Annotated in this window: 49 protein-coding genes and 1 tRNA gene; 13 read left to right on the top strand and 37 right to left on the bottom strand. The window is 66.7% G+C overall.

Features of this window, described 5'->3' with window-relative positions:
* The 7 genes from CON77_RS08680 to CON77_RS08710 form a co-directional block, all read right to left on the bottom strand.
* On the bottom strand, nt 1-809 hold an 809-nt coding region (locus CON77_RS08680; RefSeq protein ID WP_157826889.1), incomplete at its 3' end, for a DUF1631 family protein.
* Between the two features lie 58 nt (nt 810-867).
* Entirely contained in the window at nt 868-1,821 is a 954-nt protein-coding gene (secF, locus tag CON77_RS08685) for a protein translocase subunit SecF (RefSeq protein ID WP_101048764.1), read from the bottom strand.
* Nucleotides 1,822-1,836: 15 nt separating this feature from the next.
* Complete coding sequence (secD, locus tag CON77_RS08690; protein ID WP_101048765.1) at nt 1,837-3,717, bottom strand: protein translocase subunit SecD; 1,881 nt, start codon at nt 3,715-3,717, stop codon at nt 1,837-1,839.
* Between the two features lie 94 nt (nt 3,718-3,811).
* The gene (gene yajC / locus CON77_RS08695; protein ID WP_101048766.1) at nt 3,812-4,132 is read right to left on the bottom strand and encodes a preprotein translocase subunit YajC; all 321 of its coding nucleotides are present in this window, start codon (nt 4,130-4,132) and stop codon (nt 3,812-3,814) included.
* Nucleotides 4,133-4,228: 96 nt separating this feature from the next.
* Nucleotides 4,229-5,212, bottom strand: coding sequence for a DMT family transporter (locus tag CON77_RS08700; protein ID WP_439650542.1), 984 nt, complete (start codon nt 5,210-5,212; stop codon nt 4,229-4,231).
* The gene (locus CON77_RS08705) at nt 5,212-5,607 is read right to left on the bottom strand and encodes a hypothetical protein (RefSeq protein ID WP_101048767.1); all 396 of its coding nucleotides are present in this window, start codon (nt 5,605-5,607) and stop codon (nt 5,212-5,214) included. The genes CON77_RS08700 and CON77_RS08705 overlap by 1 nt, the downstream gene beginning before the upstream one ends.
* 65 nt (nt 5,608-5,672) lie before the next feature.
* Nucleotides 5,673-9,311 (bottom strand): indolepyruvate ferredoxin oxidoreductase family protein, encoded by a 3,639-nt coding sequence (locus tag CON77_RS08710; RefSeq protein ID WP_101048768.1) that lies wholly within the window; start codon nt 9,309-9,311, stop codon nt 5,673-5,675.
* A 198-nt stretch (nt 9,312-9,509) separates the two neighbouring features.
* Here CON77_RS08710 and CON77_RS08715 point away from each other — a divergent pair, with 198 nt between their 5' ends.
* Together CON77_RS08715 and CON77_RS08720 are read left to right on the top strand one after the other, a co-directional pair.
* A complete protein-coding gene (locus CON77_RS08715; protein ID WP_101048769.1) occupies nt 9,510-9,986 on the top strand; it encodes an Lrp/AsnC family transcriptional regulator in 477 nt (158 codons plus the stop codon).
* 61 nt (nt 9,987-10,047) lie between these two features.
* Nucleotides 10,048-12,945, top strand: coding sequence for a bifunctional diguanylate cyclase/phosphodiesterase (locus CON77_RS08720; RefSeq protein WP_101048770.1), 2,898 nt, complete (start codon nt 10,048-10,050; stop codon nt 12,943-12,945).
* A gap of 30 nt (nt 12,946-12,975) precedes the next feature.
* Here the strand turns inward: CON77_RS08720 and CON77_RS08725 are convergent, their stop codons facing one another.
* On the bottom strand, nt 12,976-13,665 hold the full coding sequence (locus CON77_RS08725; RefSeq protein ID WP_101048771.1) for a dienelactone hydrolase family protein: 690 nt from the start codon (nt 13,663-13,665) through the stop codon (nt 12,976-12,978).
* Between the two features lie 117 nt (nt 13,666-13,782).
* Between CON77_RS08725 and CON77_RS08730 the strand changes: the two genes are divergently transcribed.
* Nucleotides 13,783-14,403 (top strand): MarC family protein, encoded by a 621-nt coding sequence (locus CON77_RS08730; protein WP_101048772.1) that lies wholly within the window; start codon nt 13,783-13,785, stop codon nt 14,401-14,403.
* A gap of 2 nt (nt 14,404-14,405) precedes the next feature.
* Here the strand turns inward: CON77_RS08730 and CON77_RS08735 are convergent, their stop codons facing one another.
* Nucleotides 14,406-14,849 (bottom strand): universal stress protein, encoded by a 444-nt coding sequence (locus CON77_RS08735; RefSeq protein ID WP_101048773.1) that lies wholly within the window; start codon nt 14,847-14,849, stop codon nt 14,406-14,408.
* Between the two features lie 198 nt (nt 14,850-15,047).
* Between CON77_RS08735 and CON77_RS08740 the strand changes: the two genes are divergently transcribed.
* Complete coding sequence (locus CON77_RS08740; RefSeq protein ID WP_101048774.1) at nt 15,048-16,439, top strand: SlyX family protein; 1,392 nt, start codon at nt 15,048-15,050, stop codon at nt 16,437-16,439.
* Between the two features lie 15 nt (nt 16,440-16,454).
* On the opposite strand, the gene CON77_RS08745 is transcribed toward CON77_RS08740, so the two are convergent.
* Nucleotides 16,455-16,862 (bottom strand): BLUF domain-containing protein, encoded by a 408-nt coding sequence (locus CON77_RS08745; protein WP_157826887.1) that lies wholly within the window; start codon nt 16,860-16,862, stop codon nt 16,455-16,457.
* A gap of 31 nt (nt 16,863-16,893) precedes the next feature.
* Nucleotides 16,894-17,709: an EAL domain-containing protein gene (locus tag CON77_RS08750; RefSeq protein WP_232788461.1), complete on the bottom strand. Its 816-nt coding sequence runs from the start codon at nt 17,707-17,709 to the stop codon at nt 16,894-16,896.
* A gap of 172 nt (nt 17,710-17,881) precedes the next feature.
* Here CON77_RS08750 and CON77_RS15745 point away from each other — a divergent pair, with 172 nt between their 5' ends.
* Both CON77_RS15745 and CON77_RS08760 read left to right on the top strand, forming a co-directional pair.
* Nucleotides 17,882-19,309, top strand: coding sequence for a methyl-accepting chemotaxis protein (locus CON77_RS15745; RefSeq protein ID WP_304442152.1), 1,428 nt, complete (start codon nt 17,882-17,884; stop codon nt 19,307-19,309).
* A gap of 13 nt (nt 19,310-19,322) precedes the next feature.
* Complete coding sequence (locus tag CON77_RS08760) at nt 19,323-19,778, top strand: DUF3429 domain-containing protein (RefSeq protein WP_101048776.1); 456 nt, start codon at nt 19,323-19,325, stop codon at nt 19,776-19,778.
* An 18-nt stretch (nt 19,779-19,796) separates the two neighbouring features.
* Here CON77_RS08760 and CON77_RS08765 read toward each other — a convergent pair whose 3' ends face one another.
* Both CON77_RS08765 and CON77_RS08770 read right to left on the bottom strand, forming a co-directional pair.
* The gene (locus CON77_RS08765) at nt 19,797-21,014 is read right to left on the bottom strand and encodes an ATP-binding protein (RefSeq protein ID WP_101048777.1); all 1,218 of its coding nucleotides are present in this window, start codon (nt 21,012-21,014) and stop codon (nt 19,797-19,799) included.
* Nucleotides 21,015-21,224: 210 nt separating this feature from the next.
* Nucleotides 21,225-21,300, bottom strand: a tRNA-Arg gene (locus CON77_RS08770).
* 152 nt (nt 21,301-21,452) lie between these two features.
* On the opposite strand from CON77_RS08770, the gene CON77_RS08775 reads away from it, so the two are divergent.
* Nucleotides 21,453-21,971: a c-type cytochrome gene (locus tag CON77_RS08775; RefSeq protein ID WP_101048778.1), complete on the top strand. Its 519-nt coding sequence runs from the start codon at nt 21,453-21,455 to the stop codon at nt 21,969-21,971.
* A 51-nt stretch (nt 21,972-22,022) separates the two neighbouring features.
* Here the strand turns inward: CON77_RS08775 and CON77_RS08780 are convergent, their stop codons facing one another.
* The 12 genes from CON77_RS08780 to CON77_RS08835 all read right to left on the bottom strand — a co-directional run bounded on the left by CON77_RS08780 (nt 22,023) and on the right by CON77_RS08835 (nt 31,406).
* A complete protein-coding gene (locus CON77_RS08780) occupies nt 22,023-22,574 on the bottom strand; it encodes a DUF2946 family protein (RefSeq protein WP_101048779.1) in 552 nt (183 codons plus the stop codon).
* A gap of 2 nt (nt 22,575-22,576) precedes the next feature.
* Nucleotides 22,577-23,590 (bottom strand): YheT family hydrolase, encoded by a 1,014-nt coding sequence (locus CON77_RS08785; RefSeq protein WP_101048780.1) that lies wholly within the window; start codon nt 23,588-23,590, stop codon nt 22,577-22,579.
* A complete protein-coding gene (locus tag CON77_RS08790) occupies nt 23,590-24,030 on the bottom strand; it encodes a YybH family protein (protein WP_101048781.1) in 441 nt (146 codons plus the stop codon). Before CON77_RS08790 ends, CON77_RS08785 begins: the two co-directional genes overlap by 1 nt.
* 73 nt (nt 24,031-24,103) lie before the next feature.
* Nucleotides 24,104-24,520, bottom strand: a complete 417-nt coding sequence (locus tag CON77_RS08795; RefSeq protein WP_101048809.1) for a F0F1 ATP synthase subunit epsilon — start codon at nt 24,518-24,520, stop codon at nt 24,104-24,106.
* 122 nt (nt 24,521-24,642) lie between these two features.
* Entirely contained in the window at nt 24,643-26,049 is a 1,407-nt protein-coding gene (atpD, locus tag CON77_RS08800; protein ID WP_101048782.1) for a F0F1 ATP synthase subunit beta, read from the bottom strand.
* Between the two features lie 43 nt (nt 26,050-26,092).
* Nucleotides 26,093-26,962 carry a F0F1 ATP synthase subunit gamma gene (gene atpG, locus CON77_RS08805; RefSeq protein ID WP_101048783.1) on the bottom strand — a complete coding sequence of 290 codons (870 nt, stop codon included), beginning with the start codon at nt 26,960-26,962 and terminating at the stop codon, nt 26,093-26,095.
* A gap of 32 nt (nt 26,963-26,994) precedes the next feature.
* Nucleotides 26,995-28,551, bottom strand: a complete 1,557-nt coding sequence (gene atpA / locus CON77_RS08810; protein WP_101048784.1) for a F0F1 ATP synthase subunit alpha — start codon at nt 28,549-28,551, stop codon at nt 26,995-26,997.
* 49 nt (nt 28,552-28,600) lie between these two features.
* Nucleotides 28,601-29,131, bottom strand: coding sequence for a F0F1 ATP synthase subunit delta (locus tag CON77_RS08815; protein WP_101048785.1), 531 nt, complete (start codon nt 29,129-29,131; stop codon nt 28,601-28,603).
* A gap of 23 nt (nt 29,132-29,154) precedes the next feature.
* Nucleotides 29,155-29,625: a F0F1 ATP synthase subunit B gene (locus CON77_RS08820; RefSeq protein ID WP_101048786.1), complete on the bottom strand. Its 471-nt coding sequence runs from the start codon at nt 29,623-29,625 to the stop codon at nt 29,155-29,157.
* Between the two features lie 97 nt (nt 29,626-29,722).
* Complete coding sequence (gene atpE / locus CON77_RS08825) at nt 29,723-29,968, bottom strand: F0F1 ATP synthase subunit C (protein ID WP_101048787.1); 246 nt, start codon at nt 29,966-29,968, stop codon at nt 29,723-29,725.
* A 73-nt stretch (nt 29,969-30,041) separates the two neighbouring features.
* On the bottom strand, nt 30,042-30,911 hold the full coding sequence (gene atpB / locus CON77_RS08830) for a F0F1 ATP synthase subunit A (protein WP_101048788.1): 870 nt from the start codon (nt 30,909-30,911) through the stop codon (nt 30,042-30,044).
* Nucleotides 30,912-30,947: 36 nt separating this feature from the next.
* Nucleotides 30,948-31,406, bottom strand: coding sequence for an ATP synthase subunit I (locus CON77_RS08835; RefSeq protein WP_232788463.1), 459 nt, complete (start codon nt 31,404-31,406; stop codon nt 30,948-30,950).
* A 239-nt stretch (nt 31,407-31,645) separates the two neighbouring features.
* On the opposite strand from CON77_RS08835, the gene CON77_RS08840 reads away from it, so the two are divergent.
* Genes CON77_RS08840 through lipA form a run of 3 tightly spaced genes read left to right on the top strand, consistent with a single transcriptional unit; the run spans nt 31,646 to nt 33,603 of the window.
* The gene (locus CON77_RS08840) at nt 31,646-31,921 is read left to right on the top strand and encodes an HP0495 family protein (protein WP_101048790.1); all 276 of its coding nucleotides are present in this window, start codon (nt 31,646-31,648) and stop codon (nt 31,919-31,921) included.
* Nucleotides 31,918-32,592, top strand: coding sequence for a lipoyl(octanoyl) transferase LipB (lipB, locus tag CON77_RS08845; RefSeq protein WP_439650545.1), 675 nt, complete (start codon nt 31,918-31,920; stop codon nt 32,590-32,592). Before CON77_RS08840 ends, lipB begins: the two co-directional genes overlap by 4 nt.
* 30 nt (nt 32,593-32,622) lie before the next feature.
* A complete protein-coding gene (gene lipA, locus CON77_RS08850; protein ID WP_101048791.1) occupies nt 32,623-33,603 on the top strand; it encodes a lipoyl synthase in 981 nt (326 codons plus the stop codon).
* A gap of 119 nt (nt 33,604-33,722) precedes the next feature.
* Here the strand turns inward: lipA and CON77_RS08855 are convergent, their stop codons facing one another.
* Nucleotides 33,723-35,570 (bottom strand): TolC family outer membrane protein, encoded by a 1,848-nt coding sequence (locus CON77_RS08855; protein WP_101048792.1) that lies wholly within the window; start codon nt 35,568-35,570, stop codon nt 33,723-33,725.
* A gap of 240 nt (nt 35,571-35,810) precedes the next feature.
* Between CON77_RS08855 and CON77_RS08860 the strand changes: the two genes are divergently transcribed.
* The 3 genes from CON77_RS08860 (at nt 35,811) to CON77_RS08870 (ending at nt 39,225) form a co-directional block, all read left to right on the top strand.
* On the top strand, nt 35,811-36,428 hold the full coding sequence (locus CON77_RS08860; RefSeq protein WP_232788464.1) for a transglutaminase-like cysteine peptidase: 618 nt from the start codon (nt 35,811-35,813) through the stop codon (nt 36,426-36,428).
* Between the two features lie 33 nt (nt 36,429-36,461).
* Nucleotides 36,462-38,375 carry a bifunctional diguanylate cyclase/phosphodiesterase gene (locus tag CON77_RS08865; protein ID WP_101048794.1) on the top strand — a complete coding sequence of 638 codons (1,914 nt, stop codon included), beginning with the start codon at nt 36,462-36,464 and terminating at the stop codon, nt 38,373-38,375.
* An 85-nt stretch (nt 38,376-38,460) separates the two neighbouring features.
* Nucleotides 38,461-39,225 (top strand): type IV pilin protein, encoded by a 765-nt coding sequence (locus CON77_RS08870; RefSeq protein WP_101048795.1) that lies wholly within the window; start codon nt 38,461-38,463, stop codon nt 39,223-39,225.
* 331 nt (nt 39,226-39,556) lie between these two features.
* On the opposite strand, the gene CON77_RS08875 is transcribed toward CON77_RS08870, so the two are convergent.
* From CON77_RS08875 to CON77_RS08925, 11 genes are all read right to left on the bottom strand, one after another.
* Nucleotides 39,557-44,737, bottom strand: a complete 5,181-nt coding sequence (locus CON77_RS08875; protein WP_101048796.1) for a retention module-containing protein — start codon at nt 44,735-44,737, stop codon at nt 39,557-39,559.
* A gap of 98 nt (nt 44,738-44,835) precedes the next feature.
* Nucleotides 44,836-46,542 (bottom strand): retention module-containing protein, encoded by a 1,707-nt coding sequence (locus tag CON77_RS08880; protein ID WP_101048797.1) that lies wholly within the window; start codon nt 46,540-46,542, stop codon nt 44,836-44,838.
* 73 nt (nt 46,543-46,615) lie between these two features.
* Entirely contained in the window at nt 46,616-46,861 is a 246-nt protein-coding gene (locus CON77_RS08885) for a hypothetical protein (RefSeq protein ID WP_232788465.1), read from the bottom strand.
* A 13-nt stretch (nt 46,862-46,874) separates the two neighbouring features.
* The gene (locus CON77_RS08890) at nt 46,875-47,522 is read right to left on the bottom strand and encodes a response regulator transcription factor (RefSeq protein WP_101048798.1); all 648 of its coding nucleotides are present in this window, start codon (nt 47,520-47,522) and stop codon (nt 46,875-46,877) included.
* A gap of 17 nt (nt 47,523-47,539) precedes the next feature.
* A complete protein-coding gene (locus tag CON77_RS08895; RefSeq protein ID WP_101048799.1) occupies nt 47,540-48,958 on the bottom strand; it encodes an HlyD family type I secretion periplasmic adaptor subunit in 1,419 nt (472 codons plus the stop codon).
* Nucleotides 48,958-51,123 carry a type I secretion system permease/ATPase gene (locus tag CON77_RS08900; RefSeq protein WP_101048800.1) on the bottom strand — a complete coding sequence of 722 codons (2,166 nt, stop codon included), beginning with the start codon at nt 51,121-51,123 and terminating at the stop codon, nt 48,958-48,960. The genes CON77_RS08895 and CON77_RS08900 overlap by 1 nt, the downstream gene beginning before the upstream one ends.
* Before the next feature lie 153 nt (nt 51,124-51,276).
* Nucleotides 51,277-53,025 carry a phosphoenolpyruvate--protein phosphotransferase gene (gene ptsP, locus CON77_RS08905; protein ID WP_101048801.1) on the bottom strand — a complete coding sequence of 583 codons (1,749 nt, stop codon included), beginning with the start codon at nt 53,023-53,025 and terminating at the stop codon, nt 51,277-51,279.
* On the bottom strand, nt 53,022-53,291 hold the full coding sequence (locus tag CON77_RS08910) for an HPr family phosphocarrier protein (RefSeq protein WP_101048802.1): 270 nt from the start codon (nt 53,289-53,291) through the stop codon (nt 53,022-53,024). Before CON77_RS08910 ends, ptsP begins: the two co-directional genes overlap by 4 nt.
* Nucleotides 53,260-53,706 carry a PTS sugar transporter subunit IIA gene (locus CON77_RS08915; protein ID WP_101048803.1) on the bottom strand — a complete coding sequence of 149 codons (447 nt, stop codon included), beginning with the start codon at nt 53,704-53,706 and terminating at the stop codon, nt 53,260-53,262. Before CON77_RS08915 ends, CON77_RS08910 begins: the two co-directional genes overlap by 32 nt.
* Entirely contained in the window at nt 53,703-54,959 is a 1,257-nt protein-coding gene (locus tag CON77_RS08920) for an MFS transporter (protein WP_101048804.1), read from the bottom strand. The genes CON77_RS08915 and CON77_RS08920 overlap by 4 nt, the downstream gene beginning before the upstream one ends.
* Nucleotides 54,956-55,164: hypothetical protein (locus CON77_RS08925; RefSeq protein ID WP_157826888.1), on the bottom strand; the 209-nt coding region annotated here is incomplete at its 5' end. The genes CON77_RS08925 and CON77_RS08920, both read right to left, overlap by 4 nt.

Here is a 55,164-nt window from a genome sequence, read left to right on the forward strand (position 1 = left end):
ATGAATTGCGACAGGCGCTGCGCCACCGCGGTGCGACCGTCCTGGGCCGCGAACGCCTCGCCGGCCAACACCCATCCGACCGCCACCGGCCCCGAAGCTTCCAGGGGAACGTTGCCCGAGGGCGTGCGCAAGGGCTGCACGTGGGTCAGCCCGCCCACAGCGGTGGGCACCACGGGCGCTGCACGGGTGTTCGAAAAGCCCGAGGCGCCGGCGGGCATCGGCGCCGCCCGCCCCCCGCGGCGCACCAGGTCGCGCAGGTCGATCTGGGGCAGCACGCCCCGCGCCAGCAGGAACTGGTTGGCCTCCTGGTAGCCGGCAGACACGGCCTTGGCCAGCAGGCTGTGCAGCAGGGCCTGGCACACCTGCCAGTCGCCCCGCGTCAAGGGCGTGTCCAGCCAGGCCCCCACCAGGTGCTGCATCACGTTCAAGGCCTGCACCGGGTCGCGCTTGTCCAGTTCGTCGGTCAGCTCCAGGTGCTGCAGGCGCAAGCGCAGTTCGTTCAACACCTCGCTGCATTTGTCCACCACCGCCAGCGCCGCCCGCGCCGCGAGGATCTGGTTTTCCACCGCCTCCTCGGCCACCAAGCTGAGCGGTCCCGCCGGGGGTTCCGCCGTGGCTCCGTCCGGGGTTTTGAGCGAGCGGCTGAGCCGTTCACGGCAAGCCGCCAGCCAGGCGGGGGCGTGCTGGGTCAGGCCGATGCGCAGGTCGTNNCTGCAGCAGGCGCTGCACCACCTGGGGCAAATCGTCGATGAGCCGGCGCACGAACACCTGGCGCGCCTGGGCCGCCAGGGCGGCGTTCGGGGCGGCAGGCGTGGTCATGACACCCAGTATGCCAGCGTCTAGACGTCCCAACGGGACCGATGGGGGTCAGACCGCCGCCCCGGCGTTCGGGTCGTCCGGGTCTTCGGCCTTTTTCGGTGTGGCCTTGACCAGGTCTTCGCGGCGGATGCCCAGCCACATGGCCATGCCGGTGGCCACGAACACCGAGGAATAGATGCCGAACAGGATGCCGATGGTCAGCGCCACCGCGAAGTGGTGCAGGGTCGGACCACCGAACAGCAGCATGGACAGCACCATCACCTCGGTCGAGCCGTGGGTGATGATGGTGCGGCTCATGGTGGAGGTGATGGCGCGGTCGATCACCTCGCGCGTGCCCAGCTTGCGCTGGCGCTTGAAGGTCTCGCGGATGCGGTCGAACACCACCACCGATTCGTTGACCGAGTAGCCCAGCACCGCCAGCACCGCGGCCAGCACCGCAAGCGAGAATTCCCACTGGAAAAACGCGAAGAAGCCCAGGATGATGACCACGTCGTGCAGGTTGGCGACGATGGCCGACACGGCGTACTTCCACTCGAAGCGGAACGCCAAGTACACCATGATGCCGCCGACCACCAGGGCCAGGGCCTTGAGGCCGTCAACCACCAGTTCCTGACCGACCTGGGGCCCGACGAACTCGGTGCGGCGCAGTTGCACCGCCGGGTTCTGCGCCTGCAGGGCGGCCATCATGGCTTCGCTTTGCTGGCCCGAGGTCTGGCCCTGAACCAGGGGCAGGCGCATCATCACGTCGCGCGAGGTGCCGAAGTTCTGCACCGGCACGTCGGCGTAGCCCAACTGGGCCACCACCTGGCGCACCGCAGCCAAGTCGGCCGGCTGTTCGTAGGCCACCTCCATGACCGTGCCGCCGGTGAATTCCACCGACAGGTTCAGCCCGCGGGTCACCAGGAAAAACACCGCCGCCAGGAAGGTGACGAAGGAAATGACGTTCAGCAGCAGCGCGTGCCGCATGAACGGGATGTCTTTTTTGATGCGGAAGAATTCCATGGTCGTGCGTCCCGTTCAGTCCTTGGCCAGGGTCTTGCTGCCCTCGGACCACACCGTGCCGATGGACACGGACTTGAGCTTCTTCTGGCGTCCGTACCACAGGTTGACCAGGCCGCGCGAGAAGAACACGGCCGAGAACATGCTGGTCAGGATGCCCAGGCAGTGCACCACCGCGAAGCCGCGCACCGGCCCGGAACCGAAGGCCAGCAAGGCCACGCCAGCCAGCAGCGAGGTGATGTTGGAGTCCAGGATGGTGCCCCAGGCGTGGTCGTAGCCGGCGTTGATGGCTGTCTGCGGCGCGGCGCCGTTGCGCAGCTCTTCGCGCACGCGCTCGTTGATGAGCACGTTGGCGTCGATGGCCATGCCCAGCGCCAGCGCCATCGCGGCCATGCCGGGCAGGGTCAGGGTGGCCTGCAGCATGGAGAGCACCGCCACCAGCAGCATCAGGTTGAAGCCCAGAGCCAGGCTGGAGAACACCCCGAACATCATGTAGTAGACGCACATGAAGGCGACCACCACGACGAAGCCCCAGGCCACGCTGTGGAAGCCTTTTTCGATGTTGTCGGCACCCAGGCTGGGGCCGATGGTGCGCTCTTCCACGATCTCCATCGGCGCGGCCAGGGACCCGGCGCGCAGCAGCAGCGCGGTGTCGTTGGCCTCCACCGTGCTCATGCGGCCCGAAATCTGCACCCGGCCACCGCCGATTTCGGTGCGGATGACCGGCGCCGTCACCACCTCGCCCTTGCCTTTTTCAAACAGCAGGATGGCCATGCGCTTGCCCACGTTCTCCCGCGTCACGTCGCGGAAGATGCGCGCGCCCTTGGCGTCCAGCGTCAGGTGCACGGCCGCCTCCTGGCTTTGGCTGTCGAAGCCGGCCTGGGCATCGGTCAGGTTTTCGCCGGTCAGCAGCACCTCGCGCTTGACGATGACGGCCTGGCCGTTGCGGTCCAGGTAGCGTTCGGCGCCGAAGGGCACTGGGGCGTTGCCGCGCTCGGCCGACTGGCCTTCGGGGCTCTCGTCCACCAGGCGCACCTCCAGCGTGGCGGTGCGGCCCAGGATGTCTTTGGCCTTGGCCGTGTCCTGCACGCCGGGCAGCTGCACCACGATGCGGTCCAGTCCCTGCTGCTGGATCACCGGCTCGGCCACGCCCAGCTCGTTGATGCGGTTGTTCAGCGTGGTGATGTTCTGCTTGAGCGCCTGTTCCTGGATGCGGCGGGCCGCTTCGGGCTTCAGCGTGGCGGTCAGCTTCAGCTCGGGCGCACCGGCCGGGGCCTCGGTCAGCAGCAGGTCGGGGAACTGCGCCTCGATCAGGTTGCGGGCGGCGGACTGGGTCTCGGCGTCACGGAAGCGCAGTTCGACCGCCCGCCCTTCGCGGCGGACGCCACCGTGGCGGATGTTCTTGTCGCGCAGGGCGCCGCGCAGGTCGCTGGCGATGACCTCGGCGCGCTTGTCCAGGGCGCCGGGCATGTCCACCTGCAGCAGGAAGTGCACGCCACCGCGCAGGTCCAGGCCCAGGTACATGGGCAGGGCGTGAATGGATTGCAGCCACAGCGGGGTGCGCGGCAGCAGGTTGAGCGCGACCACGTGGCTCGGGTCGGCCGGGTCGGGGTTGAAGGCGTGGTCGATCGCGTCGCGCGCCCGGATCTGGGTGTCGGTCGATTCGAACCGGGCCTTGACCGACTGGCCATCGAACTGGACCGCGGCCGGGACGATGTTCTGGGCGGCCAGCGCGGCCTCCACCCGGGTGACGGTGGCGGCATCGAGCTTGACCGTGGCCTTGCCCGAAGACACCTGCACCGCCGGCGCCTCGCCGAAGAAGTTGGGCAAGGTGTACAGCGTGGCGATGATCAGGGCGACCAGGATGGTCGCGTACTTCCACAAGGGATAACGGTTCATGCGCGAAAGGCTCCGGGAAAAGGCCAGCGGCTTGCAATGGTGTCCGAAGGGCTGGCCATGGGGCCGGCCCTTCGGGGGTGGGGCAGGCCCGGGATTACTTCAGGGTGCCCTTGGGCAGCACCTGGACCACGGCGGTGCGTTGCATCTGGACTTCCACGCCGTCGGCGAGTTCCACGCCGATGTAGGTGTCGCCGACCTTGGCCACCTTGCCCAGCAGACCGCCGGCGGTCACCACCTCGTCGCCCTTGCCCAGGGCCTCGATCATGGTCTTGTGCTCTTTCTGGCGCTTCATCTGCGGGCGGATCATGACGAAGTACAGCACCACGAACATCAGCACCAGCGGCAGCATGCTCATCAGGGTGGAGGTGGTGTCACCAGTGGCGGCGGCTTGGGCGTAAGCGTTGGAAATGAACACGTTGAGAATCCTGTGCAAAGAAAAAACAAGGCGCCCGCCTGGGTCGGGCGCCCGCAATCGGCCATTTTAATCGCCCATGCCGGGTGGGCGCCGGGCTCAGTTCGGGTGTCCTTCCACCACGACCTTCACCGGCCGGATGCGCACCGCCCACCACACCCCCGCCACCAGCAGTCCAACGCCCAACAGGGTCAGCGGGGCCGGCCACGTGCCCCGCCAGACAAAGGCATAGGCCAGCGCGGCCAGCGTCTCGAACACGATGAGCTGCCCGGCCAGGGCCGTGGGCAGGCGCTGGCTGGCCTCGTTCCAGCACAGGGTGCCGAGCCAGGAGGCGAGCAGACCGATCGCCGCCATCAGGGCGATGAAAAACCCGGCCCGCGGCCCGAAGGGCATGGGATAGGCTTCGCCCGCCGCCGCCATGCCGCCCCACAGCAAGGCGTAGCCCAGCAGCGCCAGCGGCAGGGTGGCCAGGCCCTGGGCCGTGGCCCAGGCGCGGGGGCTGCGGTCGGGGTGCGCGCGCAGCCAGTCGGCGTTGCGCAAGGGGTACCAGGTCCAGCAGGCCACGGCCCCCACGGCCAGCGCCGCCCCCCAGGCGTAGGCGGCCACGTCCGGGTGCTCCTGCCGCAGCAGCTCGGTCAGCTCCACCTGGTTGACCAGGGCGATGCCCAAGCCGATCAGGGCCAGGGTCGGCGCCAGCCGCCCCCAGGGCAGGTGGCCATCGCGGCGGGCGTTGCGCCGGTTGGCGACGACGGCAATGACCACCGGCAAAGTCCCGATGATGACCGTGGACAGCGGCCCGCCGGTGCGCTGGATGGAACTGGCCAAGAGCAGGTAATACATCAGGTTGCCCACGGCTGCGAGCTTGAGCGCCTCGACCCAGTCAACCCGGCTGAGCTGGCGCAGGCCCTGGCGGTCGAGCCAGCCCAGCGGCAGGCACAACAGGCCAAAGGCCAGGTAACGCGCCACCGACTGCAGCGTGGCCGGGTACTCGGGCAGCATGAGCGGCGAGACGAACACCAGCCCCCACATCAGCCCCGCGGCCAGGGCAAAGGCCACCCCGGACCAGATCGAGCGCGGACGCATCAACGCCGCCCCCGCCGCGGCAGCTCCGGTGCCCCGTCTTCGAGCACCCCCTCACGGAACGCCTCGACAAACGCCGGGGGGCCGCTCAGGGTCAGCGTCAAGGTGTGGCGGCACTGCGCCGGCCCCTGCGGCCGGACGCTCAGGCCGGTCCCGGCGCGCTCCAGCGCCAGCGCTTGCACGGTTTCCTCCTGGCCGTCCAGCTGGCAGTCCCAGTCGCCACCCTCGTCCAGCGGTGCCGGCCCGCCAGGGAACGCGCGCTGCGCCCAGTCCAGCACCTGGACCACCTCGGCCTGCAAGTCGGGCCAATGGGCCGGGCCGACCGTGGCCATGGCCTCGAAGGTGCCGTGGCCGTCGGTGTCTTCGCTGTGGTCGAAATCGAGGAATCGCAAACGCATGGGACTTCCAGCAACAAGGGCAAACCCGGGATTGTGGACGAGATCCACGCCCCCAGGCCGCGCACTCAGGCGCGCTGGCGCTGGGCCTGCCCTTGCGACGGAGCGCCCTCGGGCGCGGCGCGCCAGGCGGCCAGCAGACCGCCCCAGCGGGTTCGGGCCGCGGCGAGGTGACGCGCCTTCACATGGCCAAAGCCCTTGACCTGCTCCGGCCAGGCCGCGATCTGCAGGGCCAGGGCGTGCCGGTCCGGGCTCAGACCGGTCAGCACCTCTTCCAGGGTGTCCAGGTATTCGCCAATCAGGGCGCGTTCGCTGCGCCGCTCCTCGGTCCGGCCGAAAGGGTCGAAGGCGGTGCCGCGCAGGCCCTTGAGGCGCGCCAGCACCCCAAACGCCTTCAGCATCCACGGGCCATACGTCTGCTTGACCAGCTCCCCCCGGTCGTTGTGCCGGGCCAGCAGGGGTGGCGCCAGGTGGAAGCGCAGGGTCACGTCCCCCTCGAACTGCTCGGCCAGCCGCCTCGCGAAGCCGCCGTCGGTGTAGAGCCGGGCCACCTCATACTCGTCCTTGTAGGCCATGAGCTTGAACAGGTGGCGCGCCACGGCCTCGGCCAGGGCGGTCTTGCCCGCACCCAGGGCCGCGGCTTCGGCCTGCTGCACGCGGCGCACAAAGGCCTCGTAGCGCTGGGCATAGGCGGCGTTCTGGTAAGCGGTGAGGAATTCCACGCGGCGGCGCAGCAGGGTATCCAGCGTCTCGCGCGGCTTGAAGGCCACCACCTGTGCCGGCGACAGCAAGGCCCTGACCCGGCCCCAATCGTGCGCGGCCTGGCGCCCCCACTCGAAGGCGTTCTGGTTCTGCGCCACGGCCACCTCGTTCAGCTCCATGGCCCGCAGCAGCGATTCGCGACGCAGCGGAATCCAGCCCTTCTGCCACGCGTACCCCAGGATCACGGGGTTAACGAACAGGCTGTCGCCCAACAGCCGGGTGGCGACAGCGTCGGCGTCGAACACGCCCAGGGCCTCGGCCCCCACCGCCTGCGCCAGCGTGGCCAGACACTGCTCGGCCGGGTTCTGCCAGGCGCCGTTGGTCACGAACGCCGCCGTGGGCGCGGCGTGGCTGTTCAGGGCCACACGGCTGCGCCCGGGCTGCAGGCGCAGCACGGTTTCCTTGCCGGCGCTGACGATGGGGTCGCAGCCCAGCACCAAGTCGGCCCCTGCCATGCCGACGCGGGTGGTGCGGATGTCGTCCTGGCGTTCGGCGATGAGCACGTGGCTCCAGGTGGCGCCGCCTTTCTGCGCCAGACCGGCGGCGTCCTGGGTGACGATGCCCTTGCCCTCCAGGTGCGTGGCCACGCCCAGCAACTGCCCCACGGTGATGACGCCGGTCCCGCCCACGCCCGCCACCACGATGCCGTAGGGCGACGCGGCCGACGGCAGGCGCGGCTCGGGCAGATCGCCCAGCGAGCCCACCGGCGGCACCGCACGCCCGGCCGATTTTTTCAGCTTGCCGCCTTCCACGGTGACGAAGCTGGGGCAGAACCCTTTGGTGCAGGAAAAATCCTTGTTGCAGCTGCTCTGGTTGATGGTGCGCTTGCGGCCGAATTCGGTCTCCAGCGGCTCCACGCTCAGGCAGTTGCTCTGCACGCCGCAGTCGCCGCAGCCCTCGCACACCGCCTCGTTGATGACGACGCGCCGGGCCGGGTCCACCAGGGTGCCGCGCTTGCGGCGGCGGCGCTTTTCGGTGGCGCAGGTCTGGTCGTAGATGATGACGGTGGTGCCGGAGATCTCGCGGAACTCGCGCTGCACGCGGTCCAACGCGTCGCGGTGCTCCACCGCGATGCCGTCGGGCAACTGGAGCATGACCCCGCCCACGGTGGTGTGGTGGGCGCCCCGGTACTTCTCGGGCTCGTCGGTGACGACGGTGATGCGCCCCACCCCCTCGGCGCGCAGGCTGTGCGCGATCTGCAGCACGCTGTGGCCCTCGGGCCGCTCGCCCACGGGCTGGCCGCCGGTCATGGCCACCGCGTCGTTGTACAGCAGTTTGTAGGTGATGTTGACGCCCGCGGCGATGCTCTGGCGGATGGCCAGCAGCCCGCTGTGGAAGTAGGTGCCGTCGCCCAGGTTGGCGAAGATGTGCCGCTCGTGGCTGAAGGGCTGCTGGCCGACCCAGGGCACGCCCTCGCCACCCATCTGGGTGAAACCTTCGGTGGCGCGGTCCATCCAGATCGTCATGAAATGGCAGCCGATACCGGCCATGGCGCGCGAGCCCTCGGGCACCCGGGTGCTGGTGTTGTGCGGGCAGCCCGAGCAGAACCAGGGCTGGCGCTCGCCCACCGGGGTGTGCGCCTGCAGCACCTGCATCGAACGCTCCTTGGCGTCCAGGATGGCCAGTTGCGCCGCGACGCGCGCGGCGATGTCGCTGCCCTCGGGCAGCAGGCCTCGTTTGGCCAGTCGCCGCGCCAGCGCCCGCGCGATGATCGCCGGCGACAGATCGGCGTTGGCGCGCAGCAGCGTGTGGGCGCTGGGGTTGGGCATGGACCACTCGCCGCCGCTGTGGTCGCCGCCCACCTCGTCGAACTTGCCCAGCACGTCGGGGCGCACGTCTGAACGCCAGTTGTACAACTCCTCCTTGAGCTGGTATTCGATGACCTGGCGCTTTTCCTCCACCACCAAAATTTCGCGCAGCCCGGTGGCGAACTCGCGCGTGGTCTGCGCCTCCAGCGGCCACACCACCGCCACCTTGTGCAGGCGGATGCCGAGCTGGCGGCAGGTGGCGTCGTCCAGCCCCAGGTCGGCCAGGGCCTGGCGCGTGTCGTTGTAGGCCTTGCCGCTGGCGATGATGCCGTAGCGGTCGTTTGGCCCCTCGATCACGTTGTGGTTCAGCCGGTTGGCGCGCACGTAGGCCAGGGCGGCGTACCACTTGTGGTCCATCAGCCGCGCCTCCTGCTCCAGCGCGGTGTCGGGCCAGCGGATGTGCAGTCCCCCTGGCGGCATGTCGAATTCGGGGAGCACGATCTGCACGCGCCCGGGGTCGATCTCGGCGGTGGCGCTGGACTCGACGATCTCCTGGATGGTCTTCATGCCGGCCCAGACGCCGGCAAAGCGGCTCATGGCCCAGGCGTGCAGACCGAGGTCGAGGATCTCCTGCACGCTGGCCGGGAAAAACACCGGCAAGCCACAGGCCTTGAAGATGTGGTCGCTCTGGTGCGCGGCGGTGGAGCTTTTGGCCACGTGGTCATCGCCCGCCACGGCGATCACCCCGCCCCAGGGCGTGGTGCCGGCCATGTTGGCGTGCTTGAACACATCGGAACAGCGGTCCACGCCCGGACCCTTGCCGTACCAGAGGCCGAACACCCCGTCGAATTTCTGGGAGCCGGCCGGGGCAAAGCCCAGCTGCTGCGTGCCCCACAGGGCGGTGGCGGCCAGCTCCTCGTTCACGCCGGGCTGGAACACGATGTGCTGTGCCTGCAGGTGCGCCCGCGCCTTCCACAGCGCCTGGTCGTAGCCGCCCAGCGGCGAACCGCGGTAGCCGCTGATGAAGCCCGCCGTGTTCTTGCCCACCTGGGCGTCGCGCTGGCGCTGCAGCATGGGCAACTTCACCAAGGCCTGCACGCCGCTCATGAAGGCGCGGCCGTGGTCCAGGGTGTATTTGTCGTCGAGCGTGACGGTCTCGAGCGCGCGGCGCACGTGCTCGGGCAGGGGGGCGTTCATGTCTGTCTCCTGTGGTTGTGACCGGCCGGGTGGGCCGGGAGGTGGGGTCCTGGCCGCGGGCCAGCCCCGGTCCGGCGGCGGGATCGCCAACGCCGGACGCGTGTCGGCACAGTGTAGACCCAGGAGCCGGGAATGTCTTTGCTTTTGCTGCCGCTTAAAACCACAAAAAAGAAAGATCCTTTCTTAAAATTGCCCAACATGGAAACATTGGACAAATTCGACCTCGCCATCCTGCAACACCTGCAGGCCGACGGGCGCCTGACCAACACCGAACTGGCGCAACGCGTCGGCCTGTCGGCGGCGCCCTGCTGGCGCCGGGTGCGCGCGCTGGAAGAGGCCGGCTACATCACCGGCTACCGCGCCGTGCTCGACCGGCGCAAGATCGGCCTGGGCGTGCTCGCCTTCGTGCGGCTGGACGCCGAACGCAACACCGGCGACGCCACCCGCGCGCTGGAAGATGCCATCCGCCAGCTGCCGGAGGTGATCTCCTGCCACTACATCAGCGGGGCCGGCACGTTCGAGATCCAGGTCGTAGCCGCCGACCTGGACAGCTTCTCCCGCTTCGCCCTGCAGCGCCTGATCAACCTGCCGAACGTGAAGGACCTGCACACCAGTTTTTCGCTGGGCGAGGTCCAGACCGCCGGCACCCTGCCGCTGACACATCTGGTCACGTAAGGGCGCCCGGGCGCGGGGTCGGCCGCTGGTACAGTACGGCCACCACTCGCCTGCCACCGCTTTGTCGATTCGCCTCCTGTTGCTCAACCTGGTCACCGCGCTCGTTTACGGCGGCAGCGGCTGGGCTTCTTTGCAGGTGTCGATCCCGCCGGACTACATCTCCATCATCTTCATCGCGGCGGGCATGTCCCTGGGCGCCGTCCTGGTGGGCGGCCCCCGGTTGCTGCCAGGGGTGGTCGCAGGGGGCTTGCTGGTGCAGTGGCTGGCGCACGCGCAATCGGGCTTGCCGGACTGGACCTGGGCCCTGCTCGTCACTCCCCTGGGGGCCGCGCTGATGGCCTGGACCACCGCCTGGGCGGTGCGGCGCTGGGTGGGCTACCCGTCGGCGCTCGACCAGCCCCGACAAGCGGTGCTGATGTTCTTCCTCGTCATCCCGCTGTGCACGGTGATCAACGCCAGCCTCTCGGTGCCGGTGCTGGTGCTTGAAGGCGTGGTGCCCCACAACGAAGCCTGGTTCAGCTGGTGGACCTGGTGGCTGGCCGACACCCTGGGCACGGTGCTTTTCACCCCGCTGGTGCTGGTGCTCTTCGGCGCCCCCGCCGATGCCTGGCGGCCGCGCCTGCGCACGGTGGCCCTGCCCATGGCGGTGGCCCTGGTGCTGGTCGCCGGCATGCTGCAACTGCTCAACGCCAACCAGCAGCGCCACCTGGACGACCAGTTCACCGAAGCCGGCCAGGACCTGGCGCTGCGCCTGCAACGCCGCTTCGACGCACAGATCGACAGCGTCGAGGCCATCGCCAAACTGATGGAGATGGCCCCGCACATGGACCAGCAGGCCTTCGAATCGGCCACGCGCCTGTGGCTCAACCGCTACCCCGGCACCCAGAATTACGGCTGGAGCCCGTACGTTCCTGCCGCCCAGCGCTGGCATTACGAGGAAGTCTCGCCTGGCCTCAACATCCTGGGCCGCAACCCGGCCGGACACACCTCGCCCGCACCCCAGGCCGACAGCCACCTGCCCATCACCTGGGTGGTGCCATTGAACAGCAACCTCTCGGTGCTGGGGCTGGACGTGGGCATGCTCCCCGTCACCGCGGCCACGGTCCAGGCCACCCTGGCCAGCGGCCGCCCCGAAGTCACCGAAGGTTTCCGGCTGGTGCAGGAATCGGGAGAACAGCGGGCGGTGGTGGTCTACCAGGCGGTGCGCGCCAACGGCGGTGGCCCGCACCCCCTGGGAGTGGTGTCGGCCGTGTTCCGCATGGACGACGTGCTGGCCGCCGTGCTCGGCTCCTTCCAGCACGGCCCCCTGACGCTGTGCCTGGTCGACCAGCGGGCCGCCCCGGCCAACCGCCGCCTGTCGGGTGCCGTCGGCTGCGACACCCACGCCGCCACCCAGTCCGACCGCGACCGCTGGCAAGACGGCTGGCCGCTGCGCTTTGCCGACCGCGACTGGACCCTCCATGTCCGGGCCGACAGCCAGTTCTGGGCCGGCAGCGCCCTTGAAAGCGGCTGGGTTTCCACGGCCGCGGGCCTGGTGGCGGTGTCCATGCTGGGCACCTTCCTGATCGTCATGACCGGGCAAGGCCGGCGCACCGCCCAGCTGGTCGACGAACGCACCCACGAGCTGGCCCGCAGCAACGCCACCCTGATGCAGCTGGCGCATTTCGACGCCCTCACCGGCCTGGCCAACCGCGCCTTCTGGACCGAACAGGCCGAAGCCACCCTGGAAGCCGCCCGGCACAACGGCAAGCACGTGGCTGTGCTGTTCCTCGATCTGGACCGCTTCAAACACGTCAACGACAGCCTGGGCCACACCCAGGGCGATCAGTTGCTGGTGACCGTCAGCGCCCGTATCCAGGCCTGCCTGCGCACCCGCGACGTGCTGGCCCGCCTGGGTGGCGACGAGTTCGTCGCCCTGCTGCCCTGGGTGCGCGGCCGCGACGGTGCCGCCACCGTCGCGCGCAAGGTCGCCCAGGCGCTGTCGGAACCGATCGTGCTGGACCGCATGCAGGTCACCGTCACCGCCAGCGTCGGGGTGGCGCTTTACCCGGACCACGGCGAGGCGGTCGACGCCCTGCTGCGCCACGCCGACACCGCCATGTACGCGGCCAAGGCCGCCGGCCGCAACCAGTGGCGCTTTTTCGAACCGGAAATGCACGAACACGTCTCGCGGCGCCTGGCGATCGAATCCGGCCTGCGCATGGCGCTGGACACCGGCGCCCCCGAACTCTACGTGGCCTACCAGCCCCAGGTGGAGGCCTCCAGCGGGCAGGTGGTCGGCCTGGAGGCCCTGCTGCGCTGGCAGCACCCCGAACTGGGGACCATCTCCCCGCAGGAATTCATCCCCGTGGCCGAAGAATCGGGCGTGATCGAGCGCCTCGGGCTGTGGCTGCTGACCCGTGTGTGCCAGCAGATCCAGGCCTGGGCCGAGGGCCCCGACGCGGCGCGGATGGCCGCCCTGACCGTGGCGGTCAACGTCTCGGCCATGGAGTTCAACCGCCCGCACTTCATGGACCACGTGCACCGGGCACTGGCCCAGATGCAGCAACCGGCCAGCCGGCTGGAGCTGGAAATCACCGAAAGCCTGCTGGTCCACGCCAACACCGAACTCAACGACCGCATGCACCAGCTCACCGCCCTCGGCATGGGCCTGAGCCTGGACGACTTCGGCACCGGCTACTCCAGCCTGGGTTACCTCAAACGCCTGCCCCTGAGCAAGCTCAAGATCGACCGTTCCTTCGTGTGCGGCATCCCCGGCGACCCGGAAGACGAGGCCATCATCCGCGCCACCCTGTCGATGGCGCACGACCTGGGCCTGGTGGTGGTGGCCGAAGGGGTGGAAACCGCCACGCAGCGCGACTTTTTGCTGCGCCACGGCTGCGAGATGCTGCAGGGCTGGCTCTACGCCAAGGCCCTGCCGCCGGACGAACTGGTGGCCTGGCTGCGCCAACGGCCCTGAACCGGCCGCGGCCACGCCGCCTCTGGTGGTTCAGCCCAGGTGCCGGCCCAAGAAAGCCAGGGTGCGTTCTCGCGCCAGTTGCGCCGACGGGGCGTGGAAAGACCCACGCTGGTCGCAGTTGAAACCGTGGTGTGCCGGGTAGGTGTGCACCTCGACCGCCGGGTGGCGGGCGGCGAAGGCCGCCACCGTGTCCATCGGGATCCACTGGTCCTGCTCGGCAAAATGGGCCAGCACCGGACACGCCGGCGTGCGTGCGGCTTCCTCGGGCGTGGTCATGCCGCCACCGTAGTAGGGCACCGCCGCGGCCAGCCCTTGCAACAGACAAGCGCTGCGCCAGGTCAGCAGCCCGCCCCAGCAATAGCCCACCACCGCCACCTTGCCGCCGCTCAATTGCGCGGCGTGGTCCACCGCGGCCTGGATGTCGGGCATCACTCCCGGAGCCGGCAAGGCCTCCACCGCGGTCTTGTGGCCGAAACCGGTCGCCATGTCGGCGTCGGTGTAGCCCAGCTCCACCCCGGGCCGCACCCGGTGGAAGGTGGACGGTGCCACCGCCACGTAACCGGCGGCCGCATAGCCATCGGCCACGGCGCGGATGTGGCTGTTGACACCAAAAATCTCCTGCAACACCACCACCGCACCGCGCGGCGCGCCGGAGGGTTGGGCCACATAGGCCGGCACACGCACGCCGTCGGCGGCGGTCAGATCGACAAAAACACCCATGGATTCGCACTCCTCTGCCCGGTCGGGGCCAAAAACCAGCACACAGCGTAGCGCAAATGCGGGTCCGGCACGGTGCCGCGGTTGGCAAGCCCCCTGGGTGGCCCGACAATGCCGGGCATGGACCTCAAACCCCTCGTCACCCTGCTGGCCATCGTCAACCCGCTGGCCATCGTCCCCTTTTTCATCCACTACACCATGGGATTTTCCGACGAGCAGCGGCGGCGCACGGTGCTGATCTCGTCGTTCAGTGCCTTTGCCGTGATCGCCGCGTCGGCGCTGCTGGGCCTGCAGATCCTGGACTTCTTCAGCATCTCGCTGGCCAGCTTCCAGGTCGGCGGTGGCATGCTGCTGCTGACCTCGGCGCTGGCCATGCTCAACGCCCAGCCGGCCGAGGCCAAAACCAACCAGGCCGAAGTGGACGACGCGTCCTCGCGCGCCTCCATCGCCGTCGTGCCACTGACCATCCCGCTGCTGACCGGCCCGGCCACCATGTCCACCGTGGTGATTTACGCCGACCAGGCCAAGACCCTGCTGCAGCACGTGGCGCTGGCCGGTTACGGCATCGTGGTGGCGCTGGCCACGGCGGTGTGCTTCACCCTGGCCGAGCCGATCGCCCGGGTGCTGGGCAAGACCGGCATCAACGTCATGACCCGGCTGATGGGCCTGATCCTGGCGGCCTTGGCGGTGGAAGTGATGGCCACCGGCCTGACCAAGCTGTTCCCGGCCCTGGCCGGCTGAGGCTAGTCGGCGTCGGTATCGACCGGCTTGACGAAGGTGATCGGCACCGGAGACCGCTCCAGCATCGCCTGCGACACCGAGCCCAGCCAGGCGCTGCGCACCCGGCCCTTGCCGTGGCTGCCCATGACGATGGCCTGACAGCCCTGAGCCTCCTGCACCTCCAGCAGGGTGGTGACCACATCACCGGTGGCCAGCACGTCCACGTGCGGCACCCCGGCGCCCTGGGCCATGGCGATGGCCGGTGCCAGCATGTCGCGGCCGGCCGCTTCGGCCACCTGGGCCAGGGCTTCGGTGTCGTGCAGGGTGACCAGTTCGTACACCGAGGCCGGCTCCTGCACGTTGACCAACACCAGCTCGGTGCGCAAACCGGCCACCGCCAGCTGGATGGCGTGGCTCACGGCGCGCATCGACAGGCTCGACCCATCCACGGGAATCAAGAGCTTCATGGTTCCTCTCCTCGTTGGTACCGGCACCGCCGGTGGTCGGCCCACCCACGCGGTGCACGACAGCCCCATCATAGACCGCCCCGCCCGACCCGCACAGGGGGCCGGCATTGCCGCGACAATTCCCCCCATGCACACGCACGCCCACCTTCGCTGCCCCGGCCCCCGCCCCCGTCTGCTGAACGCCCTGGAGGCCCGCACATGACCACCCCCCTGCCCCTGCAAGGTGTCAAGGTGCTGGAGTTGGGCCAGCTCATCGCCGGGCCCTTCGCCGCCAAGACCCTGGGCGACTTCGGCGCCGATGTGATCAAGGTCGAGCCCCCCGGCGGCGGCGACCCGCTGCGCCAGTGGCGGCTGCTGCGCAACGGCACCTCGGTCTGGTGGGAGGTGCAGTCGCGCAACAAGCGCTCGGTCTGCCTGGACCTGCGCACGCCCGAGGGCCAGGCCGCGGTGCGCCAGTTGGCGACCGAGGCCGACGTGCTGATCGAGAACTTCAAGCCCGGCACCCTGGAACAGTGGGGCCTGGGCTGGGACGCGCTGCACGCCCTCAACCCGAAGCTGGTGATGCTGCGCCTGTCCGGCTACGGCCAGACCGGCCCCTACGCGCACAAACCCGGCTTCGGCATTCTGGGCGAGGCCATGGGCGGCCTGCGCCACCTCACCGGCGAACCCGGCCGCGTGCCGGTGCGCACCGGCGTGTCCATCGGCGACTCGATCGCGGCGCTCCACGGCGTCATCGGCGTGCTCATGGCCCTCTACCACCGCACCGCCCACGGCGGCCAGGGCCAGGTGGTGGACGTGGCCCTGTACGAAAGCGTGTTCAACCTGATGGAAAGCCTGCTGCCCGAGTACGACGCCTTCGGCACCGTGCGCGAGCGCGCCGGCAGCGCCCTGCCCGGCATCGCCCCGTCCAACGCCTACCGCTGCGCCGACGGCGGCTACGTGCTCATCGGCGGCAATGGCGACAGCATCTTCAAACGGCTGATGCACGCCATTGGGCGCGCCGATTTGGCCGACGACCCCGACCTGGCCCGCAACGACGGCCGCGCGCGCCGCGCCAGCGAACTGGACCAGGCCATCGAAGCCTGGACCCTGCAACACACGGTGGACGACACGGTGCGCCACCTCGATGCCGCCAGTGTGCCGGCCGGACGCATCTATACCGCCGCCGACATCGCCCACGACCCGCAGTACTTGGCACGCGAGATGGTGCTACAGACCACCGCCCGCGACGGCCAGCCCCTCAAGGTGCCCGGCATCGTCCCCAAGCTCGGTGCCACGCCCGGCCGCTTGCAGCACCCCGCCCCCCAGCTGGGTGAACACACCCAGGACGTGCTGCAGGCCCAGGCCTGGCCCGCACGCGCCCCCGAGACCCCACCCATGACCGACACCGCCACCGAAGACCGCCTGGTCAACCTCGAAATCAAAACCGGCCTGAGCGACGACTGGCTGGAACGCCTGAACGAGCAGGTCTACCGCCAGCAACTGCAGATCGAACGGCTGCAACAGGAAGTGGCCCGCCTGACCCACCGGCTGGAAGACCAGCCCGGCACCTTCCACAGCCTGCGCGACGAGTTGCCGCCGCATTACTGAACGGCAGCACCCGACTCAAATGGGCGGTTTGAACAGGCCCAGCAAGGCCAGGCAACCGTCGGGGTCGTGCTGGAAAGCCGTGGGCCAGGACGGGGTGTTCATCAGGTGCGAAAACCCGGGCGTGGCCAGCACCGCCGGGTCGGACAGGTTGCGGAACCCCATCGACCACTCGGGGAACAAGCGCTGCTCGGCCTCGCCTTCCAGCAACACCAGGGTGCGGGTGTGGCGCGGGTCGCGCTCGATGGTGGCGAACAGGGCTCGCACCGCCTCGCGTTCGCCCTCCAGCAGTTGGATGAAGTCGCCGTCCCGGTACAGCAGCAGGCCGGAAATGCCCAGCCGCTGGTTCTTTTCACGGGCCCGGGTCAGCAGCGCCAGCAGCGCGTCCGCGTCCATGGGCGCGGTGGCGGCGCTGACGTAAACCATGCGGTAAACCATCCTCTCGGGTTCCCTTCACTCAGGCGTAACGCAGGTCGGGCTCGGGCAGCGACTCCAGGCCCGGGCGCGCCAGCAAGTAGCCCTGGAACAGGGTCACGCCCATCTGGCGCAGGGTGTCCAGTTCTTCGGGGCGCTCCACCCCTTCGGCCACGATCTTGCAGCCCAGCGCCTGGCAGGTGCCGACCACCCCGCTGACGATGGCGCGCCGCACCGCGTCGCGGTCGATGTCGCGCGTCAGGGCCATGTCGAGCTTGACCAGGTGCGGCTGGAATTCGGCCAGCAGGTTCAGGCCCGAATAGCCGGCCCCGAAATCGTCGATGGCGGTCAGGAAACCGCGCTGCTGGTAGTCCTTGATGATGCGCAGGGCGTGCGCCGGGTTCTGGATTTTTTCCGACTCGGTCAGCTCGAAAATCAGGCGTTCCGGCGGAAAGCCCACCTTGTGGGCGGCGGCCAGCGTCAGGCGGATGCAGGTGGCCGGTTCGTACACCGCGTTGGGCAGGAAATTGATGGACAGGTGCGCGTCCATGCCCAGGCGCTGCGCGGTTTCAATGGCCAGCACCCGGCAGGTCTGGTCGAAGGCGTACAGATCTTCGGGCTTGACCGCGCCCAGCACCTCGGCCGCCGAAGCGCCGTTGGCCCCGCGGACCAGGGCCTCGTAAGCGAACACGGTGCGGGCGTCCAGGTCCACGATGGGCTGAAATGCCATCTTCAGGGGGATGGCAAAAGGCCGGGTGTCGCGACAGCGGATGCAGCCCTTCACGTCCTGGTCGGCATCGGCAAAAAAACGGGACAAATACATCTCACCACCCCCGGCCGTGGGGTACAGCACGGCCATGCAACCAATCCAACGGCACCAGCGGCACCCACAATGGGCAGACATGTCAGTTATGCAGGCTGATCCACGTCTGTAACCGAGTCAGGATACACGACAACGGGGTGTTTTGTCTGGGCAGGCACCACCCGAGGGCGGGCAGCTCCATAATGGGGCCACACTTTGAGGGGCTCCCTTGCACGCATCCATCGACACCCATGGCCTGGCCGAACAACACCGGCGCGGCGACCGGCTGATGCTGCTGGCCCTGCTGTTGTACGGCCTGACGGCGCTGGGCATTCTGGTGGGGTTCGAGCGCCCCGGTCTGAGCCTGACCCAGGGCGTGCTGTGGACCCTCGGCCTGGCCTTGCCGGGCCTGCTGGGCGCGGTGCTGGCCCAGGGCAGCCTGGCCTCGCGGCTGGCGATGGCGTTTTCGCTGACCGCCCTGGTGGCACTCCAGATCCAGGCGAGCGCCGGCCTGCGCGAAGCCCACTTCGGCGTGTTCATCACCCTTGCGCTGCTGCTGGTGTACCTGGACTGGCGCCCCATCGTCTGGTCGGCGGCGCTGTTTGCGCTGCACCACCTGGGCTTTGACCGGCTGCAGGCCGCCGGCTGGGACCTGTACTGCCTGAACGAACCCAACCTGGGCCTGATCGTGGCGCACGCGGGTTACGTGGTCGCCCAGACAGCGTTCGAGGTGTACTTCGTCACCGGCCTGGCGCGCAGTGTGCGCAACAACGCCGAGGTGGCCCAGCTGGCCCAGCGCATGCAGGACCCGACCCACATCGTGCTGCGCGTCAGCGACCTGGCCGTGCGGGCACCGCTGGCCCAGGAACTCAAGGCGGTGCTGGCCCGCACCGCCGCTGCGGTGCAAACGGTGCGCGCCGCCGCCCAGGACATTCAGACCGCCAGCGGCGAAATCGCCAACGGCAACCAGGACCTGAGCAACCGCACCGAACAGACCGCCAGCCACCTGCAACAGGCCGCCAGCAGCATGGAAGCCCTGACCCGCGCGGTGCGACAGAGCACCGAAGCGGCGCGCCAGGCCGACGGCATGGCCCGCAGCGCCGCCGAGGTCGCGGTGCGCGGGGGTGGCGTGGTCAACCAGGTGGTCAGCACCATGGACGTGATCTCCGACAGCAGCCGCCAGATCGCCGACATCATCGGGGTGATCGACGGCATCGCCTTCCAGACCAACATCCTGGCCCTGAACGCGGCGGTGGAGGCCGCGCGCGCCGGCGAACAGGGGCGCGGCTTTGCGGTGGTGGCCGGCGAGGTGCGCAACCTGGCCCAGCGCAGCGCCCAGGCGGCCAAAGAGATCAAGGACCTGATCAACGCCAGCGTGGCCAACGTGGAGGGCGGCAGCGCCCTGGTGCAGCAGGCCGGCAGCACGATGCAAGAGGTGGTCCGGAGCGTGCAGCAGGTCAGCGCCATCATCGCCGACATCAGCCACGGCTCGGTCGACCAGAGCGAGGGCCTGGCCCAGATCAGCGAAGCGGTGAACCGCCTGGACCAGATGACCCAGCAGAACGCCGCGCTGGTCGAAGAAAGCGCCGCGGCCGCCGCCAGCCTGCACGCCCAAGCCGAGCGGATGGCGCAGGCGGTCGAGGTTTTCCGGCTTTAAATCTGCTCCCACCATGTCTGTCACCACCCCCCTCCCGCGCAGCGTGGCCTGGCTGGGCCACGGCGGCCTGCTGCCCTTCCTCGCCCTGGCGGGCCTGGTCGCCCTGGACCCGTCCCGGCAGTCGTTGTGGACCCTGGCCCTGGTGGCCTACGGCGCCGTCATTCTGAGTTTTGTGGGGGCGCTGCATTGGGCGTTTGCCATGCTGCTGCCCGACCTGCCGGCAGACACCCGCGGCCGGATGTACGCGTGGAGCACCCTGCCGGCTTTGATGGGGTGGGTCGCCGTCTGGCTCGGCTGGCCGCTGGCGGTGGCCTGTTTGGTGCCCGGCCTGGTGCTGCACTACCTGCAGGATCGCCGCCTGGTCGCGCGTACCGCGCTGCCCACTTGGTACCTGCCCCTGCGCGGTCGCCTGACCGCCGTGGCCTGCATCGCCCTGACACTGGCCTGGCTGGCGAGCACACTGGGCTGACTGGCGACGAGCGCCGGCTCAGGCGCCGGCGGGGTCCGGCCGCCGGGTCATGTGCTCGGCAAAGTTCAGCAGCAGCCGCAAACCGGGTTGCTGGGCGCCGTCGGCACCCCAGCGCGCGGCCAGGGCCTGGCGCAGCCCCTCCAACCTGTCGCCCTGCATCCCGGAAATATCGGCCAGGCCCATGTCCCAGTCGTCAAAATAACGCCGGTCGGTCTCGCCCTGCACGTGCACGTACAGGTGGCGGTGCAGACTGGAGCGGCGCACCCGTTCCATCACGCGCTCCAGCCCTTGCGCCGGCCCTTCGAGGTACTGGAAAAAATTGCCGTCGTGGTAGAGCAAGAGCCCGGTCACGCCGACCTCGCGGTTGAAGGCCTTGGCACGGGCCACCAGCGCCGCCAGTTCGTCCGCGGTCAGGGGCTGTACCGCGTGGCTGTCGTAGGTCAAGGCCATCAGCCGCGCGGGATCGGGCGCCACCACCGGCCCCGGCGCGGCGGGCGCGGCGGCCTGCTCGGGCAAGGTGGCGCGGGGCAGCTCCACCCAGAACTCCGACCCCACGCCCTCGGTGCTGCGCAAACCCATGTCGCCGGCCATCTGACGGGCGATGCGGCGCGCCAGCGTCAGGCCGATGCCGGTGCCCCCGACTTCGCCCCCCTCGGCCGCCCCACGCTGGAAAGGCTCGAACACCGCGGCCTGGTGCTGTGGCGGGATGCCCTGCCCGGTGTCCTGCACCGACAAGCGGACCCGCCCGCCCGGCCACTCGGCGGCACACAGGACAACGTGACCACCCGGGCGGTTGTATTTGATGGCGTTGGACAGGAGGTTCTGCAGCACCTGGTGCAGGCGCTGCGGGTCGGCCAGCACCCCCAGGCGAGGCACCTGGGACCGCATCGCCACCCGGCGCGCGTCGGCCAGGGGCGCCAACTGCCGCAGGCAGGCGTCGACGGCGGCCTGCAGGTCCACCGGCGCGATCTGCAGGACCGCATGCCCGGACTCCAGCTTGTTCAGGTCCAGCAGTTCGTTGATCAGCGACAGCAACTGCTGACCGGCTTTTTCAATTTCCCCCACGCTGTCGGCCTGCGAAGGGCTCAGAGGCTCCAGCCGCAGCAACTGGGTGAAGCCCAGAATGGCGCTCATCGGAGTCCGCAACTCGTGGGACACCGAGGCCAGAAACTCACGGCTCACCGCCCCAGGGACCTGGGTCGGGTCAAGATCAGAACGTCCGGAGGGAGAAAGCATGCCGTGACCTTTCTGCCCGCCATGGACGGGCCCACACAGCGGTTGACGAGCCTGTCACGGCGACACACGCATGGGCTTGGTGCAGACCCCGCCACGCGACGACAAATGAGATATTCCGAACATTGAAATTCGCCCCGGACTGCTGTCGTGCACCCCACTGAAGCGAGCCAGACCCGCCTGCAGAGCGAATTCGTCTTTAAATCAACGGTTTGGCGCGGCTGGCGGGGATCGAACCCACGACCCTCGGCTTCGGAGGCCGATACTCTATCCACTGAGCTACAGCCGCACACAGAACAACTTACAGACATTCTAGCAGCCCACGCCCTGCTGCCCCGGGTTTGCCGCCCCCGGGAGTGGGGACGGCTATAATCCACGATTGCCCGGCGCCTTAGCGCCCGCAGGCGCACCTTCTCAGCACCCGTCCCTACCGAGGAAACCATGAGCGACAACGCGCACGACTCCCACACCGGTCCGATCAAGACGCCCAAGCAACTGCTTTGGACTTCTTTCTTCTCTTTCGTGCTGCCCGTGTTTCTCATCATCGGCCTGGTGTTTTACGTCACCCGGGCCGACAAGCCCGCGGCAGGCGCGGTGAACACCGAATTGGCCACGGCCCAGCGCATCCAGCGCGTGGGTGCGGTGGAACTGCGCGACGCCAACCGCCCGCTGCAGGCCGGCGCCGACGTGTACAAAGCCCAATGCGCAGCCTGCCACGATGCCGGCATGGTCGGCGCCCCCAAGTTCGGCTCCGCCGGTGAATGGGCCCCGCGCATTCGGACCGGCTTTGACAGCCTGGTCCAGTCGGCCCTCAAAGGCAAGGGCGCCATGGGCGCACAAGGTGGCGGCGCCTTCGAAGACCTGGAAATCGCCCGGGCCGTGGCCCACATGGCGAACGCAGGTGGCGCTTCCTTCCCCGAGCCGGCGGCCCCCGCTCAGGCCGAAAAGCCGGCCCAGTGACCCCCTGACGCCTCCCGTCCAAAAGCCCAGCAGACGCTGGGCTTTTTTGCGTCAGCAGACGCTGCCGCGCTCACCGCTTGGGCTCAGCACGCAAGTGCCCAGTTCGGGCAATGACGCGAACGGGCATTCCTGCGGCGTCCACCGGCCGGACTCCACCGCTTCGGCCGCCCAGTGCATGTCCAGCGTGTGCACCACGCCCAGGCCCAGGTCCGTGACGAGGTACAGGTGGCCCTGCTCGTCCAGCCAGCTGGACCGGTACACGGCCGGCTGGCCCGTGTGGCTGCTGACGCCCCCCTCCGGTGACAGGCGCCACACCCAGGGCGCCCGCTCCAGCTCCACATACACCCGCTGCGGCCCGTTCTGGAAAAACCAGCGCCCGCGCTCGTCGCAGCCGTAATTGCGCTCGATGAACTCGATCAGCTTGCGGTGCCTCAGCTCGCTGCCCCGGCTCTGCGGCGTGGCCCCCGGCCCCGCAAACGGTCCGGCCGCCTGCGCGGCGTCGTCGCGCATCCACCAGCGCCCACGGGCATCCAGGCCCAGCCAGCCATAACAATCGGGCACGTTCGGCCACTTGGCCATCGCGGCCTTGACGATGTCGTCCATGTTCACACTCCTGCGGCGTCGCGCAACCAGTCGCACACCCGCCCCGGCATGCCCAACACATGGCCCGGCCAACCCGGGCTTCCGCGGCTTTCACAAAATCCCACGTGCCCACCGTGCACCGGCTGCCACAGGGTCACCCAGGGCCCCACCGCGTCGGGCCGAGGCAGGCTCGACACCGGCACGAACGGATCGTTGCGCGCGTTCAGCACCAGGGCCGGCAGGCGCACCTCGGCCAACCGCGGTTTCGCCGCGGCCCGCCGCCAGTAGTCCTCGGTGCCCGCAAAGCCGTGCAAGGGGCCGGTGAAGGCGTCGTCAAAGGCGTACAGCGTGCGGGCCCGGCGCACGGTCTCCAGGTCAAACAGACCCGGGTACTGCCGCCACTTGGCCTCGGCTTTCTGCAACATGGTGCGCAAGAACATGCGCGCATACACCCAGCGGTTGAAGCCGCGGTCGATGGCCGCACCCGCAGCGCCCAGGTCCAAAGGCGCCGACACCGCGGCCAGCGCCCGCACCCGGTGCGCAGCCTGCTGCCCTGCCTCTTGGGCCCAGCGCATCAAGGCGTTGCCGCCCAGCGACACCCCCACTGCGAGCAAGGGGCGCCCCGGGAATCGCTCGCGGAACTGGCCCAGCATCCAGTCGATTTCCGCGTGATCGCCCGAGTGGTAGGCCCGTGGCGCCAGGTTGATTTCGCCCGAACAGCCGCGAAAATGCGGCACCGCCATGTCCCAGTCGCGGGCCTGCGCCTGCACCGCGAAGGCCTGGGCGTAGTGGCTGGCCGAGGAGCCCTCTAACCCGTGGAACACCACCAGCACAGGCCGTGCCGGGGCCGGCTCCGGGGTCGAGGCCCTGATCACCTGGTCCACATCGATGAAATCGCCATCCGGCGTGTACCAACGCTGCCGCACCCAGCGCGGTGCCACACCGCCGTGTGGCTGCGCCCACAAGGCCGACCAGATGGTCTGCGCGTTCCCGCCAGGCAACCACCACGGGTGCGGCCACGGCCCCGCCTCGTCCATCAGTGCAAGGTGCCGTTGGACAGCGGCATGTGCGCCTCGGGTATCGGCGTGGCCGCCGGGCTGGCGTGGTGCACCACCAGGCGCCATCCTTTGGCCGTACGGGCGTACACATGGGTCGCATTCACCACCGCCTGCGACAAGCCGTCGTCGGTCGGCACATCGACCCGCTCCACCACGCTGTGGACCGCCAGATGGCCTACCGCGGCGCGGTGCACCACCTCGGCCCGCACCGCGATCGGTCCGCGCTCGAACATGCGGGCAAACGCCTCCCGGATGGCCGCCAAACCGACCAGGCGCGGCCCCGCCGGGTGCACGCACACCGGCTCCTCGTCGTCGATCCAACAGGCCATCAGGGCCTCCACATCGCCCAGGTGCAGGGCTTCGTAAAAAGCGTGCTCGACATCGTCCACGCTGGTGTCGGGGGGCAAGGGGCGTCGCATACCCCTTATTGTGCACGGACGAAAAAAAACCGCCTCCAAAGAGGCGGTTTCTGCGAAGCGCAGCCCGGGGGCGTCACTTCTTCTGGCGGTACTTGCGCAGGGCGGCAATCTGCGCCGCCATGACCGCGAGTTCCGACGTGGCCTTGGCCAGATCGACGTCGCTCTTGGCGTTTTTCAGCGCTTCCTCGGCAGCCTTGCGGGCTTCGGTGGCCTTGGCTTCGTCCAGGTCCTTGCCGCGGATGGCGGTGTCGCTCAACACGGTCACCACCTTGGGCTGCACCTCGAGGATGCCACCGGCCACGAACACGAACTCCTCGCCGCCGTCGGCTTTCTCGATCCGCACCGCGCCCGGCCGGATGCGGGTGATCAGCGGGATGTGGCCGGGCAGAATGCCCAGCTCGCCCGACTCACCCGGCAACGCCACAAACTTGGCAGGCCCGCTGAAGATCGACTCTTCGGCACTCACCACCTCGACTTGTATCGTGCTCATCATTACTCCTAGTTGAATCTGAGTGAAAGCGAGTAGTCGGGTGCCTGGCTAGGCGCCGCGCACAGCCGTACAAGGGGGTACGGCGAGCACGGCAACGACGCCAGGCGCCCGAATACGAAGCTTTACGCCAGCTTCTTGGCCTTTTCGAAGGCTTCGTCGATGGTCCCGACCATGTAGAAGGCCTGCTCGGGCAGGTGGTCGCACTCGCCGGCGGTGATCATCTTGAAACCACGGATGGTTTCGGACAGCGGCACGTACTTGCCAGGCGCGCCGGTGAACACTTCGGCGACGTGGAAGGGCTGCGACAGGAAGCGCTGGATCTTGCGGGCGCGGGCCACGGCCAGCTTGTCTTCCGGCGCCAGTTCGTCCATGCCCAGAATGGCGATGATGTCGCGCAGTTCCTTGTAGCGCTGCAGCGTGCCCTGCACGGCGCGGGCGGTTTCGTAGTGGTCCTGGCCCACGACCAGCGGGTCCAGCTGGCGGCTGGTGGAGTCCAGCGGATCCACGGCGGGGTAAATACCCAGCGCAGCGATGTCACGGGACAGCACCACGGTGGAGTCCAGGTGGGCGAAGGTGGTGGCGGGCGACGGGTCGGTCAAGTCGTCGGCCGGCACGTACACGGCCTGGATCGAGGTGATCGAGCCCACTTTGGTGGAGGTGATGCGCTCTTGCAGGCGGCCCATTTCCTCGGCCAGCGTCGGCTGGTAACCCACGGCGGACGGCATGCGGCCCAGCAGCGCGGACACTTCGGTACCGGCCAGGGTGTAACGGTAGATGTTGTCCACGAAGAACAGCACGTCACGGCCTTCGTCACGGAAGGACTCGGCGATGGTCAGACCGGTCAGGGCCACGCGCAGACGGTTGCCCGGGGGCTCGTTCATCTGGCCGTACACCATGGCCACTTTGGATTCGGCCAGGTTGTCCAACTTCACCACACCGGAATCGGCCATTTCGTGGTAGAAGTCGTTGCCTTCACGGGTGCGCTCACCCACGCCAGCGAACACGGACAGACCGCTGTGCGCCTTGGCAATGTTGTTGATGAGCTCCATCATGTTCACGGTCTTGCCCACACCGGCGCCACCGAACAGACCCACTTTACCGCCCTTGGCGAACGGACACACCAGGTCGATCACCTTGATGCCGGTTTCCAGCAGCTCTTGCGACGGGCTCAGCTCGTCGTAGGCCGGGGCCTTGCGGTGGATGGAGGCGGTCAGCTCTTGCGACACTTCACCGCGCTCGTCGATCGGGTTGCCCAGCACGTCCATGATGCGGCCCAGCGTGGCCTTGCCCACGGGCACGGTGATGGGCGCGTTGGTGTTGGACACCACCATGCCGCGACGCAGACCGTCGGAAGAACCCAGCGCAATGGTGCGGACCACGCCGTCACCCAACTGCTGCTGCACTTCCAGGGTCAGCGTGGAACCATCCATCTTCAGCGCGTCGTACACGCGGGGCATCTGGTCGCGCGGGAACTCGACGTCCACCACGGCACCGATACACTGAACAATCTTGCCTTGGGCTTGAGCCATGATTGATACCTTTTGATTTCTCTAAATTCTTGAGTCCCCGGCCTCAGACGGCCGCGGCGCCTGCCACGATTTCCGACAACTCTTTGGTGATGCCGGCCTGACGGGTCTTGTTGTAGACCAGCTTCAGTTCGTTGATCACGTTGCCGGCGTTGTCGGTCGCGGCCTTCATGGCCACCATGCGCGCCGACTGCTCGGACGCCATGTTCTCGGCCACAGCCTGGTACACCTGGGCTTCCACGTAGCGGATCAGCAACTCGTCGATCACGGTCTGCTGGTCCGGCTCGTAGATGTAGTCCCAATCGTGGCCGGCTTCACCGGTTTCCAGGTCCTGGGTGCTCAAGGGCAGCAGCTGTTGCACCACCGCCTCTTGCTTCATCGTGTTGATGAACTTGGTGTAGCACAGGTACACCGCGCTGATGCGACCTTCGGTGTAAGCATCGAGCAGCACCTTGACCGGACCGATCAGCTTGTCGAGGTGCGGCGTGTCGCCCAGACCGGTGACCTGCGACACCACCTTTGCGCCGATGCGGTTCAAAAAGCCCAGGCCCTTGTTGCCGATGGCCACCGCTTCCGCGGTGTGGCCCTTGGCCTGCAGGTCCTTGAGCTGGTTCGTCACCTGGCGCAGCACGTTGGTGTTCATGCCGCCACACAGGCCCTTGTCGGTGGTCACCACGATCATGCCCGCCGTGGTGGCGTCGTCGTGGCTCACCATGAAGGGGTGCGTGTAGTCCGGGTTGGCACGGCTCAGGTTGGCAGCGATCTGGCGCACCTTCTCGCTGAACGGCCGGGCCATGCGCATGCGGTCCTGCGCCTTGCGCATTTTGGAGGCGGCCACCATTTCCATGGCTTTGGTGATCTTCTTGGTGTTTTCCACCGATTTGATCTTGCCGCGTATTTCCTTGCCTGCTGCCATTGATGCTCCTTAATCGGTCGCTCGCGCGCCGCTTAGTAGGTGCCGCTCTTCTTGAACTCGGCGATGGCCGCGTTCAATTCGGCTTCGGCGTCCTTGTCCATGGCCTTGGCGCTTTCCAGCTTGGCCAGCAACGCAGCGTGCTTGTGCTTCAGGTGGCCGTGCATGCCAGCTTCGAAAGCCAGGATCTTCTTGACGTCCACGTCGTCCATGAAGCCCTTGTTCACGGCGTACAGGGTCGCACCCATCAGGCTGATGGACTGCGGGCTGTACTGGGCCTGCTTGAGCAGTTCGGTCACGCGGGCACCGCGGTCCAGCTGCTTGCGGGTGGCTTCGTCCAGATCGGAAGCAAACTGCGCAAACGCAGCCAGTTCGCGGTACTGCGCCAGGTCGGTACGGATACCGCCGGACAGGCCCTTGACCAGCTTGGTCTGGGCGGCACCACCCACGCGGGACACCGAGATACCGGCGTTGATGGCGGGGCGGATACCGGCGTTGAACAGGCTGGTTTCCAGGAAGATCTGACCGTCGGTGATGGAAATCACGTTGGTCGGCACGAAGGCGGACACGTCACCGGCTTGGGTTTCGATGATCGGCAGCGCGGTCAGTGAGCCGGTCTTGCCCTTGACTTCACCTTTGGTGAAGGCCTCGACGTAGTCGGCGTTCACGCGGGCGGCGCGTTCCAGCAGGCGGCTGTGCAGGTAGAACACGTCGCCGGGGTAGGCTTCGCGGCCCGGCGGGCGGCGCAGCAGCAGCGACACTTGGCGGTAGGCCACGGCCTGCTTGGACAGGTCGTCGTACACGATCAGGGCGTCTTGGCCGCGGTCGCGGAAGTACTCGCCCATGGTGCAGCCGGAGTAAGCCGACAGGTACTGCATGGCAGCGGATTCGGAGGCGGAAGCGGCCACCACGATGGTGTAGTCCATCGCACCGGCTTGCTCCAGGGCGCGCACCACGTTCTTGATCGACGACGCCTTCTGGCCGATGGCGACGTAGATACAGGTCATGTTCTGACCCTTCTGGTTGATGATCGCGTCGATCGCCACGGCGGTCTTGCCGGTCTGGCGGTCACCGATGATCAACTCGCGCTGGCCACGGCCGACGGGCACCATCGAGTCGATGGACTTCAGGCCGGTCTGCATCGGCTGGTCCACGGACTGACGGGCGATCACGCCCGGCGCCACTTTTTCGATCACGTCGGTCATCTTGGCGTTGATCGGACCTTTGCCGTCGATCGGAGCGCCCAGGGCGTTGACCACGCGGCCCACCAGCTCGGGGCCCACCGGCACTTCCAGGATGCGGCCGGTGCACTTGACCGTGTCGCCTTCGGAAATGTGCTCGTATTCGCCCAGGATCACGGCGCCCACGGAGTCACGCTCCAGGTTCAGCGCCAGACCGAAAGTGGCCTGACCGTCCTTGTTGGCGGGGAATTCCAGCATCTCGCCCTGCATCACGTCGCTCAGGCCGTGGATGCGGACGATACCGTCGGTCACGGACACCACGGTACCCTGGTTGCGCACATCGGCAGAGGGGGCCAAGCCTTCGATGCGGGACTTGATCAGTTCAGAAATTTCTGCGGGATTGAGTTGCATGACTCTTTCCTTCTTTCGTAAATTGTGACGCTTCGGGACACACCGCGGCTCACGCCGTCAGGGCCACTCTCATTTGTTCCAGACGGGCTTTGACGGAGGTGTCCAGCACCTCGTCACCCACCACCACGCGCACGCCGCCGATCAGTTCGGGTTGCAGCTGGATCTGCAGATTCAGCTGGCGTCCGAAACGCTTTTCAAGAACGCCGGCCAGGTCGGCCAGTGCGGCACCTTCGATGGGGTAGGCGCTGTACACCACCGCATCGGAGCTGCCTTGCTGGGCGTTCATCAGAGCGCGGAACTGCTGGGCCATTTCCGGCAACACCGAGACGCGGGCGTTCTCGATGACGGTGCGCAGGAAGTTCTGGCCCTGCTCGGGCAGCGCCGGCTTGACCAGCCCGGCGATCACGTCGAACACCTGTTCGTTCGTGACTTTCGGGTTGTCGGCCAACTGCAGCAATTGCTCATCGCCTGCGATGGCGGCCAATTGCTCCAGCCACTCGTTCGTGGCGGCCGCATTGGCCTGGGCGGCCTTGAACAGTGCTTCGGCGTAGGGTCGTGCTAGGGTGGCGAGTTCGGCCATGGGTCAACCTTTGTGCGCGGGGATCAGAGTTCGGTCTTCAGGCGGGTCAGCAGCTCGGCGTGGACGCCGGCGTTGATCTCGCGCTGGAGGATTTGCTCGGCGCCCTTGACAGCCAGACCGGCCACTTGCTCGCGCAGGGCTTCACGGGCCTTGTAGATGGCCTGTTCGGCTTCGGCCTGGGCAGCGGCGGTGATCTTCGCGGCCTCGTCGGTGGCGCGGGCCTTGGCCTCTTCGATGATCTGCTGTGCACGGCGCTCGGCGTCGGCCAGGCGACCGGCGGATTCGTTGCGCGACTTGCTCAACTCTTCCTCGACACGCTTGTTGGCCACGGCCAACTCGGTCTTCGCTGTCTCGGAGGCAGCCAGACCTTCGGAAATCTTTTGCGCGCGCTCATCCAGCGCCTTGGCGATCGGGGGCCACACGAACTTCATCGTGAACCACACCAGGACCGCGAAGACGATCGCTTGCGCAAAGAGGGTTGCATTGATATTCATCGCAACGCCTTTCTGTGTGTTATCGAAAGTTGAAACGCTGATGCTGTGGCGCATACCCCGGCGCACGCACCGGGGTACCCTTCCTCACAGCAAACTATCAGATGACGAAGGGGTTCGCGAAAGCGAACAGCAGGGCAACGGCCACACCGATCAGGAACGCAGCGTCGATCAGACCCGCCAGAATGAACATCTTGGTCTGCAGGTCGTTCATCAGCTCGGGCTGACGAGCGGAGGACTCGAGGAACTTGCCACCCATGATTGCGATACCGATAGAGGCGCCGACGGCACCCAGAGCGACGATCAGACCGCAAGCCAGTGCGACGAGACCCAGAACGTTTTCCATGATGACTCCTTTGAGAGATGAGAGGAAGGTTAAGTTGAGAGAACGAGAAACACAGTGCGCGGGTTACGCGAACTCAGTGCGCATCATGCGCTTGACCCAGATAAATCAGAGTCAGCATCATGAAGATGAACGCCTGCAAGGTGATGACCAGGATGTGGAACAGGGTCCACACCGTGCCGGCGACCAAGTGCCCGACGAATAACAGGCCACCCGTGAGCGAGAGAGTGGCGTAACCACCCAGCAGCGCGATCAGCATGAAGACCAGTTCACCCGCGAACATGTTGCCAAACAACCGCATGCCGTGCGAAACGGTTTTCGCCACGAATTCGATCATTTGCATGAGGAAGTTCACCAGACCCAAGGGGATGGCAAACAAAGGATTCTTGCTGGTGCCGAACGGCGCACTGATCAACTCGTGCGACCAGCCACCCAGGCCCTTGATTTTGATGTTGTAGAACACGCACATGATCAGCACGGATACCGACAGACCCAGGGTGGTCGACAGGTCGGCGGTCGGCACGACACGCAGGTGGTCGGAATAACCCATGGCCGGCCCGGCCACGTGCCAGATGGCGGGCAGGGCGTCCACCGGCAGCATGTCCATGAAGTTCATCATGAAGATCCAGCAGAACACGGTCAGCGCCATCGGGCTCACCAATTTGCGGCTCTGGGCATTGTGGATCAGGCCCTTGGCCTGGTTGTCCACCAGCTCGACCAACATTTCCACCGCAGCCTGGAAGCGACCCGGCACGCCGGCCGTGGCCTTGCGCGCGGCCAGCCACAGCACGAAGCAGACGAGCAGACCCAGCACCGAGCTGAACACCACCGAATCGATGTTGATCACCGAGAAATCGACGATGCCGGTTTGCTTCTTGTTCGCCAGGTGGGCCAGGTGGTGGCCGATGTATTCACCCGGGGTGGGTCCTGCGCCTTCAGTTGCCATGGTTGAATCTGCCCATCAAAAGTCAAAAATCACACATCAAAGCGAGCGAGTGCGGTTCAGCCAGAAGCCCAGCCAATACGCCTTCAGCACCACCACCAGCCCGGCCACCAGGCCCAGCCAGCTCAGGTCCGGCACCCAGCGCGGGGCCGACCACATCATGGCCAGCGCCAACAGCACCTTGATGCCTTCCCAAAAAAACACCCCTGCCAACGACAGACGCGCCGCCCCCGGGAACAGGCGCACCACCATCCGCGACAGCGGACTGGACGACACCCCGTAGGCCATCAGCGCCGAAGGCAGCGCGATGCACAGCCCCCCGTAGAACACCGACCAGCCGACCGCGGCACGCTGGGTCAGCAACCCGGCCACCAGCGGCGCGACACACAACAGCACGAACTGCCACCGCACCACACGCCAGGGCGACATCTGCGGCTGGCGCGCCCGCCACTGCTGCGCTTCTTCGCGCGTCAGGGGCTTGAATTCTTCGATTTGCACCTCATCTGTCCAAGCATCGGGCGCTGGTGGCGCCGTGTGGACTTGAGGAGACGATGGCTGGTGAGTCATTGTCCGATCCTCAAATTACATGCAGGTTACAAGCCGCGCCGACCGAGGACAGCCAGCAAAGCCCCGCATTATACGTAGAAACCCCAGGCGACCGTCAAGCTTTTTGACGGCGCTTGTTTGCTCGCGCCTTGGGGATAATGGACCGACCCACCCCTCCACGACCACACAGCATGAAGCACATCCCACCCGAGCAGTCGCTCATCGAATACCCCTGCGACTTCCCGATCAAGGTCATGGGCGTGCACGTCGAGGGGTTTGCCGCCGCCATCGCCCACGTGGCCACGCAGTTCGACCCGGCCTTCGATGCCGGCACCATCGAACACCGCCCCAGCAAAAGCGGCAACTACCTGGGCCTGACCGTCACCGTGCGCGTGACCAGCCGCGAGCAACTCGACGAGCTTTACCGCACCCTGACCACCCACCCCATGGTCAAGGTCGTGCTGTGAACCTGCGGGTGCGCGAACTTGGGCGGGTCGATTACCTGCCCACCTACGAAGCCATGCAGCGCTTCACCGCCGAGCGCAGCGCCGACACCGCCGACGAACTCTGGCTGTGCGAGCACCCGCCGGTGTTCACCCAGGGCCTGGCCGGCAAGGCCGACCACGTGCTGCTGCCCGGCGACATCCCGGTGGTGGCCACCAACCGCGGCGGCCAGGTCACCTACCACGGCCCCGGCCAAGTCGTGGCCTACCCCCTGATCGACCTGCAGCGCGCCGGCTACTTCGTCAAGGAATACGTCTACCGGCTGGAAGAAGCGGTGATCCGCACCCTGCGCCACTGGCACGTGACCGGGCACCGCGTGGCCAGCGCGCCCGGCATTTACGTCCGGCTGGCCAACCCCTTCGACCACAGCGCCCTGACCGGCCCGCGCCCCGGCGGCGACCCTTTCGCCGGCCTGGGCAAGATCAGCGCCCTGGGCATCAAGGTGCAGCGCCACAGCACCTACCACGGCCTGGCCTTGAACGTGGCCATGGACCTGGAACCCTACCGCCGCATCAACCCCTGCGGCTACGCCGGCCTGCAAACCGTGGACCTTTCTACAATCGGGGTACAGGCATCGCCCGCCGAGGTGGCCGCAGTGTTGAGCCAACAGCTCGGCGCCCTGCTGGCCCCTTGAGCCCCCGACACCCCACACGGAACCCGCACCATGAGCACCCCTCCCGTCGTTCGCGACGCGGCCCCGGCCGACCAGTACGACCCCACCGCCAAGCAGAAAAGCCAGGCCAAGACGGCCCGCATCCCGATCAAGGTGGTGCCGGCCGAGGTGCTGAAAAAACCCGATTGGATCCGCGTCAAGGCCGGCTCGCCCAGCACCCGCTTCTACGAGATCAAGGACATCCTGCGCCAGAACAAGCTGGTGACGGTGTGCGAGGAAGCGTCCTGCCCCAACATCGGCGAATGCTTCGGCAAGGGCACGGCCACCTTCATGATCATGGGCGACAAGTGCACCCGCCGCTGCCCCTTCTGCGACGTGGGCCACGGCCGCCCGGACCCGCTCGACGTGAACGAGCCCGAGAACCTGGCCAAGACCATCGCGGCGCTGAAGCTGAAGTACGTGGTGATCACCAGCGTGGACCGCGACGACCTGCGCGACGGCGGCGCCGGGCACTTTGTGGCCTGCATCCAGAAAACCCGCGAGCTGTCACCGCTGACGCAGATCGAGGTGCTGGTGCCCGACTTTCGCGGCCGGGACGACCGCGCGCTGGAGATCCTGAAGGCCGCGCCGCCCGACGTGATGAACCACAACCTGGAAACCGTGCCGCGCCTGTACAAGGAAGCGCGCCCGGGTTCCGACTACGCCTTCAGCCTGAACCTGCTGAAAAAGTTCAAGGCCCTGCACCCCGACGTGCCCACCAAGAGCGGACTGATGGTGGGCCTGGGCGAAACCGACGAGGAAATCCTGGACGTGATGCGCGACATGCGCGCCCACGACATCGACATGCTGACCATTGGCCAATACCTGGCGCCCAGCGGCCACCACCTGCCGGTGCGCCGCTACGTGCACCCGGACACCTTCAAGATGTTCGAGGCCCAGGCCTACGAGATGGGTTTTTCCCACGCCGCCGTGGGGGCCATGGTGCGCAGCAGCTACCACGCCGACCAGCAGGCGCACGCGGCCGGGGTCTGACCCCCGGGCAACACCGCCCAACGCAAGGCCCCAGCCCACGCGAACAAAAAAGGCCACTCCTCAGGAGTGGCCTTTTGCTTGGCTGGCGCGGGTGAAAATCCCGCGCTGCTACCGCAAACTCACTTGGCCTTGGCGGTCTCCACCACCGTCACTTCCACGCGGCGGTTCTTGGCGCGGCCTTCGCGGGTGTCGTTGCTGGCCACGGGCTCGCTTTCGCCCTTGCCTTCGGCGCGCACCTTGTCGGCCGGCAGGCCCTGGCTCACCAGGTAGTCCTTCACGGCGTTGGCACGGCGCTCCGACAGGGCCTGGTTGTAGGCATCGGACCCCATGCCGTCGGTGTGGCCCACGGCGATCGCCACATCCAGGCTCATGCCCTTGATTTTGGTGACCAGCTCGTCCAAGCCCTTCTTGCCTTCGGGCTTGAGTTCGGCCTTGTCGAAGTCGAAGAGCGCATCGGACTTGAAGGTGACTTTGGTGGGCGCAGGTGCAGCGGCCGCCGGGGCGGGTGCAGCGGGACGGGCACGCACCGGGGCGTCGGCCACGGCCTTGGCCTTGTCCACGGCCAGCAGGGCAGGCGTTTCAAACGGACACAGCTCTTCCGGCGGCAACAGGCCGCGGTCTTGGCCCACGTCTTCCAGGGTGGGCTGGTTGGCGCGGGTCACGCCCAGGGCCGACACCAGACGGCCCATGCTGGACAGGGTGCGGGCCTGGGCCACGAACTCGTTGTACTGGGCGTTCAGGTAGGCCCGGCTGGCTTCGAAGTATTCGTTCTGGGTGTCGAGCACGTCGAGCAGGGTGCGCTGGCCGATGTCGAACTGCTGGCGGTAGGCCTCGCGCGCCACTTCGGTGGACAGGCGGTGCTGGTTCAGGTAACCGAGTTGTTCGTTCAAGCGGACCACGTCGTTGTAGGCGATGGCCAGGGTCTGGCGCACGTCACGGCAAGCCTTCTCCTGCAGATCGCGGGCCTGTTTGTTGAACTCCACCGCCTGCGATTCGCGGGCCTTGTCGGCACCGCCGCGGTACAGGTTGTAGTTCAGCAGCACCTCGGCCACGGTGTCGCGGCTGTTGCCCTGGACGTTGTCGATGTTGTGGCCCCAGGTCTGGCGGATGCGGAAGTCCACCCGCGGCCAGTAGCCGGCCTTGCGCGATTCGATCTGCGAACGCGTGGAGCGCACGTTCTCGTAGGCGGCGTTGATGGTGGGGCTGTTGGGCAGGCCCTCGGTCATGGCCTGGGTCATGCTGCCGGGCAGGCCCTGGAGCTTGAGGCCCCCGGCCATGGGCGGCAGCGTGGCCGGCGGTACCACGCCCATGATGCGCTGGTAACGCGCGCTCACGTCGTGCAGGTTGGACACCTCGGTCAGCAGGTTGGACTCGGCCAGGGCCAGACGGCCGGTGGCCTGGTCGGTGTCCACACGGCGGCTGACACCTGCGCTGGAGCGTTCTTCGATCTGGTTGGCGGTGACCTTGTGCTCCACGAAGTTCTGCTTGGCCTCTTCCACCAGGGCGGAATAGCGGGCCACGTCGGCGTAGGCGCGGGCGGCTTCCAGGGCCACGGTTTCGGCGGCCTCCAGCAACTCGTAGTAGCGGGTGAGCTTGGCGTAGCTCAGGCGCTGCACCTCGTTCTTGGTGTAGAAGCCGTCGAACAGGGTTTGCGTCAGGGTCAGGGCACCGCCGTTGCGGCTGTAGGTGCCGGAGTCGCCGCTGGGCAGCACGCCAGGGCCCTTGTTGCGCTCTACACCGAAACCGTGGGTCAGGTCCACCTGGGGCCGCCAGCCGGCCTTGGCGACGTCCTTTTCGGCGTCGGCGGCGGTGAAGTTGTGCCAGCGGGCCTGGACTTCGGGGTTGTTGGCAACGGCCTGGCGGATGGCCGCGACCATGGGCTCGGGCAGGGCCTGGGCCAAGGCGGCCTGGGCACTGAACACCACCACGGCCATGGCGACCGCGGTCAAAGCGGTTTGGGCTTTCATTTGGATTTCCCCTTGGGTTGCGCGTCCCCGGCTTCCGGAAACGCAAGACTTACTTCAGACAACCGACTATCATTCGAATCAAATCGGACGATCATTGTCTTGCGGTATCCTAATCAACGTCAAGGTCTTTTGTGTGGGGGGCTTGCGTTTTTTTCTACCAAGCTTTATGAACCGCAACACGTGAGGCATTTTTTCAGTATCGTCCGGGTTTCTGGGTCGCTGTGGTGGGCGGGCCTGGGCTTGCTCGCGTCGCTGTGGGGCCTGACCCTGGCCGCCCCCAACCTGGACCGCATGCAGACGCTGGCCCAGGAACGCTACGGCGCCCAGGCCACCCAGACGGTGGCCGCCTGGCGGCGCATGATGGAAGACAACCGCAGCCAACCGGTGGAACAGAAACTGGCCGCGGTCAACACCTTCTTCAACCGGCGCATCTTTTACGAATTGGACCCGGTGGTGTGGCAGCAGAACGACTACTGGGCCACGCCGCTGGAATTCATGGGCCGCGCCACCGGCGACTGCGAGGACTTCGCCATCGCCAAGTACATGACGCTGTTGCTGCTGGACGTGCCCAACGACAAGCTGCGCATGATCTACGTGCGCGCCCGCACCGCCGGCGCCAAGACCGAAGCGCACATGGTGCTGGGCTATTTCGAAGACCCGACCGGCGAGCCGGTGATCCTGGACAACCTCATCAGCAGCGTGCGGCCGGCCGCACAGCGCACCGACCTGTCACCCGTGTTCAGCTTCAATCAGCAAGGCCTGTGGGTGGCCGGACAATCCGCCTCGGCGGCCGACCCCACCGCCCGCCTGTCCAAATGGCGCGAGGTGCTGGAACGGATGAAACAGGAGGGTTTGTGAAGCACATACCCGCCATACCCAAGGGGCTCTAGCATGTCACTCATCAAACAACTCTGGACCGCGATCGCGCTGGTCATGACCCTGGCCTTCGGCGGCAGCCTGGTGGTCAGCGTGCTGTCGGCGCGGCATTACCTGGAGCAACAGCTGCAGGTGAAGAACATCGACAACGCGACCTCGCTGGCGCTGTCGCTGACGCAGCTCGACAAAGACCCGGTGACGGTGGAGCTGCAGGTGTCGGCGCAGTTCGACGCGGGGCACTACCGCTTCATCCGCGTCACCGCCCCCACGGGCGAGGTGATTGTGGAGAAACAGTACGAAGGCCAGCTCGAAGGGGCGCCGCAGTGGTTCGCCGACCTGATCCCGATCGACGTGCAACCGGGTCAGGCGCTGATCCAAGACGGCTGGAAACAGTTCGGCACCATCAGCCTGGCCAGCCACGAACAGTACGCCTACAAGAGCCTGTGGGAAGGCACGCTGGAGCTGCTGCTGTGGTTCGTGGCGGGCAGCCTGTTCACCGGCGTGGCCGGCACGTTTGCCATCCGCGTCATCACCCGGCCACTGGGCGAGGTGGTGGGCCAGGCGCACGCGATCGCGGAGCGGCGCTTCCTGACCGTGGGCGAACCGCGCACGCCCGAGCTGCGCGCGGTGACGCGTGCCATGAACGACATGGTGGGGCGGCTCAAGGCCATGTTCGCCGAAGAATCGGCCCGGCTGGAGGCGCTGCGCAAGAAGGTCAACAGCGACCCGGTGACCGGCCTGGCCAACCGGGAATATTTCCTGTCGCACCTGCGCGAGATCCTGACGGGCGAGCAGTTCGGCTCCAACGGCAGCCTGGTGGTGGTGCGCCTGGCCTACCTGAACGAATTGAACGCCAAGCTGGGCCACCAGCGCGCCGACCAGTTGCTGAAGGAGCTGGGCCAGGTGCTGTACGACAGCGGCAACGACCACCCCGGCCAGCGGGCCGGTCGGGTCAAGGGCGGCGAATTCGCGGTGGTGTGCCCCACCATCGCCTCGCCCACGGCCGCGGCACAAGACATCCACGAACGCCTGTGCCGCGACTGGCTGCCGCACTGGGAAGGCGGCTTCCCCGACCTGTTCAGCCTGGCCGCGGTGGGTTATGTGCGCAACCAGGGCGTGGGCGACCTGTTGAGCCGGGTGGACCAGGCCCTGGCCCAGGCCCAGGCCAAAGGCCCCAACAGCTGGCACGCGGTGGAAGAAGGCACCCACCAACCCAGCCTGCCGGCCGAACGCTGGCGCACCCTGCTGACCGAGGCGGTCAACGGCGGGCAACTGAGCCTGGCCTTTTTCCCGGTGGTGCGTGGCGACGCCAGCCGCCCGCTGCACCAGGAGGGCGTGATCCGCCTGCAAATGGACGGCATGGGCCAGCGCCTGTCGGCCGGGGACTTCATGCCCATGGCCGCCAACCTGAACCTGACCGCGCCCATCGACCTGGGCGTGGTGAAGCTGGCCATCGAACACCTGCGGCAGGTGGCGGGGGACGTGGCGGTGAACCTGTCGGCCGAGACGATCGCGGACTTCGGCTTCCGCCAGCGGCTGGTGCAGCTGCTGCAGAACTACCCGGACCTGTGCCCGCGCCTGCTGTTCGAGGTGCCGGAGTACGGCGTGTTCAAGCAGTTCGAGGCCTTTCGCGACCTGGCGCGCAGCCTCAAGGCGCTGGGCTGCCGGGTGGGCATCGAATACTTCGGCCAGCGTTTTGCCGAAACCGACAAGCTGGCCAGCCTGGGGCTGGACTACATCAAGGTGCACCCGAGTTATGTGCGCGGCATCAGCACCAACGTGGGCAACCAGGAATTCCTGAAAGGCCTGTGCGCCATGGCACATGCACTGGGCATCACCGTGATTGCCCTGGGCGTGGAAAGCCGGGACGACCTGCCTCTGCTGGCACAGCTGGGGTTTGATGGGGCAACGGGGCCGGGGGTGCGATGAGAGCGCTCAAACCACTTAAAAAAAGAAAATTGAAATTTATTTTGATATTTTTTATACTCAAAAAATACTTTTACAGGGATAGCGCATGCAACAGCAGGGATACACACTCGTCGAAATCATGGTGGTCACCGCCGTCATCGGCATACTGGCCATGATTGCTGTGCCCAGCTACCGGGCTTTTGTGGAGAGGGCCGAAACCACCTCTGACACGGTCGAAGGGATGGGCGAGCGCATTGCGCTGGCGGTGGAAGCCCTGGAAGGCCCTATACCCAGCGCTGGGGCTGCCACGCCCCCTGCAGCCACGGCTCCTGCCAACCCACCCCAGACCAGCGACACGGCTTCGCCAGCGTCCCCCGCCAACGCCACCAACCCGCCCGAGGCCACACAGCCCCCTTCCGCGTCGGGGTCAACGCCAACAGACGGCACGACGGGAAACGCGGCAAGCCCCAGCGCGGAAACCACCGCACCCGCAGCAGAGCCCACCCCAGAACCGCCTAGCACTGCTGCGTCAGGCAGCAACAAGGGGGGCGCCACTGGCGGCGACAACGCCCAAGCTGCTTTGCAGGTGTCGGACCAGTACAAGGACTGCACGAGCGAGGGTAAAACGTGCCGGGTCAAAGCCGGAGACGACTTTGAGGTGTCGTTCAGCGTGCAAGGCTTGGGCAAGATTTCCGAAAAAGACATCAAACTGGTCACCACGGGTGGGGCAAAGGTGGACGACTTTTCCTACAACAGCAAAAAAGGGACGCTGGAAATCGACATGGAAGCGCCCGACAAAAAAGACAAAACCTTTTCGCTGACGGTGAATGCCGGCAAGGAAAAGAGCACGATTTATTTCAAAACCAGTTAAAGCCATCGCGCTTTTTGGGCTGCACCAGAGAACCCTCACGTCGGATTCGAAGCTGAGGTGAAGCCACCTCGAACTCCTGAGCCATTCAGAAGTAGAGGTTGGGAAATTTTTTACACAGTTCTCGACCGGGGAGAGGGCACGTATGCGCTTCACTGAATCTGAATTTCTTCATTAGAGACTCAGTTGAATGGACTTCCTACTCCCCACTGGTTCAGGTTTTCAAGGGGATTTCAGCAGCACTGAAGCTTTTTAAAAAGAAAACCCCGCTCTTTTGAAGCGAGGTTTTGTCTGGCCCCATGCCTGCCGAGCAAGGCCCAGGGCGTCATCGAAATCAGAGATCGGTCTTCAAATGGCCATCGGCCAGCATCTTGGAAATCAAGTCTGCACTCGATACCCCGGTTCCAGCCAATCCCATGCTGTTTGCGAAAGTATCAATCGCGCCCTGCAAGTTGCCGCCGCTCACATCCACATTGTCGAACACGATGGTCTGTTTGATGGTACCCAAACCAGCACCGTCGACATCCACCACCAAGGCCAGCTTGTTGTCGACATTCGCAAAGCTGAGGTAAGGGGCCAACGACGTTGCGTTTTCCTCGACATTGATCAGGTCACGGATGTCAAGAACGTCTCCAGTGCCCCCAGCGTTCGCGTTGGTGCTGACGTCGAAATCTTTGATGACATCTTTGGCACCCGCAGACCCAGCATCCCCCAAGTTCCAGACGAAAGCGTCTTGGCCCGCATCGCCGATCAGGATGTCGTTGCCCACACCTCCGATGAGGGTGTCGTTGCCTGCACCGCCACTCAACATGTCGGAACCACCGCTCGTCTCGACAGACCCGAGACTGGCCGCGCCGTTCTCTCCGTACGTGCCGCTCAAGGTCACACCATCGCTGAAAGTCACGGTGAAGGGCACCGCCTCGTCACCAAAATCTCCACCTTCATCGATATTAGAACCGTCGGTATCGATACCGAAGCGAAGGGTTTCCCCCGCCACAAATGCGCCAGGCTGGAAAGTGATCACCAGTTTGGTGACATCCCCAGAGCTCATCGTAGCGATGTCAGCGGCCAGCACACCAGACTCGCTGCCAACGACAAACGCCTTGGAATTGCTTTCGGCCTGATCGAAAGTGCCCAAGCCTGTGATATCAATTGTGATCTGCGTGACGGACAGACCAATACCGCTGGCAAAGACAAATCCAAATTGGTTGTTGCTGGCTCCGCCGGTGGCGCCGGTGTCGCCGGAGCGGACATCGGCCACGACCCGACGCCCAACAGGATCGCCAATCAAAGTGTCGTTGCCGGAGCCGCCACTGAGGGTGTCGTTGCCCAGGCCTCCACGCAGGATGTCGTCGCCTTCGCCACCCACCAGCACATCATGGCCGGCTTTGCCGTCCAGGGTGTCGTTGCCGGCATAGCCAAAGATCACATCGGACAAAACGCCGGTCGAATCGCCATTGATGACGTTGTCCGAACCACTGCCTTCCGTGACCAAGGAGAACGGGTACAAGGTGGCCGCGATGCTGCTGGTGACTGAGTCGCCATCGCCGTCCAAGCCCACGATGCCGTAGGACAAGTCCAGGGGGCTGGACGTGCCCGGGGTTTCGTAAGAAAACACCCCCAGCTTGAAGTCGTCTCCTTCGTACTTCACGTCGGAGCCAGATGGCGGGTCGTAGAGGTAGTCACCCATACCTTCAATTTCCACGGCGCTGAACTGGTTGGAAGCCCCAGTGGTGGTGATTTTGTAATCCCAGCCTTCCTGCATGCCCAGGATCAATACCGAGTCCCCTGAATCCAGCACAAGCAAGCCGTTGGTGCCAGACGTCACCACATTGCCGCCGGCGTCATACACCGTGATATTTGACGGGCTCAGGTTCACCTTGGTTTCGCCAGAAGCATCACCGATGAATGAGTTGTCGTTGTCGGCTCGGATGGCCGTGAGTTTGAGGTTGGCGGTGTTGCCAGAACCCTTCACCCACGCCACCTCTTGCTGGAACACCGAGGTCAGGTTGTGTGACGTGTAAGTGAAACCGGTTGGGTTGCTGGCGGTGATGGCCGTCGTGCCCAAGTTGTTCACAAAGTCCAGACGCAGGCGATCGTCATCGCCCATGTCCTGCCCCTCACCGACCCCAATGTAAGCGGAACTGGTGTTGACCGTCTCACCGGACACCGTAGAGGCCAGGACATCGTTGGCCGGGTTGGTGTCGGGCGTCTGGTTGGTGCCGAGGTTGAGCGCTTTGTAGGCGTTATTACCCCCGCCCACCCCCGACAAGTCGTTGACATTGACCTGTTGGACACCATTGGAAATGATGCCGTACTCGGTCATGGTGTAGCTGTCGGTTGCTGCATCCATGTCGATGGTGAAACCGACCACACCGGTCAGGGTTTTGGCAATCAACATCGTCTTGTCCCCGTCAGCACCGTAATAGAGGTACAAGGTTTCGCCGTTCAAGGACAAAGTTTTGCCACTCGCATCCGTCGCTGCAGTGCCTTCGGTGAAGGTGAAAAACACCGTCCCACCCAAACCGTCGGTGCCATAGTGGCCTGCAAAGTTCAGCGAGCCGGTGTAAGTGTGCGCCGTGCCCAATTGATCGACCAGGCGGGCCTTCTCCGGGGTGAATGCCGTCAAACCGTCGTCTTCGATCTTGAAGAACCCACCCGTGCCGATGTCCAGACCGGCAGAGGTGGCCGAATCACCATCGGCATCGGTGATGGTCTGCACCACCACCAATTTGCCCGCAACCGCCGTCTGCAACGAGGCCGCATCGTCACCGCTGGCCGTGTTGGCGTGCCAGATGTTGGCCGGATCGATTTGATTGGCGTAGGCAAAAGTCACCACGCCAGTGGCGCTGACCGACAGGGTGAACACCGACAATTCGTAGGTACCGTCTCCGTTCACATCGGCCTTGCCGCTGACCGTGCCGTCGCCGTTATCAAACAACATGATCTCGACGCCTTGGCCATAACCGTCGTTGTCCTGCAAGTTGGCATCGTTGTTGGTTGAGGCCACTTTGTCTGTCGGATCCAGCAGGTACAAGCCAGAGCCCACTCGGGTTTCACCCTGTGCCAGGTTAAGTTTGACCGCATAGGTCGTCGCGCCTTGGCCATCCGTGCCATAGCTGCCCGCAGCAGTGGTACCAAACGCTGCGGCCACACTCACCGTTGCGCTGTACACACCGTCGCCACCGTTGGCCGGGAGTTTGGATTCGTCCAGCTTGGCCGGAGTGACCGTACCCAGCAAAGATGCATTCGGCACAGCGGCCAGGGGGCCGTCGTCGTCGAAGCTGAAGTAGCTTGTGTCGCTGACCTCTTCGGTCTCTTCGTCCGTGCTGCGGCTGACCAGGTCCACCGTGGCCGACTCGGTGATGCTGTCACCGTCGGCGTCTTCTCGCGTGACGCTGTACTGCAACTGCAGCGCACCGTCCTCGGCCAGGTTCAGGGCCAGCGCTTCGTCGAACTTGGCCTCGTCACCGCCTTGGGCCGCCGAGTGATCGATCGCCTCGTACAAGGTGGTCTGCAACTGGTACACCGGCGCTTGCGCCGTGCCCGTGTTCACGATCGCGATGCTGAACACCACATCGTCGTCCGTGTCCACACCCACCACCATGCCAGCGTAGTCGCCCGTGCCCATCTGCAGCACGATGTCGCCACCGTCCGTGGCCTTCAGGTTGGTCGCCAACTCTCCGTCTTCGGGGATGCCCACGAAGCTGAACGTGCCGCTGGTGCCGCCGGCGCCGTCGGCACCGTAGTTGCCGCCCAGCGCGGCAAACAGGTTCACCAGACCACCCGACACTGTCGTGGTGGCTTGACCCAGACCCGCACCAGCATCGTCGGTGTTGCCGTCCGTGTCCGTCTCGCCCGCGGCCAGACGCTCAGCACCCTCGGTCTCGTCCACATTGACCGCCAGCGCAGCAGCTTCCGTCGCGGACACATCCTCGCTCACCGTCAGCGTCGGGCCGTCGTCCTGAATATCAAATGCCTCTTGACCAGCAACAGAGTTGTAACCCGCGATATTCACCGACACAGTATCAAAATCGCCATCTGCATCAGTAACGGTCTGGGTAATGGTCAACGCATACCCACCCGACTCATCAAATGCCAAAGTCAGATAAGACGAATCGTCGTGCTCGGCTCCGCCTTGCGCATGCCACACAGGCATACCTTCTTCCAAGGACAATTGAACATGCCCTAAAGCTTGATCAATCGAAATGGTGAAATAGACATCCCCGTCCGCCGATATTCTCCCCTCAATCGCACCAGTCTCAGAATTAACGTAAAGCTTAATGACATCGCCTTTTCCGCCGTCGACATCCAAAGCAAAAATACCGCTATCAACACCATCCGCAGACGTAACCACTCCACCAGAAGTGCTTGTCAGAGCCATGCTGTACGTGGCAGCTCCGGGCCCATCTGCACCATAAGCTACGTTATTGGATATATCAGCATCAGCATCCGTGACAAAGTAAATAGAGAAATCTGCGGTCGCAGAACGAGCACCATCACCAACCTCAGGCTCGGGAGACTCATCCACCACCAAGCTAGGAACCGTGTACTCACCTTCAAAAACCACATCAGGATCTTGAACTTGCGCAACTGGCACATCATCCTGAACCGTCAACGTCAAATTGAGCGTCGTATCTGCACCGTTGCTTTCCTCGCCAGTCAGCGTGACTGCAGGCAAGGTAAAGTCGTTCTCACCACCGCCAATTTTGTGATTGACCGGGCCGACCACTTCCAGCGTGTATGAGCCACTCGAAGTCACGGTCAGCTTGACTGCCGCAACGCTGCTGCTGCCGGCCTCTATGGGCAGGCCATCCGCATCAAAGAAGACGGTGACGCTTCCGCCCGGCGGAACAGCAACCGGCGCAAAGTTGGTGCCTGGCAACGAAACCGTGTTGATCGTCCCAGAAGCGCCACCAGACCACACCTGCCCACCTGCTTGGTAGTCAAGTCCGTCATCAGGCTCATTGATACCGCCACTTTCGGGGATCGACTCTTCTTCGACCATCAAGGTCTGAGTCAAAGTCACAGGGTCCGGCTCCACCACCGCAGCACTCAACAGGATTTCATCCGGCTGGCCCAACGGATCAAAGTTGTAGTCGTAAGCCAGCGGGTCCACACCCTCAACAATCCGCAGCAGGCGCACAAAGTCGCTGCCGTCGCCACCACCACCGGCGGTGGCACCGGCCGCTGCGGCTTCCAGTTCCTGCGTCAGGTCGCCGCCCTGCTCCAGCACCTGGGTGATCTGCTCGATGGTGCCGTTTTGCACCGCGGCGTTTTCGGCGGCCGGGGTGTCCTCGGCCTTGGCCATGGCTTCGTCCACGCGCACGGTTTGCGTGGGGCCCATGGCCACCACCTGGCCGTCTTCCATCATCAATTCCACGCGGGCGCCGGCCGCGGTGCGGACGGTTTCGCCTTTCTGGACCACGTCGCCCACTTTGAGGGCGCGGGTGCTGCCGTCGGCTTGGACGACGACGGCGTTGCCGGTGACGGACAGTACGGTGGCTTTGGCCATGGTGACACTCCTGGTAAATAACTATGGCCGCAGCTTACCCCTGGGCAAGTGCTGCGGCCATTGGACTTAAGTACAGTTTTTGGGCGGAAACGGCGGCGTCAGTCGTTGCCGGTGGACAGGCGCCCGTCGTCCAGCAGTTTCTGCAGGATGGCGAGGTCGCTTGCTTCGCCCAGGTAGGCGTCCAGCCCGGCGTAGTCCAGCAGGTCGTCCCAGTCCACCCCGCTGAGGGTGATGTTCTGCTGGTAGTCCGGAATGCCGTCGCCGTTGATGTCCGGGCCCGCACTGATCGACATGACCGCCCGGCCATCGTCGTCCGGCCCGAAAGTGATGTACTGGTTCAGGCTGGCGGCGCTGTGGTCGTCCACGTCGAGCAGATCGCCGATGTCGAGGGTGCTCGGGTCGTCGTGGCCCTGCACATCGAGGTCGAAGTCGGACTCGTCGTGTTCGATGACGGTGTGGTTGACGTCGATGCTAAGGGTGGCCCGGTCGGCGTCGCCGTCGGCATCGGTGAGGGTGTACTCGAAGTGGTCGGTGCCGCCGCCGCTGCCGTGGGGCTGGTAGATGTAGTCGCCGTCGGGCTCCACGGTCAGGGTGCCGTAGGCGCCGGACACCACCACGTTGCCGCTGTCGGCGTCGAGCACCCCGCCAGCGAAAGCCCATTGGTGCGCGCCGTCGCCGTAGGCGTCGTTGCCGAGGATGTTGCCGCTGGCCGCCACGGTGTCCACGGTTTCGGTGATGGGGCCGGCGAAGTAGTGGTCCGTGTCCAACTGCACGGTGGCCTCGGCCTGGCCGTCGGTCACGTCGTTGAGCTGGAACTGGATGCGGTAATCACCGTCCGCGGCAAAGGTGTGGGTGTAAACGCCATCGCCGTTGGCGTCGGTCACGTCGCCCACGTGGTTCCAGTTGCCGTCGGCGTACTGGTACACCTCGGCCTTGAACAGGTCTTGCCCGGCATCCTGCACCAGATCGGCGTTGGACGCCAGGGTGAACTTGAAGGTGTCGGCCGCACCGGCCGTGAACCGGGGTGTGGCGACGTAGTCCGCCGAGGCTTCGGATCGGGCCACGTCCGTCATCAGGAAGCTGGGTTTGGTCGAACCCTCACCACCGTGGACGATGTGGAAGGAGTTGTCGCTGGCGATCCAGCGGTCCTGGTGGCCGTCCAGCACATCGGGGCCGTGGCCGGCGATTTTCACGTCGCTGTTGAAGCCGCCCCCCTCGCGCGTGACGACGACGTAGGCCACGTCGGCATCGTCCTGGGCGTCGGGCATCTTGTCCGGCCCGGGTGGCGGAGGCGGAGGCGGGGGCGGCGGCTCCACCGGCGGTTCGCCCGGCACGGGCACCGCTTGGGCGCCAACCGCGCGTCCACCTTCGATGGTGTCGATCGGCGCCGGGCCGTCCACGCCGTACTCGTAACTCAAGGGCGTGACGCCTTCTGCGATGCGCAACAGCCGCACGAAGCTGTTGCCATCGCCACCGCCCCCCGCGCCGCCCACACCGGCGGCCGCGGCTTCGAGTTCGTTCAGGTCGCCGCCGCGCTCCAGCACGTCGATGACGGCGGCCACCGCGTCGGTCAGGGCCGGCGGTGCAGGCACGGGCGCATCGTCCCCCACCAGCCAGGCCTGCCCTTCGCTCAGACCGAGCGGCTGGCCGTCGTCCAGCGTCAACTGGACCTGGGCCCCGGGGGCGGGGCGAACGGTGTCGCCCGCCTGGACGGTGTCGCCCACCGCGAGCATGCGCGGCGCACCCGCCGCATCGATCACCAACACTTTGCCGCTCAGGGCGGTGACGGTCGCAGATTGAGCCATGTGGCGCCTCCTTGGAATGGTCTGCCGATCGTTGCAGTGTCCATCCGGGGCGGCAAGCCGTTGTTGACCGGGATCAAATCAGGCCGTGATCGCCATCGTCCAGCAATTGCAGCCGTTTGCTCAGGGTGGCGCGGGTCTGGCGGCGCTGCAGCAGCTTGGCCTGGGCCGCGGGCGGGAAGTCGGTGAAGTGGATCACACCGCGGTTGATGAGGATGTCGATCAGGTCTTCGGTGACGCGCGCCAGCCCGGCGTCGCTGTCGGCCAAGGCACGCTGGCCGGCCAGTTCGTCGGGCGGCTCCACAGGGTCGGTCGGGTTCATGGGCACTCCTGGTTCAGCCCGGGTGGACACTGCCCGCCAGGTGCAGCACGAGCTGCACCCGGTCGCGCACGCCCAGTTTTTCAAACACCGCACCGAGGTGGGCCTTGACGGTGCGCTCGGAGATGAACAGCTGTTCGGCCACCTCCTTGTTGGACTTGCCCGCCGCCACGGCGCGGGCCACCTGGGCCTCGCGTTCGGACAGTTGCGACAGGTCGGCCGCAGGGGGCTGGGCATTTGGGCTGCGCGCCAGGGCCTCGCGCGTGGCCGACATGAGGCGCTGCACCAGGCTGGGCCCCACCCACAGGCCACCGTGGGCCACCACCTGGGCGACCTCGCGCATCAACTCGGGCACGGCCAGCAGGTGGCAGTAGCCGCGCGCGCCGGCGTTGAGGGCGCGCAGGCCTTCGGGGTCCTGCAGCACCCCGCTGAGCACCACCACCCCGCACGCCGGCTGCTGCACCAGCAGGGCGGACACGCGGGCCTCCCAATCGGGGTAGGTTACGGGCACCCACACGGTGTCGCCGGCCTGCACGGAGGACGACAGCGTGGCCCAGTTGCTCCACTGCCCCTCGGGAAAGGCCTGCAGCCAGCGCTCCGGCGGCGCCAGCAGCGAGCCCCCCGACGTGGCACGGGCATCGACCAGAAAATGCGACTTGCTCATGGTGTGACAGCGGTGGTTCAGCGTTCGGACAAGGCGTTGGCCTTGGCCCGCAACACGGGCTTGAGCAGGTAGGCCAGCACGGTCTTTTTGCCGGTCAGGATGTCCACCTGCGCCACCATGCCCGGGATGATGGGCAGGCCTTCGCCCAGGCTGGACTGGCGGGTGCGCAGGCGCACGATGTAGAAGGCGTTGCCCTTGTCGTCCACCACCGAATCGGCGCCGATGTTCTCCACATCGGCCTTCAACCCGCCGTAGATGGCGAAGTCGTAGGCGGTGAACTTGATCGTGGCCTCCAGGCCGGGGCGCAGGAAGGCGATGTCCTTGGGGGTGATGCGTGCCTCCAGCACCAGGGCGTCGTCCAACGGCACGATTTCCACCACCTCGCGCCCGGGCTGCACCACCCCGCCCACGGTGTTGACCAGCAGGCGCTTGACGGTGCCGCGCACCGGCGACTTGATCTCGGCTTTGGCCACCTTGTCGGCCAGCGCCCGCCCGCCTTCGGACAGGGCCGACAGCCGGCTCATGGTGTCGGACAGCTCGGCCCCCATCTGGTTGCGGGCGTTGAGCTGCACCTCCTCGATGCGGCGCTGCGCCTCGGCAATGGCCGACTGCACGCGCGAGATCTGGGCCGTGGCCTGGTCGCGGTCGCCGCGCAGGCGCGCGACCTGCTGGTCCAGGCGCAGCACCTCCACCTCGGAGACGGCGCCGGTGGCGACCATGGGCCGGGTGGCGGCCAATTCGCGCTGCACCAGTTCCAGCCCGCGCTCGGCCTGTTCCTTGCGCGCCCGGGCCTCGTTCAGCTCCTGTTGCCGCTGGCTCAACTGGCTCTGGGTGATGGAGATTTGCGCGCTCAGCTCGGCCCGGCGCGATTCGTACAGGCTGCGCTCCTGGGCCACCACGTCCGGCGCTGCTTTCAGCAACTCGGGCGGCGGGTTGAAGGGGCGGTTCTGCACCAGGGCCTGCAAGCGCTCGGCCTTGGCCTGCAAGGCCTGCTGGCTGACCCGGCTTTCGCCCAGGGTGGAGGCAAAACGCGTCGGGTCCACCCGCAACAGCAACTGGCCGGCGTTCACCACCTGCCCTTCCTGCACGCGGATTTCCTCGACCACGCCCCCGTCCACGCTCTGGATGATCTGCACCTGGCTGGTGGGCACCACCTTGGCCTCGCCGCGGGTGACTTCGTCCACAGGCGCAAACGCGGCCCACAGCAACAACAGCAGCAACACCACCCCGGCACCGCGCAGCAGCACGCGGGCGCGCAGGGGCTCCTGCTGCAACTGCGCCCAGTCGGCATCGGCCGCCCAATCCAGCGATTCGCGGTCGGGCGCGTCGGCGCCCAGCTTGTGCACCAAGCGGCCGAACAGCCGTTCGCCCAGCTTGCCGGCCCGCTGCGTGGCTCGGCCGATGCGCTCGAAATCTTGTTCGTTCAGTTCCGACATCACGCGGCCTTTCCGATGCGGCCCTGGCGCAGCGCCTGCACCACCTGGTCCTTCGGCCCGTCGGCCACGATGCGTCCGGCATCCATGACGACGATGCGGTCCACCAGGTCGAGCAACGAGGTGCGGTGGCTGACCAGGATCACCGTCTTGCCGGGCATGAATTCGCGCAGACGCGCCTTGATGTCCTCCTCGCTGGAATGGTCCATCGACGCGGTCGGTTCGTCGAGCAGCAGGATGGACGGGTCGTTGATGACCGCCCGCGCGATGGCCACGCCCTGGCGCTGCCCACCCGAGAGCGATTCGCCGCGCTCGCCCACCAGCATGTCGAAACCCTGCGGATGGGCGTTGACCAGGTCGAGGATGCCGCCCAGGGTGGCGGCCTTGAGCACGTCGGCGTCGTCGGCCAAAGGCGCGCTCAGTGTGATGTTCTCGCGCAGGGTGCCGTAGAACAGCATCACGTCCTGTTGCACGTAGCCGATGTGGCGGCGCAGCTCGGCCGGGTCAAGCTGGCGTTGGTCGATGCCATCGACCAGCACCGCGCCGCTGGTGGGCCGGTACAGGCCCAGGATGAGTTTTTCCAGCGTGGTCTTGCCCGAGCCGATGCGCCCCAGGATGGCCACCCGTTCCCCCGGCTGGATGCGCAGGCTGACGTTGCGCAGCGAGGCGTTCTGCTGGCCGGGGTAGTTGAAGGACACGTCCTTGAACTCGATCGCCCCCTTGATGCTGCCGCGGGTGATGAAGTTGGCATCCTCCGGGCGCTCGACCTCGCGCTTCATCATCTCGTTGAGCGAGGTAAGCGCAGTGGACGCGGTGTGGTATTGCACCAGCAGCCCAGCCACCTGCCCCACCGGCGCCATGGCGCGCGAAGCCAGCATGGTGCAGGCGATCAGCCCACCCATGGACAGCGCCCGCTCGCCGATCAGGTACACGCCCAGGATGACCAGGAACATGTTGATGCTCTGCTGCATGAAGGCCGAACCGTTGGACGCGCTGGACGACAGCAGCCGCAGCTGCGCCCCCACCCGCGCCAGCAGGGCCGCGCTCTTTTCCCACTTGCGCTGGATCGGCGCTTCCGCACCCAGGGCCTTGACCGTCTCGAAGCCCACCAAGCCCTCCACCAGCGTGGCGTTGCGCTGGGCGCCGGCGCGGTAGGTGGTTTCGGCCAGCTCGTGCATGCGGCCCTGCACCGCCAGGGCGTAGAGCAGCAAGAGCACCGCCCCCAGCACCAACGGAATCAGCATGGGCCAGGCGATCCAGCCGATGACGACGAAGAAGATCAGCGCGAACGGCAAATCGATGAAGGTCACCACCGTGGCCGAGCCGATGAAGTCGCGCACCGACTCGAACGCGCGCAGGTTGGCGGCGAAGGAGCCCGCCGACACCGGGCGCTGCTCCATGCGCGTGCCCAGCACCCGCTCCATGATGTAGGCCGACAGCTTGACGTCGGCCCGGCTGCTGGCCAGATCGACGAACTTGCCGCGCAAGGTGCGCAGCACCAGATCGCCGAAGAGCACCAGCGTCAACCCGACCGCCAGCACCCAGAGCGTGTCAGTCGCTTGGTTGGGCACCACCCGGTCGTATACGTTCATGACGAACAGGGGCATGGCCACCGCGAACAGGTTGGTCAGGAAGGCGGCCAGCAGCACGTCGCGGTAGAGCGGGGTGTTTTCGCCAATGACGCGCCAGAACCAGTGCCCGCTGCGGGTGGTGTTGACCACCGGGCTGCGCGCGTCAAAACGCAGGCGCGGCCGGGCGTAGATGGCGTGGCCGCTGTACCGCGGTGCCAGCTCCGCGGCCGGCACCTCCACCGGCGCGTCGCCCAGTTCGGGAAACACCACCTGCAGGGTGGTACCGTCGGCGCTGCGGCCCAGCAGCACACAGGCGTGCTCCTCTTCCAGCAGCAGCACGGCCGGCAACAGGGCCGGGTTCAGCGCCTCGATGGGCTGACGCACCAGCTTGCTGCTGAGCCCGGCGCGGTGCGCGGCGCGCTCGAACAGCCCCGGGCTGAGCCGACCGCCTTCGACCGGCAGCCCGGCCAGGGCCCCGTCGCGGGTGATGGTTTCGCCGTGGCTGCGCGCCACGATGACCAGACATGCCAGCAATTCGTCGCGGTCTGCCGCCGCGTGGGGTTCGTCCAGGCCGGGGAACCCGGTGTGTACTGCCATTCAAACCTCCGCCGGTGCCTGGCGGATACCCCCCAGAGAACAAGAGGCAACACAACGCCAAACACGCAATAGTGGAAATCAGTGTAACAAATTCATACACACCTTCCAGCCAGGAGGCCGGGCATTTCACAACCCCGGCCCCAGGTCCGCAACTCAGTCGGCCATGAGGGCGTTCGGGTCGTCGCTGTGCACCACCTCCTGCGCCCAGGCCCGCAGCTTGCGGGTGTCGGCGCGCAGGATCTGCTGCTTGACCGCCAGGATCTGCGATGGGTGCATGGAAAAGCTGCGCAGGCCCAGGCCCAGCAACAGGCGGGTCATGGTCACGTCGCCGGCCATTTCACCGCACACGCTGACGCTCTTGCCCTGGGCCCGGCCTTCGGCGATCGTCTGGGCCACCAGCTGCAACACGGCCGGGTGCAGGGGGTCGTACAGGTGGGCCACGGTCTCGTCCACCCGGTCGATGGCCAGGGTGTACTGGATCAGGTCGTTGGTGCCGATGGACAGGAAATCGAAGTGCTTGAGGAACATCTTCACCGCCAGGGCGGCGGCCGGCACCTCAATCATGGCGCCCAGTCGCACCGTGCCGTGCACCGCGGCGCGCTCGTCGAGCTGTTCCTGGGCCTTGGCCAGCAAGACCTTGACCTGCTGGATTTCGCTGGCATGCGCCAGCATCGGGATCAGCAGGTTGACCTTGCCATGCGCCGCCGCGCGCAGCACGGCACGCAGCTGCGTCAGGAACATGGCCGGCTCGGACAGGCTCCAGCGGATGGCGCGCAGCCCCAGGGCCGGGTTCAGGTGGTCGTCGCGGACGTTGCGGTCCAGCGGTTTGTCGGCGCCCACGTCCACCGTTCGGATGGTCACGGGCAGGCCGTGCATGCCCTCCACCGCGGCCCGGTAGGCCTGGTACTGCTCCTCCTCGTCGGGCAGCTTGCCGTCGCGCCCCATGAACAGGAACTCGGTGCGGAACAGACCCACCCCCACCGCGCTGACCGACAGGGCCGGCACCGTGTCCTGCGGTTGTTCGATGTTGGCCAGCAATTCGATGCGCTCGCCGTCCAACGTGACCGCCGGGGTGTTCTTGATGCGCGACAGGCGCTCGCGCTCGACCTCGCCCTGGCGCTGCTTGAAGCCGTATTCGGCCAACACGATGGGCGACGGGTTGACGATGACCACACCCGCGTCGCCGTCGATGACGACCCAGTCGTCCTGCTGGACCAGCTGGCTGGCCGTGCGGGCCCCCACCACCGCCGGGATGTCCATGCTGCGCGCGACGATGGCGGTGTGGCTGGTCTTGCCCCCCACGTCGGTGACGAAACCGGCGAACACGCTCTGCTTGAACTGCAGCATGTCGGCCGGCGACAGGTCGTGCGCCACCAGCACCAACGGGCCGCCCGCCGACGCGTCCGGCTCCGCGTCCTCGCCCACGGGTGGCGCGGCCACCGGCGAGGCCACGCCCCGCATGTGCCGCAGCATGCGCTCGACCACCTGCTCCAAGTCGGCCTTGCGCTCCCGCAGGTAGGGGTCTTCCATCTCGTCGAACTGCTTGGCGATCTGCTCCATCTGCGAGGTGAGCGCCCACTCCGCGTTGTAACGACGTTCCACCACCCACTGTTTCACGCCGTCCTGGAGCTGCGTGTCCTGCAGCAACATCAGGTGCACGTCCAGCAGGGCCGTGAGCTCGTGGTGGGCGTCCTTGCCCACGGTTTCCTGCAGGCCCTGCTGCACCCGGGTGATTTCGGCCACCACCGCGTCGCGCGCGCCGCGCAGGCGGCGCAGTTCGTCCGCCACCTGGTCGTCGGCAATGAAGTAGTGCGCCACATCCATGCGACTGGACGCCACCAGCACCGCCCGCCCGATGGCGATGCCGCGCGACACCGCCTGTCCATGGACCGTGAACGTCATTCGCCCTCTCCGAACTTGTCGGCGATCAGCGCCAGCAGCGCGTCCATCGCCACCTGTTCCTCGGGGCCATCGGTTTCCAGTTCGACCTCGCTGCCCAGGCCCGCGGCCAGCATCATCACCCCCATGATGCTTTTGGCATTGATCCGGCGGCCGTTGCGGCTCATCCAGACCTCACAGGGAAAGCTCCCGGCCAGCTTGGTCAGTTTGGCCGAAGCCCGGGCGTGCAACCCCAGCTTATTGCTGATGATCGCGGTGGTTTTGATCATGGGTGCTCCTGCGTATTTGATTTTGTTGTGCGGTGACCGAGACCGGCATCACCCCCTGGGTGCCCCCCAGCATGGCACGCGACACCAGCGCATCGAGCGACTCGTGCCGGTACGACACGGCCCGCAGCAGCATGGGCAGGTTGACACCGGTCAGCAAACGGGTGTGCACCCCGTCGATCAGCTTGGTGGCGACGTTGCAGGGGGTGGCGCCGAACACATCGGTCAGCACCAGCGTGTGCGTCGCGCCCTGCAAGGCCACCAACTGCTGCGCCTGCGCCAGCGTTTCGGCCGGCGGCTGGTTGGGCGGCACATCGAGCGCGCCCACATGCCCGCCCGCATCCGGGAAGACGTGCAGCACGCACTGGCGCAGCGCCGAAGCCAGCGGCGCGTGGGCAATGACGAGGATGCCGTTCATGGACGTCGATTATGGGCCTTGGCCACCAAGAAATAACCGTAACACAGCACACAGGCCGCCAGATAGCCCCCCACCGCCCCGCGAAAAGCCGCCACCACCGACCACCCCAGACCCACAAACGCGTCCACCGCCAGGCCGATGCCCCACTGCACCGCAAACACGCCCGAGAAAATGAGGAGGTTGTAGGCCGACAGGGCGCGTCCGGCCATGGCCGCCGGGAAGGCCTGCGCCACCGCGGGCTGGGCCAGCGAGCCCACCGTGGACGCGAGGCAGAACAGCGCCCAGTGGCCCCAACCGGTCTGTGGCCCCTGCCACAACAGGGCGCCCAGGGCCAGAAAACTCCCGGGCAAGCCCCAGGCGATCAGTTGCTCCACGCGCAGCCCGCGCCGCGCCAGGGTCGGGGTGACCCAGCCCCAAACCCAGAACATGCCCAGCATGCAGACGTTGATCCAGAACAGGCCCTGGGCCGCCTGCGCGGCGCTGTGCCCGGCCACCTGCACCAGCCAGGGCCCGGCCCACAGGGTCTGGATGGCCACCATGCCACCGTAGTTGACCAGACCGATCCCCGCCATGCGCCGGAAATACGGGTGCCGCAGCACCTGGGCGTAGCCCCCGGCGTCGGGGAGATGGTCCGAGCCGGCCATGCATGTTCCGTGTTCGCCCGACCCCTGCGACCAGCCGGGCGCGGCCCAGGCGATCCACGCCGCCGCCGCCACGATGGCCGCGGCCAGCACCCAGAACACCCCGCGCCACCCCACCAGTGGCACCAGCCACTGCACCGGCAAGGTGGCCGCCACCATGCCCAGCGCCCCCACCATCAGCATCCACGCATTGGCGCGCAACTGCATGTCCGGGTGCAGCCAGCGCCGGTACCCGGTCAACGGCGCCATCAGGCAGGCGCTGACCCCGGCCCCGGTCAGCACCCGGGCCGCGAGCAGCCCGTAAAAATGGTCGGCCCAGGCAAAGGCCGCACACCCGGCCACCGCCACCGACAGGAACAACAGCACCACCCGCTTCGGCCCGTGGCGGTCGAGCCAGCGGCCCAGTGGCAGCTGCATCGCCGAAAAGCCTAGGAAATAGCCCCCCGCCAGCAACCCCAGGTCGCTGGCCTGCAGCGCCAGTTCGGCACTCAAGGTGGGGGCCAGGGTGGCGGTGACCGCCCGCAGCAGGGCCGACAGGAAATAGGCCGCGGCAAACGCCAGGAACACGCCGATGGCGCGGCCACGGCCCAGGGGTTCGGCCACCGCCCTCATGGCAACCGCACCCCGCCGAAGAAGGTGTCTGCCACCTCGGGCTCGAGGGACTCGCCGTACCAGGCCGCCTGCACCAGCCAACCCCGACGGGCCGCCCACAGCACCTCCGCACGCAGGGGCTGGCCCCGGTGGTCCACGGCCGGCCCGCTCCAGCGCTGCGCCTGCTCGGCCCCCGGCACCACCGCCCGGCGCACCGTCCACCCCG

Origin of the sequence: Macromonas nakdongensis (assembly GCF_002837145.1) — a bacterium.
In the GTDB taxonomy this organism is placed as follows: domain Bacteria; phylum Pseudomonadota; class Gammaproteobacteria; order Burkholderiales; family Burkholderiaceae_C; genus Macromonas_B; species Macromonas_B nakdongensis.

What these genes read in the sequence shown, in the direction of transcription:
- secF (WP_101048764.1), bottom strand. Translation starts at nt 1,821, where the DNA reads ATGGAATTCTTCCGCATCAAAAAAGACATCCCGTTCATGCGGCACGCG.
- secD (WP_101048765.1), bottom strand. Translation starts at nt 3,717, where the DNA reads ATGAACCGTTATCCCTTGTGGAAGTACGCGACCATCCTGGTCGCCCTG.
- CON77_RS08700 (WP_439650542.1), bottom strand. Translation starts at nt 5,212, where the DNA reads ATGCGTCCGCGCTCGATCTGGTCCGGGGTGGCCTTTGCCCTGGCCGCG.
- CON77_RS08705 (WP_101048767.1), bottom strand. Translation starts at nt 5,607, where the DNA reads ATGCGTTTGCGATTCCTCGATTTCGACCACAGCGAAGACACCGACGGC.
- CON77_RS08710 (WP_101048768.1), bottom strand. Translation starts at nt 9,311, where the DNA reads ATGAACGCCCCCCTGCCCGAGCACGTGCGCCGCGCGCTCGAGACCGTC.
- CON77_RS08715 (WP_101048769.1), top strand. Translation starts at nt 9,510, where the DNA reads ATGGAAACATTGGACAAATTCGACCTCGCCATCCTGCAACACCTGCAG.
- CON77_RS08725 (WP_101048771.1), bottom strand. Translation starts at nt 13,665, where the DNA reads ATGGGTGTTTTTGTCGATCTGACCGCCGCCGACGGCGTGCGTGTGCCG.
- CON77_RS08730 (WP_101048772.1), top strand. Translation starts at nt 13,783, where the DNA reads ATGGACCTCAAACCCCTCGTCACCCTGCTGGCCATCGTCAACCCGCTG.
- CON77_RS08735 (WP_101048773.1), bottom strand. Translation starts at nt 14,849, where the DNA reads ATGAAGCTCTTGATTCCCGTGGATGGGTCGAGCCTGTCGATGCGCGCC.
- CON77_RS08740 (WP_101048774.1), top strand. Translation starts at nt 15,048, where the DNA reads ATGACCACCCCCCTGCCCCTGCAAGGTGTCAAGGTGCTGGAGTTGGGC.
- CON77_RS08745 (WP_157826887.1), bottom strand. Translation starts at nt 16,862, where the DNA reads ATGGTTTACGTCAGCGCCGCCACCGCGCCCATGGACGCGGACGCGCTG.
- CON77_RS08750 (WP_232788461.1), bottom strand. Translation starts at nt 17,709, where the DNA reads ATGGCCGTGCTGTACCCCACGGCCGGGGGTGGTGAGATGTATTTGTCC.
- CON77_RS08760 (WP_101048776.1), top strand. Translation starts at nt 19,323, where the DNA reads ATGTCTGTCACCACCCCCCTCCCGCGCAGCGTGGCCTGGCTGGGCCAC.
- CON77_RS08765 (WP_101048777.1), bottom strand. Translation starts at nt 21,014, where the DNA reads ATGCTTTCTCCCTCCGGACGTTCTGATCTTGACCCGACCCAGGTCCCT.
- CON77_RS08775 (WP_101048778.1), top strand. Translation starts at nt 21,453, where the DNA reads ATGAGCGACAACGCGCACGACTCCCACACCGGTCCGATCAAGACGCCC.
- CON77_RS08780 (WP_101048779.1), bottom strand. Translation starts at nt 22,574, where the DNA reads ATGGACGACATCGTCAAGGCCGCGATGGCCAAGTGGCCGAACGTGCCC.
- CON77_RS08785 (WP_101048780.1), bottom strand. Translation starts at nt 23,590, where the DNA reads ATGGACGAGGCGGGGCCGTGGCCGCACCCGTGGTGGTTGCCTGGCGGG.
- CON77_RS08790 (WP_101048781.1), bottom strand. Translation starts at nt 24,030, where the DNA reads ATGCGACGCCCCTTGCCCCCCGACACCAGCGTGGACGATGTCGAGCAC.
- CON77_RS08795 (WP_101048809.1), bottom strand. Translation starts at nt 24,520, where the DNA reads ATGAGCACGATACAAGTCGAGGTGGTGAGTGCCGAAGAGTCGATCTTC.
- atpD (WP_101048782.1), bottom strand. Translation starts at nt 26,049, where the DNA reads ATGGCTCAAGCCCAAGGCAAGATTGTTCAGTGTATCGGTGCCGTGGTG.
- atpG (WP_101048783.1), bottom strand. Translation starts at nt 26,962, where the DNA reads ATGGCAGCAGGCAAGGAAATACGCGGCAAGATCAAATCGGTGGAAAAC.
- atpA (WP_101048784.1), bottom strand. Translation starts at nt 28,551, where the DNA reads ATGCAACTCAATCCCGCAGAAATTTCTGAACTGATCAAGTCCCGCATC.
- CON77_RS08815 (WP_101048785.1), bottom strand. Translation starts at nt 29,131, where the DNA reads ATGGCCGAACTCGCCACCCTAGCACGACCCTACGCCGAAGCACTGTTC.
- CON77_RS08820 (WP_101048786.1), bottom strand. Translation starts at nt 29,625, where the DNA reads ATGAATATCAATGCAACCCTCTTTGCGCAAGCGATCGTCTTCGCGGTC.
- atpE (WP_101048787.1), bottom strand. Translation starts at nt 29,968, where the DNA reads ATGGAAAACGTTCTGGGTCTCGTCGCACTGGCTTGCGGTCTGATCGTC.
- atpB (WP_101048788.1), bottom strand. Translation starts at nt 30,911, where the DNA reads ATGGCAACTGAAGGCGCAGGACCCACCCCGGGTGAATACATCGGCCAC.
- CON77_RS08840 (WP_101048790.1), top strand. Translation starts at nt 31,646, where the DNA reads ATGAAGCACATCCCACCCGAGCAGTCGCTCATCGAATACCCCTGCGAC.
- lipA (WP_101048791.1), top strand. Translation starts at nt 32,623, where the DNA reads ATGAGCACCCCTCCCGTCGTTCGCGACGCGGCCCCGGCCGACCAGTAC.
- CON77_RS08855 (WP_101048792.1), bottom strand. Translation starts at nt 35,570, where the DNA reads ATGAAAGCCCAAACCGCTTTGACCGCGGTCGCCATGGCCGTGGTGGTG.
- CON77_RS08865 (WP_101048794.1), top strand. Translation starts at nt 36,462, where the DNA reads ATGTCACTCATCAAACAACTCTGGACCGCGATCGCGCTGGTCATGACC.
- CON77_RS08870 (WP_101048795.1), top strand. Translation starts at nt 38,461, where the DNA reads ATGCAACAGCAGGGATACACACTCGTCGAAATCATGGTGGTCACCGCC.
- CON77_RS08875 (WP_101048796.1), bottom strand. Translation starts at nt 44,737, where the DNA reads ATGGCCAAAGCCACCGTACTGTCCGTCACCGGCAACGCCGTCGTCGTC.
- CON77_RS08880 (WP_101048797.1), bottom strand. Translation starts at nt 46,542, where the DNA reads ATGGCTCAATCTGCGACCGTCACCGCCCTGAGCGGCAAAGTGTTGGTG.
- CON77_RS08885 (WP_232788465.1), bottom strand. Translation starts at nt 46,861, where the DNA reads ATGAACCCGACCGACCCTGTGGAGCCGCCCGACGAACTGGCCGGCCAG.
- CON77_RS08890 (WP_101048798.1), bottom strand. Translation starts at nt 47,522, where the DNA reads ATGAGCAAGTCGCATTTTCTGGTCGATGCCCGTGCCACGTCGGGGGGC.
- CON77_RS08895 (WP_101048799.1), bottom strand. Translation starts at nt 48,958, where the DNA reads ATGTCGGAACTGAACGAACAAGATTTCGAGCGCATCGGCCGAGCCACG.
- CON77_RS08900 (WP_101048800.1), bottom strand. Translation starts at nt 51,123, where the DNA reads ATGGCAGTACACACCGGGTTCCCCGGCCTGGACGAACCCCACGCGGCG.
- ptsP (WP_101048801.1), bottom strand. Translation starts at nt 53,025, where the DNA reads ATGACGTTCACGGTCCATGGACAGGCGGTGTCGCGCGGCATCGCCATC.
- CON77_RS08910 (WP_101048802.1), bottom strand. Translation starts at nt 53,291, where the DNA reads ATGATCAAAACCACCGCGATCATCAGCAATAAGCTGGGGTTGCACGCC.
- CON77_RS08915 (WP_101048803.1), bottom strand. Translation starts at nt 53,706, where the DNA reads ATGAACGGCATCCTCGTCATTGCCCACGCGCCGCTGGCTTCGGCGCTG.
- CON77_RS08920 (WP_101048804.1), bottom strand. Translation starts at nt 54,959, where the DNA reads ATGAGGGCGGTGGCCGAACCCCTGGGCCGTGGCCGCGCCATCGGCGTG.